The organism is Pontibacter flavimaris (genome assembly GCF_001907195.1).
Lineage (GTDB): Bacteria > Bacteroidota > Bacteroidia > Cytophagales > Hymenobacteraceae > Pontibacter > Pontibacter flavimaris.
Genome location: NZ_LVWA01000008.1, coordinates 114,657 through 170,397, shown reverse-complemented (window position 1 = coordinate 170,397; position 55,741 = coordinate 114,657). Strand labels below are relative to the sequence as shown.

46 protein-coding genes and 1 other RNA gene are annotated in these 55,741 nt (G+C 52.2%); 33 read left to right on the top strand and 14 right to left on the bottom strand.

Going from position 1 to position 55,741, the window contains the following annotated elements:
• Positions 1 to 247: 247 nt before the first annotated feature.
• From A3841_RS20640 to tsaD, 9 genes are all read right to left on the bottom strand, one after another.
• Positions 248 to 424 (bottom strand): tyrosine-type recombinase/integrase, encoded by a 177-nt coding sequence (locus A3841_RS20640; RefSeq protein WP_317042492.1) that lies wholly within the window; start codon positions 422 to 424, stop codon positions 248 to 250.
• A gap of 44 nt (positions 425 to 468) precedes the next feature.
• Positions 469 to 648: a hypothetical protein gene (locus A3841_RS20350; RefSeq protein WP_170866201.1), complete on the bottom strand. Its 180-nt coding sequence runs from the start codon at positions 646 to 648 to the stop codon at positions 469 to 471.
• Positions 649 to 807: 159 nt separating this feature from the next.
• Positions 808 to 1,389 carry a flavodoxin family protein gene (locus A3841_RS14110; RefSeq protein ID WP_073852984.1) on the bottom strand — a complete coding sequence of 194 codons (582 nt, stop codon included), beginning with the start codon at positions 1,387 to 1,389 and terminating at the stop codon, positions 808 to 810.
• 185 nt (positions 1,390 to 1,574) lie between these two features.
• A complete protein-coding gene (gene rpsA / locus A3841_RS14105) occupies positions 1,575 to 3,467 on the bottom strand; it encodes a 30S ribosomal protein S1 (protein ID WP_073852983.1) in 1,893 nt (630 codons plus the stop codon).
• A gap of 532 nt (positions 3,468 to 3,999) precedes the next feature.
• Positions 4,000 to 4,503, bottom strand: a complete 504-nt coding sequence (locus A3841_RS14100; protein WP_073852982.1) for an HNH endonuclease — start codon at positions 4,501 to 4,503, stop codon at positions 4,000 to 4,002.
• An 81-nt stretch (positions 4,504 to 4,584) separates the two neighbouring features.
• Positions 4,585 to 5,361 carry a C40 family peptidase gene (locus A3841_RS14095; RefSeq protein ID WP_235861420.1) on the bottom strand — a complete coding sequence of 259 codons (777 nt, stop codon included), beginning with the start codon at positions 5,359 to 5,361 and terminating at the stop codon, positions 4,585 to 4,587.
• Positions 5,362 to 5,537: 176 nt separating this feature from the next.
• On the bottom strand, positions 5,538 to 6,005 hold the full coding sequence (gene smpB / locus A3841_RS14090) for an SsrA-binding protein SmpB (protein WP_073852980.1): 468 nt from the start codon (positions 6,003 to 6,005) through the stop codon (positions 5,538 to 5,540).
• Entirely contained in the window at positions 6,006 to 6,392 is a 387-nt protein-coding gene (locus A3841_RS14085) for a thioesterase family protein (protein ID WP_073852979.1), read from the bottom strand.
• Positions 6,393 to 6,540: 148 nt separating this feature from the next.
• Complete coding sequence (gene tsaD / locus A3841_RS14080) at positions 6,541 to 7,548, bottom strand: tRNA (adenosine(37)-N6)-threonylcarbamoyltransferase complex transferase subunit TsaD (RefSeq protein ID WP_073852978.1); 1,008 nt, start codon at positions 7,546 to 7,548, stop codon at positions 6,541 to 6,543.
• Between the two features lie 2 nt (positions 7,549 to 7,550).
• Between tsaD and A3841_RS14075 the strand changes: the two genes are divergently transcribed.
• The 9 genes from A3841_RS14075 (at position 7,551) to A3841_RS14035 (ending at position 19,145) form a co-directional block, all read left to right on the top strand.
• Positions 7,551 to 12,092, top strand: coding sequence for a translocation/assembly module TamB domain-containing protein (locus A3841_RS14075; protein ID WP_073852977.1), 4,542 nt, complete (start codon positions 7,551 to 7,553; stop codon positions 12,090 to 12,092).
• Positions 12,093 to 12,180: 88 nt separating this feature from the next.
• Positions 12,181 to 13,077, top strand: a complete 897-nt coding sequence (locus tag A3841_RS14070) for a cell division protein FtsX (protein ID WP_073852997.1) — start codon at positions 12,181 to 12,183, stop codon at positions 13,075 to 13,077.
• 4 nt (positions 13,078 to 13,081) lie between these two features.
• Positions 13,082 to 13,300: a DUF3098 domain-containing protein gene (locus A3841_RS14065; RefSeq protein WP_073852976.1), complete on the top strand. Its 219-nt coding sequence runs from the start codon at positions 13,082 to 13,084 to the stop codon at positions 13,298 to 13,300.
• Positions 13,301 to 14,134 carry an undecaprenyl-diphosphate phosphatase gene (locus A3841_RS14060; protein ID WP_073852975.1) on the top strand — a complete coding sequence of 278 codons (834 nt, stop codon included), beginning with the start codon at positions 13,301 to 13,303 and terminating at the stop codon, positions 14,132 to 14,134.
• Between the two features lie 2 nt (positions 14,135 to 14,136).
• The gene (gene truB / locus A3841_RS14055) at positions 14,137 to 14,835 is read left to right on the top strand and encodes a tRNA pseudouridine(55) synthase TruB (RefSeq protein ID WP_073852974.1); all 699 of its coding nucleotides are present in this window, start codon (positions 14,137 to 14,139) and stop codon (positions 14,833 to 14,835) included.
• Positions 14,819 to 15,751 (top strand): bifunctional riboflavin kinase/FAD synthetase, encoded by a 933-nt coding sequence (locus A3841_RS14050; protein WP_073852973.1) that lies wholly within the window; start codon positions 14,819 to 14,821, stop codon positions 15,749 to 15,751. The genes truB and A3841_RS14050 overlap by 17 nt, the downstream gene beginning before the upstream one ends.
• 313 nt (positions 15,752 to 16,064) lie before the next feature.
• Positions 16,065 to 16,763: a CoA transferase subunit A gene (locus tag A3841_RS14045; RefSeq protein WP_073852972.1), complete on the top strand. Its 699-nt coding sequence runs from the start codon at positions 16,065 to 16,067 to the stop codon at positions 16,761 to 16,763.
• Between the two features lie 9 nt (positions 16,764 to 16,772).
• Entirely contained in the window at positions 16,773 to 17,429 is a 657-nt protein-coding gene (locus A3841_RS14040) for a 3-oxoacid CoA-transferase subunit B (RefSeq protein ID WP_073852971.1), read from the top strand.
• A 165-nt stretch (positions 17,430 to 17,594) separates the two neighbouring features.
• Complete coding sequence (locus A3841_RS14035) at positions 17,595 to 19,145, top strand: bifunctional GNAT family N-acetyltransferase/carbon-nitrogen hydrolase family protein (RefSeq protein WP_073852970.1); 1,551 nt, start codon at positions 17,595 to 17,597, stop codon at positions 19,143 to 19,145.
• A 69-nt stretch (positions 19,146 to 19,214) separates the two neighbouring features.
• Here A3841_RS14035 and A3841_RS14030 read toward each other — a convergent pair whose 3' ends face one another.
• Entirely contained in the window at positions 19,215 to 20,123 is a 909-nt protein-coding gene (locus A3841_RS14030) for a YveK family protein (RefSeq protein WP_073852969.1), read from the bottom strand.
• A 751-nt stretch (positions 20,124 to 20,874) separates the two neighbouring features.
• Here A3841_RS14030 and A3841_RS14020 point away from each other — a divergent pair.
• The 15 genes from A3841_RS14020 (at position 20,875) to A3841_RS13950 (ending at position 38,953) form a co-directional block, all read left to right on the top strand.
• Complete coding sequence (locus tag A3841_RS14020) at positions 20,875 to 21,426, top strand: lipopolysaccharide biosynthesis protein (protein ID WP_073852967.1); 552 nt, start codon at positions 20,875 to 20,877, stop codon at positions 21,424 to 21,426.
• 305 nt (positions 21,427 to 21,731) lie between these two features.
• On the top strand, positions 21,732 to 22,634 hold the full coding sequence (locus A3841_RS14015; RefSeq protein ID WP_083610371.1) for an FkbM family methyltransferase: 903 nt from the start codon (positions 21,732 to 21,734) through the stop codon (positions 22,632 to 22,634).
• Between the two features lie 81 nt (positions 22,635 to 22,715).
• Positions 22,716 to 24,032 (top strand): flippase, encoded by a 1,317-nt coding sequence (locus tag A3841_RS14010; RefSeq protein ID WP_170866206.1) that lies wholly within the window; start codon positions 22,716 to 22,718, stop codon positions 24,030 to 24,032.
• Positions 24,033 to 24,083: 51 nt separating this feature from the next.
• Positions 24,084 to 24,947 (top strand): glycosyltransferase family 2 protein, encoded by an 864-nt coding sequence (locus A3841_RS14005; RefSeq protein WP_073852965.1) that lies wholly within the window; start codon positions 24,084 to 24,086, stop codon positions 24,945 to 24,947.
• A 105-nt stretch (positions 24,948 to 25,052) separates the two neighbouring features.
• On the top strand, positions 25,053 to 26,099 hold the full coding sequence (locus A3841_RS14000; RefSeq protein ID WP_073852964.1) for a glycosyltransferase family 2 protein: 1,047 nt from the start codon (positions 25,053 to 25,055) through the stop codon (positions 26,097 to 26,099).
• Positions 26,096 to 27,382, top strand: coding sequence for an O-antigen ligase family protein (locus A3841_RS13995; RefSeq protein ID WP_073852963.1), 1,287 nt, complete (start codon positions 26,096 to 26,098; stop codon positions 27,380 to 27,382). Before A3841_RS14000 ends, A3841_RS13995 begins: the two co-directional genes overlap by 4 nt.
• Entirely contained in the window at positions 27,366 to 28,478 is a 1,113-nt protein-coding gene (locus tag A3841_RS13990) for a glycosyltransferase family 4 protein (protein WP_073852962.1), read from the top strand. The genes A3841_RS13995 and A3841_RS13990 overlap by 17 nt, the downstream gene beginning before the upstream one ends.
• 12 nt (positions 28,479 to 28,490) lie before the next feature.
• A complete protein-coding gene (locus A3841_RS13985) occupies positions 28,491 to 29,780 on the top strand; it encodes an O-antigen ligase family protein (protein ID WP_073852961.1) in 1,290 nt (429 codons plus the stop codon).
• 38 nt (positions 29,781 to 29,818) lie between these two features.
• Entirely contained in the window at positions 29,819 to 30,964 is a 1,146-nt protein-coding gene (locus tag A3841_RS13980; RefSeq protein ID WP_073852960.1) for a glycosyltransferase family 4 protein, read from the top strand.
• 110 nt (positions 30,965 to 31,074) lie between these two features.
• Positions 31,075 to 32,451, top strand: coding sequence for an undecaprenyl-phosphate glucose phosphotransferase (locus A3841_RS13975; protein ID WP_073852959.1), 1,377 nt, complete (start codon positions 31,075 to 31,077; stop codon positions 32,449 to 32,451).
• Positions 32,452 to 32,551: 100 nt separating this feature from the next.
• Positions 32,552 to 33,949, top strand: a complete 1,398-nt coding sequence (gene hisS, locus A3841_RS13970; RefSeq protein WP_073852958.1) for a histidine--tRNA ligase — start codon at positions 32,552 to 32,554, stop codon at positions 33,947 to 33,949.
• Between the two features lie 2 nt (positions 33,950 to 33,951).
• Positions 33,952 to 35,442 (top strand): histidine ammonia-lyase, encoded by a 1,491-nt coding sequence (hutH, locus tag A3841_RS13965; protein WP_073852957.1) that lies wholly within the window; start codon positions 33,952 to 33,954, stop codon positions 35,440 to 35,442.
• Between the two features lie 124 nt (positions 35,443 to 35,566).
• Complete coding sequence (locus A3841_RS13960; protein WP_073852956.1) at positions 35,567 to 37,498, top strand: T9SS type B sorting domain-containing protein; 1,932 nt, start codon at positions 35,567 to 35,569, stop codon at positions 37,496 to 37,498.
• A 107-nt stretch (positions 37,499 to 37,605) separates the two neighbouring features.
• Positions 37,606 to 37,941 (top strand): YbaB/EbfC family nucleoid-associated protein, encoded by a 336-nt coding sequence (locus A3841_RS13955; protein WP_073852955.1) that lies wholly within the window; start codon positions 37,606 to 37,608, stop codon positions 37,939 to 37,941.
• Positions 37,931 to 38,953: a glycosyltransferase family 2 protein gene (locus A3841_RS13950; RefSeq protein ID WP_073852954.1), complete on the top strand. Its 1,023-nt coding sequence runs from the start codon at positions 37,931 to 37,933 to the stop codon at positions 38,951 to 38,953. Before A3841_RS13955 ends, A3841_RS13950 begins: the two co-directional genes overlap by 11 nt.
• On the opposite strand, the gene A3841_RS13945 is transcribed toward A3841_RS13950, so the two are convergent.
• The gene (locus A3841_RS13945) at positions 38,948 to 39,166 is read right to left on the bottom strand and encodes a PspC domain-containing protein (protein WP_073852995.1); all 219 of its coding nucleotides are present in this window, start codon (positions 39,164 to 39,166) and stop codon (positions 38,948 to 38,950) included. The genes A3841_RS13950 and A3841_RS13945 overlap by 6 nt on opposite strands.
• 136 nt (positions 39,167 to 39,302) lie before the next feature.
• Here A3841_RS13945 and A3841_RS13940 point away from each other — a divergent pair, with 136 nt between their 5' ends.
• From A3841_RS13940 to ligA, 6 genes are all read left to right on the top strand, one after another.
• Positions 39,303 to 41,084, top strand: coding sequence for a tetratricopeptide repeat protein (locus tag A3841_RS13940; RefSeq protein WP_073852953.1), 1,782 nt, complete (start codon positions 39,303 to 39,305; stop codon positions 41,082 to 41,084).
• An 86-nt stretch (positions 41,085 to 41,170) separates the two neighbouring features.
• Positions 41,171 to 42,154 carry a pyruvate dehydrogenase complex E1 component subunit beta gene (locus tag A3841_RS13935; RefSeq protein ID WP_073852952.1) on the top strand — a complete coding sequence of 328 codons (984 nt, stop codon included), beginning with the start codon at positions 41,171 to 41,173 and terminating at the stop codon, positions 42,152 to 42,154.
• 584 nt (positions 42,155 to 42,738) lie between these two features.
• Positions 42,739 to 43,638 carry a DUF2279 domain-containing protein gene (locus A3841_RS13930; RefSeq protein WP_073852951.1) on the top strand — a complete coding sequence of 300 codons (900 nt, stop codon included), beginning with the start codon at positions 42,739 to 42,741 and terminating at the stop codon, positions 43,636 to 43,638.
• Between the two features lie 103 nt (positions 43,639 to 43,741).
• The gene (locus tag A3841_RS13925; protein ID WP_073852994.1) at positions 43,742 to 44,695 is read left to right on the top strand and encodes a Smr/MutS family protein; all 954 of its coding nucleotides are present in this window, start codon (positions 43,742 to 43,744) and stop codon (positions 44,693 to 44,695) included.
• Positions 44,696 to 44,842: 147 nt separating this feature from the next.
• Positions 44,843 to 45,283, top strand: an RNA gene (gene rnpB, locus A3841_RS13920) — RNase P RNA component class A.
• Between the two features lie 1,046 nt (positions 45,284 to 46,329).
• On the top strand, positions 46,330 to 48,339 hold the full coding sequence (gene ligA, locus A3841_RS13915) for an NAD-dependent DNA ligase LigA (RefSeq protein ID WP_073852950.1): 2,010 nt from the start codon (positions 46,330 to 46,332) through the stop codon (positions 48,337 to 48,339).
• 534 nt (positions 48,340 to 48,873) lie between these two features.
• On the opposite strand, the gene A3841_RS13910 is transcribed toward ligA, so the two are convergent.
• Complete coding sequence (locus A3841_RS13910; protein WP_073852949.1) at positions 48,874 to 49,653, bottom strand: ABC transporter permease; 780 nt, start codon at positions 49,651 to 49,653, stop codon at positions 48,874 to 48,876.
• Positions 49,650 to 50,609, bottom strand: coding sequence for an ABC transporter ATP-binding protein (locus A3841_RS13905; protein WP_073852993.1), 960 nt, complete (start codon positions 50,607 to 50,609; stop codon positions 49,650 to 49,652). Before A3841_RS13905 ends, A3841_RS13910 begins: the two co-directional genes overlap by 4 nt.
• A gap of 279 nt (positions 50,610 to 50,888) precedes the next feature.
• Here A3841_RS13905 and A3841_RS13900 point away from each other — a divergent pair, with 279 nt between their 5' ends.
• The 3 genes from A3841_RS13900 to dapA all read left to right on the top strand — a co-directional run bounded on the left by A3841_RS13900 (position 50,889) and on the right by dapA (position 53,904).
• A complete protein-coding gene (locus A3841_RS13900) occupies positions 50,889 to 51,959 on the top strand; it encodes a sensor histidine kinase (RefSeq protein ID WP_235861419.1) in 1,071 nt (356 codons plus the stop codon).
• A 4-nt stretch (positions 51,960 to 51,963) separates the two neighbouring features.
• Positions 51,964 to 52,695, top strand: coding sequence for a LytR/AlgR family response regulator transcription factor (locus tag A3841_RS13895; RefSeq protein ID WP_073852948.1), 732 nt, complete (start codon positions 51,964 to 51,966; stop codon positions 52,693 to 52,695).
• Between the two features lie 339 nt (positions 52,696 to 53,034).
• Positions 53,035 to 53,904 (top strand): 4-hydroxy-tetrahydrodipicolinate synthase, encoded by an 870-nt coding sequence (gene dapA / locus A3841_RS13890; RefSeq protein ID WP_073852947.1) that lies wholly within the window; start codon positions 53,035 to 53,037, stop codon positions 53,902 to 53,904.
• Between the two features lie 821 nt (positions 53,905 to 54,725).
• On the opposite strand, the gene A3841_RS13885 is transcribed toward dapA, so the two are convergent.
• Positions 54,726 to 55,568, bottom strand: a complete 843-nt coding sequence (locus A3841_RS13885) for a hypothetical protein (RefSeq protein ID WP_073852946.1) — start codon at positions 55,566 to 55,568, stop codon at positions 54,726 to 54,728.
• Positions 55,569 to 55,741 lie beyond the last annotated feature (173 nt).

Sequence of the window (55,741 nt, the reverse complement as noted above, 5' to 3'; positions counted from 1 at the left end):
CTTTCCCCAACTTTTAGGCTTAAACAGGCGGCTCAAGTTATGATGAGCGAAACATTGACCAAGTCAATACAGGCACTACCGGATAAACGAAAACATACGCTTATCTGCACTATGTGCGGAGTTGCCAAGTCCTGTTTTTGTACCTGTTTGCCGCCCGGATCTACTTTTGGTGATTGAGTGATGCATGCGTTCATATAGTTAAGCTAATATAACAGACTATGCTAGATTATCTAACGGGCTGACGATTTTATCCAGGGCATGGGTAGTTGTGTGTATAGATTTCGGTGGTCTTGCTATTTCGGTGGCCCAGCAGCACCTGGATGTAGCGCAGGTCTGTTCCCTGTTCGAGCAGGTGCGTGGCAAAGGAGTGGCGCAGCGTATGGGGCGTGGCAGGCGCTTTCACCCCGGCTTTTACCTTGTGCACATTCAAAAAGCGCAGGAGCAGGCTGTGGTAGGTGCGGATGGTACTCAGATGTAATTCAGCAGGAACAGCTTCTCTACGAAGTGAAGCGGACAGAGAATATATCCATCGCTTTTCAGATAGCATTGTTCCCAGAGCCTGGCTTGGAGCGCCATGTCCTTGACCTGCATGGTTTGTGCCAGCCACACCTTGGCTACTGCCTCTATTTCAATTAGTAGCGTGTGCAAATGCTGCTTTCAGTAGGAATGACAAAGCACTGTATGTAAGGTAACCAACTGGCTACTTTGCTTTGCTTCAGGCAGGGAAGCGGCACCTTCCTTACTATACTATGAGCCTCAGTTTGTTGGGGCAATGATTTTCTCCGGAAGCCTGGCATGTAGTATGCATTATGCCTGGCTGTACTTCACTAACTGCCGCGCCATTTTCTCGGCTGTCTCCTGATAGTCTTTCCTATACTTCTCCATCAGTTCGTCACGTGTTGTTTCGGCGCCTTTCTTTTGCTTCTCCCATAGCACCGAGAGCGTGGAGAACGGTGGCATTAGCACCCCAACCGCATTAAAGAAGTTGCTGATGTTTGCAATAACATGTTGTGCTCCGTCTGAGTCGCCGGTAATCACCACACCACCTACCTTGCCGCTCAATTTCGATTTCTTACCTTCCAGAATCTCATCGTGTAGTTCATCCAGCCTTTCAATCACCCGCTGTGTTTCCGATGATTGGTTGTTCCACCAGATCGGGGTCGCTAAAAGTATGATATCAGCCTCCAGCACTTGCTCAAGTATACCTGGCCACGCATCTCCTTCTCCCATCTTGCTATAGGTGCCGGCAAGTATGTTATGCTCTACAAGCTTTATAATATCGCAGCTTATGCCATGCCCTTTGAGCACCCCCGCAAGGAACTCTGAAAGGACTTCTGTATTGGACAAGCCTTCTTTCTTTAAGGTGCCGAGTAGTAAGATTGCCTTCATCTTCTAATTTCTTTGGTTTTTAAGTATAAACTGGGTTAACAGCATTAGGTTCTGCGATGACGCCCCGCACCGGTGCTTTTATACTTAGCCGTACCCATAACTGAGAAGCTATACTTTAAAGTGGGAAACAAAAAAGCCCCGGATTGCTCCGGGGCTTTCTGTTGTATAACAAGCTTAAGGTTTGATTAAGCGTTGTTCTCTTCCTCAGAAGCTTCGTCTTCGTTAGAGTCTTTTGCTTTTTTAGCAGCAGCCGCCTCTAATTTCTTCACGCCAGCCTCTTTCTCGTTCTCCAGCATCTGCTCTTTCAGGGCAGAAAGGGCATCCAGGTCACCAAGGGTAGACTTGTTCTCTACTTCTTTCTGAACCTTCGGAGCTTTCTCCTTCTTCTCACCACCGCCAGCAGCAGGGGTAGCCTTCTTCGTAGCTCTTGCAGCTCTGGAAGACTCTACCTCAGAGTGAGTAGCCGTGTGCGACAGGATGATCTTGCGATCGTCTTTTGAGAACTCGGTTACTCTGAAGTCAAGCGTTTCGCCTGCCTCTACCTGAGAGCCGTCTTCTTTTGTCAGACCCTTAGGGAAAGAGAAACCTTCGATGCCGTAAGGCAGCTCCAGTGTAGCGCCTCTGTCTGACTTCTCAAGTACGGTAGCCTTGTGTACTGAACCGATGTTGAACACAGATTCAAACGTATCCCAAGGGTTCTCCTCCAGTTGCTTGTGGCCCAGGGCAAGTCTTCTGTTCGGAACGTCCAGCTCCAGAACAACTACGTCCAGGTTCTCACCAACTTTCACGAACTCAGATGGGTGCTTGATCTTCTTCGTCCAGCTCAGGTCCGATACGTGTACCAGGCCGTCAACACCTTCTTCCAGCTCCAGGAACAGACCGAAGTTTGTCAGGTTGCGAACGATACCAGTGTGTTTTGTACCGATAGCGTATTTCGTCAACACATCCTCTTTCGTCCAAGGATCCTCGGTCAGCTGCTTAATGCCCAACGACATCTTGCGCTCTTCGCGGTCCAGTGTCAGCACTACTGCCTCTACCTCGTCGTTTTGCTTGATGAAGTCCTGTGGGTTACGCAGGTGCTGAGACCAGCTCATTTCTGAAACGTGGATCAGACCCTCTACGCCTGGCATCAGTTCCAGGAACGCGCCGTAGTCAGCCACGTTAACGATTCTGCCTTTAACTTTTGAGCCAACCTCAATCTCAGCAGGAAGAGCGTCCCATGGGTGCGGCGTAAGCTGCTTCATGCCCAGAGAGATACGCTTCTTGTCGTCGTCGAAGTCGAGTACTACCACGTTCACCTTCTGGTCCAGGTTCAGAACTTCCTCTGGGTGGTTGATACGGCCCCATGAAATATCTGTAATGTGAAGCAGACCGTCTACGCCACCAAGGTCGATGAACACACCGAAGTTTGTCATGTTCTTGATAACGCCTTCCAGTACCTGACCACGCTCCAGGTTGTTCAGGATAGCGGCACGCTGCTGCTCCAGGTCTTTCTCGATAAGTACTTTGTGAGAAACCACCACGTTGTCGAAAGCGGCGTTGATTTTCACAACTTTCACTTCCATTTTCTTGCCCACGAACACGTCGAAGTCGCGGATCGGCTTCACGTCGATCTGAGATCCTGGCAAGAAGGCCTCCACACCATGGATATCCATGATAAGACCACCTTTGGTTCTTCTCTTCACCACACCCTCCAGAACGTTGTCGTTCTCAAGCGCGTCGTAGATCTTAGCCCAGGCAGAAACGATTTTGGCTTTCTTGCGGGACAAGATAAGCTGACCGTTCGGGTCTTCCTGGTCTTCGATAAACACTTCTACCTGATCGCCTGGCTTTAGGTCCGGCATATCCCTGAACTCAGAGATAGACACAAGGCCATCAGATTTAAAACCGATGTTCAGGATCACGTCACGATCTGTAACGCCAACCACGGTTCCTGTAACAACCTCCTGCTCCTGTACGGTAGTCAGGGTGTCGTCATACATTTTTTCCATTTCGGCTTTCTCAGCTTTGCTGTAACCGCCACCGAAACCCTGGGTCTCAAACTTGTCCCAGTCGAAATTTTCTGGAGAATTACTCATATTGTTTTACTGCTCTTGGGTAGCCACCAGCTTAGAGCAATGTAGCCGGTTTGGTTTAGTTATACATACCCGGACACCTGCCCGGGCTCATCCAGTCGAATGAACCGCAAAAGTAAATAAAAAATTCATCAGATACCAGTTCCGGCAGATATTATAAAGCGCTTTTGGTGAGGGTATTAAAGAAATGAGTTGAGCCCCGAAAGAAGTTAGCAAGGCGTTCGAAGCGTTTGTTTTATACTTGTTGAGCCGGGTTTATACTTTGGAAAGCCAGATTCATACTTGCGGACACCCGCTGGCAGCGCTGTTCCTTTGGCGAAGAAACAGGCAGAAAGTATGAGTATAAATATGGAGCCAGAACCCCCGCCTGCTTTGCAAAGTATGGCTGGTTTATACTTGTAAAGGCAGAGGGCAAAGCAAGTATACGTTGCAATTCTACACTTTAAACCTAAAGTATACTTCAGAGGCTTATACTTGCTGGTTATCAGCGGAATACACCAACACAACTAAATATATTAGCAACGCTATAATGCAGTTAATGCGCTACCCCCAGGTATACTTTCCAGTCGGTATTGCGGTGGTTGAGGTGCAACTGCAGGAAGGTTTGTAGGGTTGGGCGCGTGGGCTTGCTGAGCAGTTTGAGGCCGGCCTCCTCGGGCGTGCGGTCGCCTTTGCGGGCATTGCAGCGGGAGCAGGCTGTCACCAGGTTCTGCCACTTGGTCTCCCCTCCCCGGCAGCGCGGCAGGAGGTGGTCCAGGGTCAGCTGCTTTACCGATCCGCAGTACTGGCAACTGTAGTTGTCGCGGCGCATCACGTTATGGCGGCTCAGGGCAATGCCGTAGTAGGGCACACGCACATAGCGCTGCAACCGGATGATGGAGGGCACAGGATAGGCGGTGCTGACGGTGCGCAGCACTTCGCCATCAGACTTGGAGACCATCTCCGCCTTATCGAGGCAAACCAATCGAAAAGCTCTTTGAACAGAGCAGACGGCGATGGCGCTGAAGTCTTGGTTCAGGATGAGTACTTTGTCTTTCATGGCTGATTTCAGGTCTTTCGCCTACTCTTTTACGGAATTCACCGAAAAGCTGTAGCGCCGGACAACAGAAATCAGCAGCCTTTAGAAGTGGATGCGCTTGATGATGCGCAGGTTATGCGAATAGCGCTTGCGGGCGGCGTTGTAGATGCCGTTATGGTCCAGGGTGTCGATGCGCACCTCGCCGTGGGCGTGCATAATCTGCTGCCCCTCCAGCACCAGCCCCACATGCGTGATGCGCCCCTCGGGGTTAGAAAAGTAGGCCAGGTCGCCGGGTTGGGCCTGCGCCACAAAATGCACTTCCTCGCCGTGGTTCACCTGCTGGTTGGCGTCGCGGGGCAGCTGGTAGCCGCATATCCCGAAGACAAGCTGGGTGAAGCCCGAACAGTCTATGCCAAAGATGGATTTGCCTCCCCACAGGTACGGCGCCTTTAGAAAGCTGTTTGCCACCTGTAGCAGCTGCGCTGGCGTGGCTATCTCTGCAGGATCAGAGGCACGGCCATCGTACTGGTAGCGCTCCTCATTCACACGTATACTTGCCCCGTCAAAAAAAGGCAGGTAGCAGCCCAACCCTACCGGAATACGAACATCAGCATTGCGCACCACCTGCACCAAATCCAGAGCGCGCGGGTGCTTTGCCTGGCTCCACTCCCAGTAATATTCCGCCGAAACGGGCGTATGTTGCTTCATGTCGATCCAGCCCCGGTAGCCGTCGGCGGCCAGCTGCAGCTGCAGCCAGTTTCCGTCGCGCGCCACCACCTCGTAGCACTCGCCGAAGGTCAGCTGCGTTACGATCTCAGCCTTGTCAGATGTCTCGGCGCGCATCGGCACCACGCTCAGCATCCCTATTCCGTAGTCCACTTTTTTAATTTTGATTGAGTGAATGAGTGATTGAATGAATTTTTAAGGAGCAATTAAGTAAATGGGCAATCAAAGAAGGAGTGTGCAAAGTATAACTGGAGTTTAAAATTATTCCTTGTTACTCTTACAAGAAATTAATCTACACTTCTATTCACTCAATCACTCATTCAAAATCCTTAAAGCCCGCTGCGCTGCATTTCGCGCTTCATGTCTTTCTCTTTTATGTCTTGTCGCTTGTCGTACAGCTTCTTACCACGCGCCAGTGCAATCTCTACTTTAGCAAACCCACGGTCGTTCACGAAGATGCGGGTAGGGATGATGGTTACCCCCTGCTCCTCGGCGCCCCGCTCCAGTTTGCGCAATTCACTCTTGTTGAGCAGCAGCTTGCGGGCGCGCATCGGCTCGTGATTGTAGTGGGTGCCTTCGGTATAGGTGGAGATGTGCACGTTGTGCAGCCACAGCTCACTGCGGGTAAACACGCAATAACCGTCCTGCATGTTCACCTTTCCCTCCCGTATCGACTTGATCTCCGTTCCCATCAGCATCACGCCGGCGGTATACTTATCCAGAAACTGGAACTCGAAAGAGGCCTTGCGGTTAACGATGTTAACGTGTTTCTTTATTCTGTCTTTGTCTTTCGCCATTTATACTTTCTTCGGCGCCAATATTTTCGCCAGTTTTTCTTTTTTCAAAATTTTCTGTCCGGTTTCTCCTTCGGCCACCAGGCGCTCCCCTACTTTTGCCGTGAAGCTGCAGATCACTTTGTTGCCCTCCTGCTTTTTCAGTGTGGCCACAAGCTCCACATCTTCCCCCTCAAATGCAGGCGATTTATGATTGATAGTTAAGCTGATACCTATTCCCTCTTCATCTTCTGCTTTCATCTCCAGCACAAACAAACGCCCCGCCCACTCCGCCGCCTGGGCCAACGAGAATGTGGAGCAAACGGCATGCACCAGCCCATCCTCAAAACGCGCAAAGTCTGCTGCCGTTACGTGCTTTACATACGTTCGGGTGTCGCCGAGTTTGATCATCGTTATTCGTTGTTCGTTAACCGTTGTCAGAATTCAGGATTTACAGGATAAAGGGATTAGCAGAATGTTTAGTTTGAATACTACTTCTTCTCATCACTATACTTTTATTTTGCCAATAATCGAATAACGAATAACCAGCTACGAATAACTAGAAACGGAGTCTCGGCTCCGGGCTCACATACTGCGTGGCAAAGTCGCCTTTCAGGTACTGGAAATGAGCGGCCATGGCAATCATGCCTGCATTGTCGGTGCAGTACTGGAAAGCAGGGATATACACATTCCAGTTATACCTGGCGGCGTACTCCTGCAGCGTTTTCCGAAGGCCTGAGTTGGCCGACACCCCTCCTGCTATGGCAATCTCACGGATGCCCAGATCTCTTGAAGCCTGCTTCAGCTTTTTCAGCAAGGTCTTGATCAACGTTTGCTGCACGCTGGCGCAGATATCGGCCAGGTTGTTCTGCACGAAGTCCGGGTTCTCCTTCGTTTTATCCCTGAGGAAGTATAAAACCGAGGTTTTGATGCCGCTGAACGAGAAGTCATACGCCGGCATGTTGCCCACCGGAAACGCGAAGGCGTCCGGATTGCCCTGAGTAGCCATCTTGTCGAGCATCGGTCCGCCCGGGTACGGCAGGCCCAGCATTTTGGCCGTCTTATCGAAGGCCTCGCCCACGGCATCATCGGTGGTTTGGCCGATGATCTCCATGTCCAGGTGATCTTTTACGAGCACGATCTGGGTATGGCCGCCGCTCACGGTTAAACAAAGGAACGGGAACTGCGGTTTGGGATCATCGATAAAATGGGCCAGGATGTGCGCCTGCATGTGGTTTACCTCTATTATTGGAATGCCCAGGCCCAGCGCAAACGACTTGGCAAAGGAGCAGCCCACGAGCAACGCACCTAAAAGGCCCGGCCCGCGTGTGAAGGCAACAGCATTTAGCTCACTTTTTGCTACATTTGCCGTAAGCAGGGCCTGCGTTACCACCGGTATGATATTCTGCTGGTGGGCTCTGGAAGCCAGCTCAGGAACTACGCCGCCATATTGCTCGTGCACGGCCTGGGTGTTTACGATGTTAGACAAAACCTTGCCCCCACGGATTACCGCGGCGGAGGTCTCGTCGCAAGAAGATTCTATCGCTAAGATTGTAGGTTCGGTCATCTTTGGAAAAAGAACAGTCAACAAATTACTTCAAAGTTATAGGAAAAGCTATTCTAAAAATAGTTTTAGGGCTGTTCCTGTTCCTTTTCCTGCTGTTTGCGGCTGTTTTTGTCGCCATCCGCTTCCCGGGCGTGCAGACGGAGGTGGCGCAGCGCGTGGCTGCCTACCTGTCGGAAGCGACCAGGCATGAGGTGAGCGTGGGCCGCGTGGACATTGCGTTCTTCAGCAAGGTGGTGCTGGAGCGGCTGCAGGTAAGGGACAACCGCCAGCAGGAGCTCTTCTACGTTGGTCGGGCCACAGCCGATATTGACGCCTTCTCCATCTTCAACCCGAACAGCCTAAGTATAAGTACCCTGGAGCTGCAGGAGCCGCGGGCTAACCTGGTAAAGTATGAGGGAGCCGACTCGCTCAACCTCAGCTCCTTCATCAGTGCCATGCAGGAGCTGTTTGTAAAAGACACGACCAAGGCCTCCAAACCCTTTACCTTCGAGCTGGGCGAGCTGATCATTGAGAACGGCAGCTTCACCTACGACGACTTTAACTTTCCCCGCACGAAGTATGGCATGGACTACCGCCACCTGGCCCTCACCAACCTGAGCGGCCGGTTCGATGAGGTACAGCTGGCGGACACCTTGAAAGTGCGGGTCACGGACCTGAAGGCACTGGAAACGAACTCCGACACGCGCCTGCACAACCTGGACACCCGCATGACCTACGCCTCCACCTTCTGGGACTGGGAGGAACTGGACCTGCAGCTCAACAACAGCAACCTGCAAGACCACGTCCGCTTCGACTACAGCACCTTCGGCAATTTTTCCCAGTTCATGGACAGCGTGACGATGACGGCCAACTTGGAGAACAGCAAAGTATACTCGCAGGATATTGCCGTGTTTGCACCCCAGCTACAGGAGTATGACGAGAACCTGCAGGTGAACTCGCTTAAGCTGAAAGGGCTGGTCAAGAACTTCTCTGCTACAGATGTTGATCTGAAGTATGGCCGCAACACGCATATCGTGGGCAACATCAATGCGGATGGTCTGCCCAATTTTAAAGAGACTTTCGCCAACCTAAGACTTCAGCCCTCCACCATCAGCGCCGAGGACCTCCGGAAATTTCTGCCCCAGGAGACGTACCGGATGGCGGCCAGGCTGGGCACGGTGCGCCTGGAGGGGCGATTTTTGGGCTTTTATAACGACTTTGTGGCCAACGGCGAGTTCGGCACGGCCCTGGGTAACCTGCGCTCTGACATCAACCTAAAGATAGACGACGACACCCGCACCTCGTCCTACAGCGGCTTTGTGACCACCAACGGCTTTAACCTGGGCCGCCTGCTCGATGCGGAGGAGCAGATCCGCACCATCTCCATGAGCGGGCGCCTGCAAGGCTCCGGCTTCACGCTGAACACCGCCGACGTAAAGGCGAACGTGGATATCCGGCAGGTGCAGTTACTGGGCTATAATTACCAGAACCTGAAGGCCGACGGCATCCTGCGCAATCAGGTGTTTACAGGCGATGTCTCCATCAACGACCCGAACCTGATCTTTACCGCCAGCGGCGAGGTAAACCTGGCAGAACAGAAAAAGGCCTTTAACATGGTAGCCGACCTGGAGCGCATCGACTTTCAGGCCCTACAGCTAACAAAGGAGCCGTTTATACTTAGCGCCGAGGCCAACCTTAACTTTCAGGGCCTAAGGCTCGATGAGTTTGAGGGGACCGCCCGCTTCGACAGCGCCTTTGTAAGCTACCAGGGCAACAGTCTCTCGCTAGACTCGGTCATGGTTGCCTCCGAGATAGCTGCCGGGCAGCGTTCGCTCGACCTTACTTCGAACCTGCTGGACCTGCACGTGGACGGCAACTTCAACTATACCACCCTGATTGCCGACCTGAAGGCGCTGGTTCAGGAGTACAAGCTCAACTTTGAGAGCGATCCGGTTGCAACGGCGGCCTACTACAACCGCAAGCCTCGGGAAAGGACCAGCGAGTATGCCGTGAACTATACCATGAACCTGAAGCAGGCCAACCCTATCCTGGAGCTGCTTGTGCCGGAGCTCACTATATCCGACAGCTCAAAGGTGGAAGGCTCTTTCCGCCACGATGCCACCGCCATACTGGAGCTTTATGCCGCCATCGACACGATTGTGTATGACGGCTATACTTTGTATGGCAACAACATCGAACTGAATACCTCCAAAATGCTGGACAACCCGGACGTGCTGGCGGCCGCCCTCTTCACCTCGCGCCAGCAGGAACTGCCGGGGGCCGGGCCTACGCAGGATTTTTTCCTGGAGGGGATTTGGAGCGAGCGGACCATACAGTTCGCTACCAGCCTGCGGCAGCCGCTGCAGAAAAACCGCGCCCTCATCACCGGCGACCTGAACTTTCTGCAGAACCAGATTCAGATCATCTTCGACGAGTCGGACATTACGCTGCAGCAAAACGTATGGGCCTTTATTCCCGGCAACACCATTTATATAAGCGAGGCAGGTAAACGGCTGGTATTTGAAAACTTCGCCCTGACGAACCAGAACCAGGTGATTCGCGCCGAGGGTGAAGTGTCCGGGGACCCTGATAGCCGCCTGCTGCTGAACGTGGAGAACTTTAAGCTGAGCAACCTGAACCCGATCCTGCCCATGAAGATAGCCGGAGAGGTAACGGCAAAGCTGACGGCGCAGGACCTTTACAACGAAGCCATGCTGAACGCCGCCATGCAAGTGGATTCCTTTTACCTGGATGATGTTTTTATTGGTGATGTGGTGGGCAGCACTGACTGGTCCAAGGCGAACCAGCGCGCGACGGTGGATGTGGGCATCCAGCGAAACGACAAAAAAGTGCTCTCGCTCACGGGTTTCTACAACCCGCGGGTGGAGGAAGACCAACTCGACCTGCTCGCCGTGCTGGACCAGGCCAACCTCAAGCTGGTGGAGCCGGTATTGCGCGGCCTGTTCTCTGACCTGGGCGGCAACATGGAAGGGCGCATCCGGGTGCTGGGCAACCTGAACGCCCCGGTGCTGAAAGGCTCTGTGCTGGTATCGGGTGGCCAGTTCACATTCGATTACCTCAACACTACTTATCGCTTCTCCGACCGTATTTACTTTGGTCCGAACAGCATCAGTTTCCGCAATGCGCAGCTGCAGGACCTGTTCGGCAACAAGGCCACGGTAACGGGGGGTATCGCCCACGACGGTTTCCAAGACATGGTGATCGACATGGAGGCGCGCTTCCGCAACTTTATGGTGCTCAACACCACCGAGGCGCAGAACGAGCTCTTCTACGGGACGGCCTTTGCCACGGGCTCTGCCAGCGTGCTGGGGCCAACCGAGAACCTGCAGGTAAAGGTGGATGCCCGCAGCGACGCCAACACCCGCATCGTGCTGCCGCTCGACTACCAGACCGACGTCTCCAGGAAAGACTTTATCCGCTTTGTGAACAACAACCCGGAGGCAGCCACAGGGGTGGCAGTGGAGGCTGAGAGTCGTACGGTTGACCTTTCAGGCATCAACCTGGACTTTAACCTGGACGTGACCGACGACGCCTATTTCGAGATCATCATCGACCGCACCACCGGCGACGTGATCCGGGGCTCCGGCAACGGCGACATCCAGATGACCATTGACACGCGGGGCGAATTCAATATGTATGGCACCTTCGAGATTTTGCAGGGAGCCTACAACCTGAACCTGCTGGAGGGGCTGGTTACACGCGAGTTTAAAGTAGTGCCCGGCGGTACCATCACCTGGAACGGCGACCCTACCGCCGGTGTGATGGACATTCGCGCCAACTACACCCAGATGGCTTCCTTTAGCGGAATAGCGGATGTCTCTGAGATATCCGGCCGCTATCCTGTCACGTCCATCATAGACTTGCGCGGCCCGCTGCTCACGCCACAGATACAGCTCGGCCTGAGCTTCGATCAACTGCCCCAGGAAATACAGACACACCTCTACTCGGTGATCAACTCCATTAAAAATGACGAGAGTGAGCTGAACCGTCAGGTATTCAGTTTGCTGGTGCTGCAGCGCCTCTCCCCGCAGGGCACCCTGCAGTTCGACAGCAGCGTTGGCGCAGGGGCCGTGGGCGGCAGTTTGGGAAGCCTGCTCTCCAGCCAGCTCAACAACTTCTTCAACAGCATCGACAGCAACCTGGAGGTGGATATCGGGTTGGGCAGCATTGGCCAGGACGCGCTGTCAGCGCTGCAGGTGCGTCTGAGCTACACGTTCTTCCAGGGCCGCCTGCGCGTAACCAGCGAGACCGGTTTTGGCGGCAGCCGCGAGGATGCGGGCGGAGACGGCTATGTGGGCAACTGGATCCTGGACTACTATATCTCACAATCCGGAGAGCTCCGCGCACGGCTGGAGTATAACTCGATTCCCAACATTTACACACGCCGCATTACCCAGAGCCAAAGTATAAGCCTGCTGCACACCAAGCGCTTCGATAACCTGCACGAGCTTTTCGGCAGCGAGAAGCGCGCCCGCCGGCAGCAGCGTCTGGAGCAGGAGCGCGACCGCATTATACTTGATTCTGATCCACGGCTGGAACTATAAAGTATGGAATGGCTTTTTTAGCGGCTTTGGGCCCTGCGCCTGCGCTTTTGTGAAATATATTTCTAATTTTGTGAGGAAGGCTACAGCTATGGCGACGAAAGTAAAACACATTAAGAAGAAAAAACTAGGCAATTACCCGCACCTGATGGTGGTGTTCAGCATTACGCTGGCGCTGTTCGTGATCGGGGTGTTCGGGCTATTGCTGATCCATGCCGAGAAACTGTCTGAGAAGGTGAAGGAAAGTATAGAAATGCAGGTATACCTGGACCGCAACCTGACCGAGGTGCAGCTGGTAAGACTGCAGAAAACCTTCGCCGCCAAAGAATACATCGCCTTCCAGAACGACTCGGCCCAGGTACGCTATGTTTCCAAGGAAGAGGGCGCCAAGGCGTTTTTAGACGAGACCGGCGAGGACTTCATGACCTTTCTGGGCGACAACCCGCTGCGCGACGCCTACGTGCTCCGCATCGATGCCGACCACTCCAGTTCGGCCATGCTCAAAAGTATAAAACTGGACCTGGAGGAGGTCGACGGCGTGTACGAGGTGCAGTACGTGGAGAGCCTCATTGAGTCTATTAACCAGAACATCCAGAAGCTCAGCATCATACTTATTGGCTTTGCCGCCATCCTGGTGCTCGTGGTCATCATCCTGATAAACAACACGATCAAGCTGGCCCTGTACTCGCAGCGATTTCTAATACGCAGCATGCAATTAGTGGGCGCTACTTCGTTCTTTATCCAGCGCCCATTCCTGAACCGTGCCGCCTGGCAGGGCGTGGTGAGCGGCGTACTGGCCTCTGCCCTGCTGTTTGGCCTGATGCAGTATACCTACAACCAGATTTCGGAGCTGCAGCTGCTGCGCAACGACGAGCAGACCTACATCCTGATGGGTGCTTTGGTGGTGCTGGGCCTGATCATCGGGTTTATGAGCTCTTACCGCGCCGTGCGCAAATACCTGGGCATGTCTTTAGACGAACTATACTAACACCATGGAGGAAAACAAAAACAACCTTGCCTTCGGCAGGAAGAACTACGTACTGATGCTGGCTGGCATTGCCGTGCTGGCCCTTGGCTTCTTTATCATGACGCTGGACACCGAGCCGTACGGCCTCGGGTTCCTGGGCATCACACTGGGGCCGCTGATCGTACTGGCGGGCTTCGCCATTGAATTTTTCGCCATCATGGCAAAGGACAAAACAAAAAAATAAATGAGTATTTGGCAGGCTATCATTTTAGCCATTGTTGAAGGGCTTACCGAGTTCTTACCAATTTCCTCTACGGGGCACATGATCATCGCCTCTAGCCTGATGGGCATTAACGAGTTACCGATCACCAAGATCTTTACAGTGAACATACAGTTCGGGGCCATACTGTCGGTGGTGGTACTGTACTGGCGGCGCTTTGTGCAGGGGCTTGATTTTTACTTTAAGCTGCTCATTGCCTTCATTCCTGCTGCCTTGCTGGGCTTCGCGTTTAACGACCTGATCGACAGCATGCTGGAAAGCGTGCTGATAACGGCCCTCATGCTGGTGCTGGGCGGTGTGGTGCTCCTCTTCGTTGATAAGTGGTTCCGCCACTCCACTAGTACCGAGATCAGCTACAAGAACGCCTTCCTCATCGGGCTGGCGCAATGCCTGGCCATGATACCGGGTGTTTCCAGGTCTGCCGCCTCCATCATCGGGGGCCTGGCCCAGGGCATCGACCGGAAAACGGCCGCCGAGTTCTCCTTCTTTCTGGCCGTTCCCACCATGCTGGCCGCTGGCACCTATAAGCTCCTGACGGACTTGCTGGGGCTGGAGATTTCGGACCTTTTAAGGTTTGACCTCGTAAAAATTCAGAACAGTTTTGATGTGATTCACCCCGAGGACCTGCAGCTGCTGCTGATCGGGAACGTGGTGGCCTTTTTCGTGGCGATGGCGGCGATTAAGTTCTTCATCAGCTTCCTGACCAAGTATGGCTTCAAGATGTTTGGTTACTACAGAATTGCCGTGGGCGTGGTATTGTTGGCACTGCTGGCCATGGGCGTAGACTTAAAAGTATAACGATGCAATACGATTTTGCCGCCGGCGAAATACTCCTCCTGAACAAGCCGCTCGACTGGACCTCCTTCGACGTGGTGAAGAAAGTACGCAACACCATCCGCGTGAAGAAAGTGGGCCATGCCGGCACGCTGGACCCATTGGCTACCGGCTTGCTCATACTTTGCACGGGCAAGTATACCAAACGCATCGACGAGATACAGGGGCAGGAGAAAGAGTACACCGGCATCATCCGCCTGGGCGAAACCACCCCCTCCTACGATCGCGAAACCGAGGTGACCGAAACCTGCGACATCAGTCACCTGACTGAGGAAAGTATAAAAGAGGCTGCGCAGAGCTTTGTTGGTGCCATTGAGCAGGTGCCGCCCATTTACTCTGCCGTGCAGGTAGATGGCAAGCGTGCCTATGACCTGGCCCGCAAGGGCAAGGAGGTAGAGTTGAAGCCGCGCTCCGTCACCATCGACGCTTTCGACATAACAAGTATAAACGGTCCTGAATTAGCGTTCAGGGTAGTGTGCAGCAAAGGTACCTACATCCGAAGCCTGGCCCACGACCTGGGGCAGAAACTGGGTGTGGGGGCGCACCTCTCCAAGCTGGAGCGCACGCGCATCGGCGAATATAAACTGGAGGATGCCCTTACTATAGACGATATCATCGCGATCAGAAAAAAACAGCTGGAGGAAGCGGATGAAGGTAATTCGTGACATAGCTGATTTTCCGGAGCTGAGCCACGCCGTGGTGACAAGCGGCACCTTTGATGGGGTGCATGTGGGCCACCAGAAGATCCTGCGCCGCGTGATGGAGCGCGCGCGCCAGAGCAACGGCCAAAGCGTGGTGATCACCTACTGGCCGCATCCGCGCCTGGTGCTGTTCCCGGACGACAACGACCTCAAGCTGCTCTCCACAATTGAAGAACGCACCGAGCAACTTCGTAGCTTCGGCATCGACTACCTGCTCATCATCCCGTTTACTAAGGAGTTCTCCCGTACCTCCTCCCGCAGCTTTATCGCTGATATACTGGTTCGGGCTATCAACACCAAGGTATTAATCATCGGCTACGACCACCGGTTTGGCAAGAACCGCGAGGGCAGCTTTGAGCATCTGAAGGCCCGCTCGGCACAGTATGGTTTTGAGGTGGAAGAAATTCCTCGTCAGGATGTGGACGATGTGGGCGTGAGCTCTACCAAGATCCGGAAGGCGCTGGAAAGCGGCGACATCGACACGGCCAACAGTTACCTCGGGCGCCCCTACAGCTTAACTTCCGTGGTAGAGGAGGGTGACAAAATCGGCCGCACGATCGGCTTCCCGACGGCTAACCTAGCGCTTCCGCCTGCCCATAAGCTCATACCCGGTAATGGCGTGTACGCCGTGTGGGCAAGTATAGGGAATGAGCGCCACCCGGCCATGATGAACATCGGCTTCCGGCCAACGGTGGAAGGCAAAAAACTGACACTGGAGGTGCACCTGCTCGATTTCAGCGGCGACCTCTACGGCAAAACCATCACGGTGCAGTTTATGGAGCAGCTCCGCAAGGAGCGCAAGTTCGAGAGCCTGGATGCCCTGAAAGCACAGCTGGAGAAAGACAAGCAGGCTACCAGAGAGCTTCTGGCCCTGCACTAACGCGCTTCCATACTTTGCCAATCCCATGCTTTAAAGTATAAGCCGAACGCCAGCCTGTAGATGCAGACTGGCGTTCGGCTTTAGAGCCAACTGCATCGGGAGAGTATGGCAAACTATAGATCCCCGAGGTATGCGCGAAAATTGAGATCAGAAACTTTTCACCTAACCTTTCCCCCATTTCACCCGAAAAAGGGATAGCCATACTTTTATATGCCTATTTTTATATCTAAATTACCTACAGTAAGAAAGAGCCGGTAAGGCAAACACAGAAAACTTGCGCACCGGCAGCTAAACATTCCCAATTCCACCCACTATGATCAATAAAACTGTTAAAAATGCACAGGAGGCGCTACAGGGCATTCAGGACGGCATGACGCTGATGCTGGGGGGCTTTGGCCTGTGCGGCATCCCGGAAAACTCAATTCAGGAGCTGCTGCGCCTGGGCGTAAAAGACCTGACCTGCATCTCCAACAACGCTGGCGTGGACGACTTCGGCATCGGGCTGCTGCTGCAAAAGCGGCAGGTAAGGAAGATGATCGCCAGTTACGTGGGCGAGAACGCGGAGTTTGAGCGCCAACTGCTGAGCGGCGAGCTGGAAGTGGAACTGATTCCACAGGGCACGCTGGCAGAGCGTATCCGGGCCGGTGGCGCGGGCATTCCGGCCTTCTTCACCCCTGCCGGCTACGGCACCGAGGTGGGTGAGGGCAAGGAGAGCCGCGAGTTCAACGGCAAAATGTACCTGATGGAAGCGTGGCTGAAGGCAGATTTCTCTTTCGTAAAGGCCTGGAAGGGTGATACCGCTGGTAACTTGGTCTACAAAGGCACCGCTCGCAACTTTAACCCCATGATGGCGGCCGCCGGAAAAATCACTGTGGCCGAGGTGGAGGAACTGGTGCCCGCCGGCGAGCTCGACCCGAACATGATCCACACCCCCGGCATCTATGTGCAGCGCATTTTCCAGGGCGACAAGTATGAGAAGCGCATCGAACAGCGTACGGTAAGAACTGCTTAATTGAGAGACATGGCTTTAGATAAACACAGTATAGCAAAACGAATTGCCAAGGAAGTAAAGATTGGCATGTACGTGAACCTGGGCATCGGCATACCCACGCTGGTAGCCAACTACATCCCAAAGGGCGTAGAGGTGGTGCTGCAGTCGGAGAACGGCTTGCTGGGCATGGGCCCCTTCCCTACCGAGGATGCGGTGGACGCCGACCTGATCAACGCAGGCAAGCAAACCATCACCACGCTTCCAGGGTCCTCCATCTTCAGTTCCGCTGAGAGCTTCGGCATGATTCGCGGCGAGCACGTGGACCTGACCATACTTGGCGCCATGGAAGTATCCGAAAACGGCGACATTGCCAACTGGAAGATTCCCGGTAAGATGGTAAAAGGCATGGGGGGCGCCATGGACCTGGTGGCCGCCGCCAAGAACATCATCGTGGCCATGCAGCATACCGCCCGCGATGGCTCGTCCAAGCTGCTAAAAGAGTGTTCCCTCCCCCTCACGGGCCTAAACTGCGTGAAAAAGATCGTTACCGACCTGGCCGTGCTGGAGGTAGTGGAGGGCGGCTTTAAATTACTGGAGCGCGCGCCGGGTGTAACGGTAGAAGACATCAGGGCCGCCACGGCGGGCAACTTGATTGTGGAGGGCGAGGTGCCCGAGATCCAAGTATAAAGTACACTTTACGAGAAACTATACTTAGAAGCGCAGCCGCAAACTGCGCTTCTTTCGTTATTTTTGCATGGTATCGCTTGCATTATCCGGTGCTGGAGGTATACTATATCAAAAGTATGGCAAGCCTACGTATATAGCTACAAGTATAAAAATTCCCAACACATAATGAGTGAACGAGAAGAAACCAGTTTTGAACATAGATTGCTCCTGCGCCAGCTCGAGCTGAAAGATTACAAAGAGGTGAAGGAGATCATGGAAACCGTGTACTCCAGCATCGACGGCGCCTGGACCCGGAAGGAGTTCTCTAACCTGCTGAAGAAGTTTTCGGAGGGCCAGATTTGTATTGAGGACAATGGCAAGGTAGTGGCTGCCGCCCTGAGCCTGATCATTGACTACGACGAGTATGGCGACAAGCACACCTACGACCAGATCATTGACAAAGGCTCCTTTAAAACGCACGACCCGGAAGGCGACACGCTGTATGGCATCGATGTATTCGTGCACCCGGAGTACCGCAACCTGCGCCTGGGCCGCCGCCTTTACGATGCCCGCAAGGAGATCTGCGAGAAGCTGAACCTGCGTGGCATTATTGCCGGCGGCCGCATACCCGGCTATAAGGACTACGCCAACAAGCTTACGCCTGCCAAGTATATCGAGATGGTGCGCAACAAGGAGCTCTCCGACCCGGTGCTTTCTTTTCAACTGAGCAACGGCTTCCACGTCCGTCGCATCCTGAAAGGCTACCTCCCCGACGACACCGACTCCAAGGCCTATGCGACGCTGCTGGAATGGATAAACGTGTACTACGAGGACAAGGAAAAGCTGATCGGGGGCAAGAAAACCGTGGTGCGTATCGGCATTGTACAGTGGCAAATGCGCGCCATCAAGGACATCGACGACTTTATGCAGCAGGTTGAGTTCTTTGTGGACACCGTAAGCTCGTACAAGTCCGATATCGTGATGTTCCCGGAGTTCTTCAACGCGCCGCTCATGGCCTTATCAAACGAGGATACGCCATCTGAGGCGATTAGAAGTATGGCCGAGTATACTGAAGAGATCCGCGAGCGGATGATCCACCTGGCCCTGTCGTACAACATCAACATCATTGCCGGAAGTATGCCGGAGTACTACGACAACAAGCTCTACAACGTGAGCTACCTCTGCCGCCGCGACGGCACTTACGACTCGCAGTACAAGCTCCACGTTACCCCGGACGAGTCGCACTACTGGGGAATGCGCGGGGGCCATAAACTCAAGATATTCGACACCGACATAGGTAAAGTCGGCATCCTGATCTGCTACGACGTGGAGTTCCCGGAACTGGCCCGCATGCTCTCCGACATGGACATGAAGATTCTCTTCGTGCCTTTCTGGACCGACACCAAGAACGCCTACCTGCGCGTGCGCCTCTGCTCCCAGGCTAGGGCCATAGAGAACGAGTGCTACGTCGCCATCACCGGAAGCGTGGGTAACCTGCCGAAGGTCGAGAACATGGACATCCAGTATTCCCAGTCCGCCGTCTTCTCCCCTTCCGATTTTGCCTTCCCACACGACGCCGTGATAGCCGAGGCCACTCCGAACACCGAGATGACGCTAATTGCCGACCTGGACCTGGATTTGCTCAAGGACCTGAACACCGCGGGAAGCGTCCGCAACCTGAAAGACCGCCGCAGAGATCTGTATAACCTGAGTTGGGTGATGCGGAAGGATGAGTAACTTATTAAAACAAAAAAGCCGCTGCTATGAAAGTATAGCAGCGGCTTTTCGTTTATTGCATAATATTACTTAGGCCAGCTTTCTTTTTTTCCTGCTATCCAATCCTAAGGCAACAGGTATGCTAATGAAAAAAGCTATCGCACCACCTATAACCAGGTATTTTAGCAGATTAGGACCTGTAGGTCTCAGGCGGGGAGCAAAGCCATTCACAATCTGAATGTTGTCCAACTGATCCAGGTCTCCCTCTAGCTCCACCTGCTGCTGATACATGTTTATACTTTCACGGAAAAGGTCGGCCGGATCCAGTGGCTGCCCGTAAACGAATCCATTTACCGGTCCGCGGGGAGATACAACGGCTTTTTTTACACTATCCATGGCGGTTATATCTTCCTTGAGCTTGCTGATCATGCTCTCCATTTCTCGCTGCCTGATAAGTTTCTGCTTAGAGAAATACCTGTTACTCTCCAGGTAATTGGCAAGAGCTGGCTCCAAAGAATTAAAGTATTCACTGTTGTATACAGAAAGCTCTATCTCAAAAGGGGATCCGGTCAGCACACTGTCCTCTGCAATCAGTTCCTGATCCAGGTTTGAGAAGTTCATTTCCTTTATCTGCTTTGCGGCCTCCACACTCATATCCAGGTCCTGTGCCACGGCTTCATAATTATCCTCCTGAATCATAATAGAAAGTCTTTGCAGCTGATTCTCAACAAACTGGTTCCGGATTTCAGCCAGCACCAGCGTCATGGAGGAAGTATAGTAGGGCTTCGTGGATTTGTAAGTCAAGTATCCTATTCCTGAGCCCATCAAGGTAAAAATCAACAGGACCCATTTATAGCGTAAGAGCACCCTGAAAAAACCTGATATGCTCCTGCCCATACCGCTGAGCAAATCCCCAACCTTGGTATATATAAAATAGATATCTACCTCGTCTTGAGAGCTTGCACCTTTATTTCTGCCTTTCACTTCGTGTTCGTACATAAACCCATGCTTTCGAAGGCCAAATATACAATTATCTACGCGTTCCTATAATTAGTTTTTATGGTACTCCCGTACCCCATTCCTAAAGAAGCCTGGTGGAAAGGATCTCGTGTTTGCCTGGCAAGGCTACCACGAGCTGAAGCAGTGAGAAAGAGATGGCAAGCCAGCCCCTCCTCCTCATTTGGTAAAGCAACTCAAAATAAGGGAGTATCAGGAAAAATCCGGAGTAAACACATGAGTGGGGACCGGTACTTACCTTGGCAAGATGAATGAAGCACAGCGTACCCGATTCCAAGACATAAATTCTGTTCAACTAAGCGAACCGCTTTATAAAGGCCGCGAAGTCAAAATTCAAGCCTTACCCACACATAACAATTCTAAAGGGCGTTAGTGGTAAGGTGCTTCATTCTCTCGTTCCTCAGCTGCAAGACCGCGCTATTTTCTGGCTCAACGGCCACTACTCTGCCGGCGAAAAGGGATGCCCCTCTCTTTTGAGGACAAACACCAGTGCGGCCCCTCGAAATATCTAAAAAGTAGATGCGTGATACCAATCATACTTCTAAAACCAGCTGCAGCCTACTTTGACCTGGGTAGCGTCTGGCAGGTTAATGATGGATGCCTCGTACCGAACCATGTTAAACTTGTAGTAGCCTACTTCCTGTTCGTAGGCGCTAAATAAACTTATATAACTTACCTATCTTTGTCGTTTTACAGCCTTCTAAGGGCCTGAGGAAATATTTAAATTAGTGTAGTGCAGATAGCAGCCCCCCTGTTTAACAGGTTAACAGACAAAATATTTAAGTCGAATTCCGTAAAGAACCTGTTCATCTACTCTTCAGGCGCTTTGTTCCTGAAAGGTATAGGCTTTTTCCTGATTCCCCTCTATACCTCGTTACTTGCCCCAAGCGATTATGGTAAACTTGAGTTACTCACAACTATTGCCACGGTACTTGGCATTCTGTTTTCCTTTGGCCTGTCCCAGGTGGTATTCATTGAGTACTTCCACCTCGACGCCAAGGGTAAAAGAGAAATAATTCAACAGATTACCTGCGCCTATACTTACCTGGCCCTACCTCTATTCGCTTTGGCAGGTGTGTTGCTTGTCTTTTTCGGAAATGCCGCTTTCGAGCAAAATGTGGGGCCGTTTATAGTTGCATTGGTGTTGCTGCAAAGCTTTTGTAGCTTTTATCAAAACACTTTTTTTGCTCTGTTGCAGATAGTGAAGAAAGCACTCACCCTCAAATCAATCACATCATCTAGATGGCCTTTTCCATCTTCAGGTCTGTATATAGCTTCTGATTAATTTATACAGTGCAAATCTATATAATTCAATTTAACCCTGAATGCTCCGTTACTGTTGAATAACCATAGTTGCTTATATTTGCGTTCTTTTTCTTTTATGATGTAGCATGGCGTTCGGTAATGCAGCAACTAGAATGATTGCGACGGCAGGTTAAAAGAATTGTCTTGCATTCGCCTCTCTTGGGCGGTAAGAATAATTTACGCTACATTTGAAAGACCATAAATCTTTCATGAGGTTGAGTGAGGTATATGATTACAGTCGCTATCCCTTTATCATTAAAGATCTAAAGCAAACATAATCAGCAGATGCAAATAGTAAGAAGCCTATACAGAAAAATGGTATCTGAGGACCTTAGGTGGAAGATCTGGACCTACAGAATCAGAAACACGGAGTTAGGCCGTTTGCGAAGCGAGTTTTTGAATTATTACGGGGAGCTCTCTCCTGAAAAGCTAAACAGTGAACTACAGGACGTTGTGGGCTTTGTAAAAAAACACGGCGTCGTTACGTTTCCGTATCCTTATATATATAACTACAGCCCCGAACAGGTAAAACTGTACCGAGACGAGAAACTGGACTTGCCCTACGTGCAACACCAAGGTAAACGGTTGTATTACAAACGGACCTGGGATGAAATCGCAATAAAGGAAAACTATAATTTCCTGTCTATTGAGCAGGACCCCGCATCACCGCACCTGTACCTTACCGCTGCTTTTAATGTAGAAGAAGGAGATATAGTCGTAGACGTGGGCGCAGCGGAAGGAAACTTCTCGTTAGGGATAGTGGAAAAGGTTAGTAAGCTATACATCTTTGAAACCGACTCGGAATGGATAGAGGCGCTGCAAGCAACATTTGCCCCTTGGAAGGAAAAAGTGCATATCTTAAACAAATATGTATCTGACGTAGTGGGTGAAAACAACATTACCCTCGACGAGTTTCTGAAAGATTACCCTCAGGTTGATTTTGTAAAAATTGACGCAGAAGGCGCCGAAGCCAAGATATTGGAAGGTGCTGAGATGACTTTGCAAAAACATAAGGCGCTAAAGGTGGCTATATGCACCTACCACAAACAGCAGGATGCAGTAGAGTTAGCTCATATGCTCAGAAAGCATGGCTTCAATATCGAGTACTCTGATGGCTATATGTTCTTTCTGGAAGACAAGCAAACCCCTCCTTACGTAAGAAAAGGGCTGATAAGAGCTCGTAAGTAACTCTATACTATCGGAGCCTACTAAATCAGACAAATGATAACTTAAAATATACACGGTTAACAGGAATACTAATTGAGCTTTTTGAGAAACACATTATCCAAGTTTAGCATCTTTGCTAAAAGCGATTATAAGCCCCTGGTGTCAAACTTTCTTTCACTCGGTTTAATACAAGTAGCTAATTTCCTATTATCCATCGCAACGTTCCCTTACATAGTAAGAGTTATAGGAGTAGAGCGGTTTGGTGTGATTACCCTTTTGCAGACCATCATGCTCTACTTTGTAGTGCTAACTGATTACGGGTTTAATTTATCCGCCACCAAAGATATTTCCACCAATAGAAACGACAAAACCAGGATCTCCGGAATCTTCTCTGAAGTAATGACTACGAAGTTAGTCCTGCTGCTCCTGTCGTTTATAATCCTCTCCTGCTCTTTTATACTAGTTCCGGACTTCAGGGAGCACTGGACGCTAACTATTTTCAGTTTCACGATTGTACTGGGCCAAGCCTTACAACCTACTTGGTTTTACCAGGGAATAGAGAAGATGAAGTACATTACCTACATCAATATTCTGAACAGGATATTATATGCTGTCGGGATATTTATTCTCATCAGTCAGCCTCAGGATTACCTCTTCATAAACCTGATAAATGGAATAAGTCTGATAATTGGGGGAGTGATTAGCCTGTTTATTGTTTTCAGCAAGTTCGGGCTGCAATACTCTTTCCCGAGCCTTTCTCAGATCAGGAAGCAGCTCGTAGATTCCTGGAATATATTCTTTGCAACATTAACCGTTTCAATATCTAACAATACTAATATTCTTATTCTTGGTATTTTTGCTAATCCGCTTGTTATAGGCTACTATAGCATAGCAGAAAAGGTCTTCCAGATCATGCGCACCCTTGCAACTATCCTGTATCAGGTGGTTTATCCAAGAGTATGTATTCTTGCTCAGGAGTCCTTTGAGGTCCTGGCAAAGTTCCTGCGCAAATTTTTCAGAGTCATATTAGTGGCATTCCTGCCACTTTCTTTCTTAGTCTTTGCTTTTGCAGACTACATCGTATATCTTATAACTGGTGAGTTCATAAGTGAGGCGGCTTTGATCTTAAGAATTATATGCTTTGGACCATTTATGGCTGCTCTAAATATTCCTGCGAGCCAGACCATGCTGGCCTACAAACTGGATAAGCTATATACTGTTGTCTTAACGATTGGGGCCGTCATTAATGTGACCTTAAATTTTATTTTAACCTTTCATTTTCAGGCAGTAGGCACTGCCCTGAGCATCATGCTAACGGAAATTTTTATAACAGGCCTCCTGTATTATGCCCTATATAGGAAGTATCCTCATTACACTTTCTTTATAAACAGTCCGCTTATGAAGAGCACTAAGGTGTAAGTCCAGAAACAAGTACATAAAGAGTAGAAATATAAAAACACTATTTATACCATGATATCAAATATCGCTGGTGTCGTTGTTCTTTATAATCCGGAGGAAGATATAATTGACAACGTTTCAACCTACTATAACAGTTTACAAAAACTTTATGTGGTCGACAACTCTGAAGTTCCCTCGGAGAAAGTATTGCAAGAACTAAGTAAGAACTTCCCCCATACAGAATATCACCACCTGGCAAATAACCAGGGCATTGCCAAAGCATTAAATATTGCCGCTTCAAGAGCAATAGAAGAAGGATTCGATTGGCTGCTCACCATGGATCAGGACAGCCAGGCCAGTGAGGACATGATACCAAAGCTGCTGGAAGTCAGCGCTAATATTCCAAAGGAGCAGGTAGGTATAATTGCACCCAGGTATATTCTAGAAACTGATTCCTTGGATGCAGAACAGAGCAATTTACAGGAAGTCGATGTGGCTATTACCTCAGGTAATCTGTTGAACCTCTGTGCTTTTAAAGAAGTAGGCCCTTTCCGTGAGGATTTCTTTATAGACTATGTGGATCATGAGTATTGTTTACGCCTTAAGCTAAGCAATTATAAAATTGTCATAAATAACAAAGTCCTGCTTTATCATAAGCTAGGAGACTCCAAGAGCCATTCTTTTTTGGGCTATCAGGTAAATGCTTCGCACCATAACTTTTTAAGAAGATATTATATTACACGAAACCGACTGGCTGTTTTAAAAGAGTTTAAAATCCAATTTCCACAGTACTACAGAAATGAGAGTACCAATAATTTAAGAGAGTTCATCAAGATAATTCTTTTTGAAAAAAATAAGGTAAAGAAGATAAAGAGTGTCTACAAAGGCTACTTGGATTTCCGAAGAAATAAATTCGGCAAGTATAGGCACAACTAAGACAGAGAGTTACTGACCAGCAATTAACATATTACCCCTATACCTATACTATTTAATAAAGCTGTAAGCGTGTTTATCTAACTCACTTACAAGGCTACCAAAACCATGTTGACTTGCCCTAAAGTTTATATCATACTTGTCAATTATAAGAACTGGCAGGACACGGCAGAGTGCCTGGAAAGCCTCTTTAAACTCGACTACCAGAACTTTAAGGTTATAGTGGTAGACAACGACTCTCAGAACGGCTCCTTCGCGCAACTAAGAAGTTGGGCAGCGGGGGACTCGCCTGTTTTGTTTAACGAGCAGTTTTACGCGGCAACGCCTGTGGCTTCCTACCCTATTAGCAAGCCTGTCCCTTACCTACACTTTGATTCAGAAAGTATAAATGGCGCTGCCCTAGCCGATGAGAAACTGTTGCTGGTAGAGTCCAGGAAAAACCTGGGCTTTGCCGGCGGCAACAACGTGGGCTGCAGGCTTGCCCTTGCTCATCAGGCGGATTACGTCTGGCTCCTGAACAATGATACGGTTGTGGAGAAAGAATCCCTCACCCACCTGGTGGCACACTTTGAGAAGTCGAAGTATAACAGGCAGCGGCTCGGCATACTGGGTGCAAAACTTTTGTATTACCACAACCCCAACTTTGTTCAGGCTATTTTGGGGAAGTATAAACCGCTCACGGCCAGCACCACGCACATCGGGCTGAACAGGCCTGCTTCTACCCCTTTCCACGATCTGCGCATAGAAGCTGATGATTATGTTGTGGGGGCCTCCATGTTTGTCTCCGCCGACTTCGTGAAGGAAGTCGGCTTCATGTGTGAGGAATACTTTTTATACTTTGAAGAAATAGACTGGGTAAAAAGAGGGGCGGCCAAAAACTACACGATCGGTGTTTGCTTAGAAGCGAACATTTACCACAAAGAGGGCGCCTCCATTGGCGGAAGTATAAAAGACAACAACAACAAAAGTGAGCTGTCGGACTTTTACAGTATCCGCAACAGGTTGATCATCACCAAGAAGTTTTACCCCAGATTCCTATATCCTGTATATTTAAGCTTGGTGGCCGTAGCGGCCAACAGGGTACGAAGAAAGCAGTTCGATAGAATTCCGCTAATTTTGAAAGCCCTTAAATCCTCCAAAAAGAGTACGCTTTGAGAAGCTCGGAAAAACTGATTGTGCCGCATGTTGGCCTCTGGCTATTTATAGCTTACTGTATCCTGTGCTTTCATTTCACGGAAACCAAGATAGCAAGCATTAAACTGAATGAGTTGGTGTCTCTGCTCACCATTCCGTTTCTGCTCTACAGCATCAGGAGTGTGAACAAGTATTTGCTCTACTTCATCGGCCTGTTTGTCGCTTTACTCCTGCTGACTTTTATCACGAACCTAAACCGGGACTTCTTTTTAGAAATAAACGGGATTACGCTGCTGAAGAGTCCATATCTCATCAGCATCGCCAGGTTTATAGAACTGATCGCTTGCATCGCCTTCGCCCTGGTCGTATATAAAACTGTTCAGTTCTACAGAGAGAAGGGGCTTACCACCAGTTCCATACTTCGGAGGGTTCTAATGGCCAACATGTTGGTGTCGTTGTTCTTCCTGCTGGTGTTTATACTTACCTACCTGAAAATACTGCCGCTGGCAGGCTCCCAGATCATCTACGACACTACGCCATACGCTGTAAGCGACCCAACCCCGAGGCTCAGGGGCTACTACGTAGAAGGCGGTCCGCTGGGACTGTTTTACAGCGCCCTCTATATCCTTACTTTCTTCATGCAAGGACGGAAATGGGTGCTTCGGCTGGTTTTCCTATTGGTTATACTTTGCGCCCAGTCCAAAGCGGGAATAGTCGCGGTGGTGGCCTGGCACTTTTACCTTTTTTACCAGCGATTCAGGTATACCAGTTGGTTCCGTTACATTATTCTGGCAGCGCTTATTCCGCTCTTTTACCTTGTCTTCACGATGGTTATCTCGGATTATATCTACTCGATGAACAACTTCAGCGCCATCGTGGAGGAAAGGAAAAACGACTACAACTTTGTGATGGGCCGTATTGCCGCTATTTTCATTACGCCGAACATGGTGTCGGAAAGTCCGCTGCTAGGGGTAGGACTCGGTAATTATGCCCTTGTCAGGAACAACCCGGAATATTTGGGGATGCTGCCGCCCGTCAGCGAGTGGGATGCCCCTGGGCTGGGGGTGTTCGCGACCTTGCTGGTGGAAAACGGCTTGCTGGGCTTACTCCTGTTTCTACTGCTCCTTTACTCCATCTACAGAAGGTACGCTCCCTTTTCCCGCATATCAGACAGGGCAATAAAAGCCTTTGTGTTGATCTGCCTGTTAGGTGTGCAACTGCATTTTTTATACATTTGGTTTTTTATAGGTATAGCATTAGCTGCCCCAAACGATGATGAACAGGTAGATGAGCCCAACGTATAAAATCCTTGTTGTTGACGCCAGGATGGTTAATGCTTCCGGTATCGGTACAGATATACAGAACCTGCTCCCGTACCTGAAAAATAACTTTGCGATTACGTTGCTGGGAGATCCGGAGGAGCTAATGCAATTCCCCTGGGTGGTTGGCCTGAAGATCATAAAGTTTGATAAACCTATTTACTCTATAGCAGAGCAGGTGCTGCTGCCGCTAGTAGTACCCACATGCGACTTTTTCTTTTCGCCGCACTTCAACGTTCCGATGCTGCCCGTGAGGGCGGCCAAACGGGTGGTTTTGATTCATGATCTCTATCATTTAGCTGCCACTGCCATCAACCCGATACACAGGCTCTATGCCCGGGTGCTGCTTCAGTCTTCCATCCGTTTATCAGACACCATTATCACCATCTCTGAGTTTTCTCGCTCCGAGATGAAAAAGTACCTGAAGATAAGAAACAAGCAGGTGCATAAAATAAGTCTGGGGGTGGACCACAACAGGTACCACAGGAAGCAGGATGCTGCTGTGGTGAAAGAAGTGCAGGAAAAATATACTTTACCGGCAGAATTCGTCCTGTTTGTAGGCAACGTAAAACCCCACAAGAACCTGAAAAACCTGGTGCTGGCCTTCAGCAAGCTGAACAAAGCGCAGTTTCCGGACCTCAAACTGGTGATTGTCGGAAAGAAGGAAGGATTTATTACAGGAGACAAGGGCCTGCCGGATTTGATCGAAAAACTGGGCCTAGGCCCGCGTGTGCTGTTCACTGGCTTTGTGGACAATGCGCATCTACCCGTTATCTATACTTTAGCCACGGTGTTTGTCTTCCCCTCCCTCTACGAGGGCTTTGGCCTGCCCCCGCTGGAGGCCATGGCGTCGGGTTGTCCGACAGTAGTCTCGAAAGCTGCAAGTATGCCCGAAGTTTGCCAGGATGCCTGTTTATACTTTGATGGAGAAAACCCGGATGACATGGCGGAAACGCTGGACCGCGTGCTACAGGATGCAGGCTTAAGAGAAACGCTGGCAAAGAAGGGGCTGGAGCTGGCAAAACAGTATACCTGGGAGAAATCAGCCGCTGAGTTGCGCGACTTTATACTTCATCATTAGAAAAGGAGAGCAATGTTAGGTAGAAAAGTAAGTGCAGTAAACGAAAAAGTATACTTCTTCCTGCTGCTTTTTGTAGCGTTTCTGATTCCTACAGCCGAGGGGCTCCCCGTAAAGCTTGCCAGCCTCAGCGTCATACTTTTGTCTGCACACTGGCTCGTGTCCGGCAACTACAGGCAGAAGTTTGACAGGCTAAGAACAAACAGACTGTTGTGGCTTTTTACAGGCCTGTTCCTGATTAACCTGGTTGGGCTTTTGCGCTTTGGCAACGTGGATGAGGCAGGCGACCTGCTGGTCAGAAAGCTTCCTTTGCTGCTGTTTCCGTTAGTTATCGGCACCTCCGCCAAGCTCTCCCGGAAGCAGGTTGATCACCTCATCGTAGCGTTTACACTGGGCTTGTTCCTTATTTCCCTTTTCACCTTCAGGGAGGGAATCGCCGTGCTGCTGGACCGCAATGACCTGACCACTATGGTGAGGTTAACTTTACTGCACAGGCCTTATGCCGGTATGTTCAGCGTTTTTGCCATTATTGGGCTTTCCCGGATGTTCAGAACGCATTCCTCGTTTGCTATAAGGGTTTTCCTGCTTCTGGCCATACTCTATTTCCTTTTCTTCATCTACATCCTGTATGTCAAGATGTCGGTGATTGCCCTTATAGCCTTAGTTGTCATGTTTGCTCTTTTGGGCGCAGTTAAAAAGCTGGGGAAGCTTCCGGTGCTGGCAGCGGGGGTGCTGCTGTTGCTCTCAGCCTCCTGGTACATCAGCAGGGATGAGCAGGCAAGAGTAATCCTAAAAAAGATAACCAGCTTCGAGGATTTCTCTTACCAGGAGTACAACATACACCTCGTGTCAAGTATCAATATTCGATTCATTAACTGGGGCTGTAGCGTACAGGTACTGCAAAAGAACAACAACTGGATAACAGGCCTCGGGATCGGAAACACACAGGAGAAGCTCAACCAGTGCTACATGGACTTGAACCCGTGGATCTATGAAAACCAGATGAATGCACACAATGAGTATCTGGAGGAAACGCTGCGAAACGGAGTGCCCGGCCTTCTTATACTCCTGCTTTGTATAGCTGTGCCCCTGGTGCCGAGTCTTCGCTACGAAAATTATACTTACCTTGGCTTTTTGGCACTTTTCGCCATTTGTTGCATCACGGAGAATGTGTTGTCCAGGCAGGCAGGTATAATGTTCTACGCTTTTTTCAATTCTGTCTTTGCATTCAACAGCCTCCGCCTGGAAGGCAAAAGGGGTGAAGAAACCATGCATAGCACGCGGCAATGCTACCACTCCGGCTAATACTATTTTTCCTCCCTTAATCTTAATCAAATACCCCATTGAAAATCGCTATAGTACACGAATGGTTTGTAGAGTATGCAGGCTCAGAGCGAGTGGTGGAGCAGCTGCTGCAGCTATACCCGGACGCGGACCTTTTCTCGGTGATTGACTTTATGCCAGAGCACCTCAGAGCGCATATGCTCCACAAGTCGCCAACCACTACGTTTATTCAGAAACTGCCCTTTGCCCGCAAGCACTATAGAAACTACCTGGCGCTGATGCCCCTGGCCATTGAACAGCTGGATGTCTCCGCCTACGACCTTGTTATTTCGAGCAGCCATGCCGTGGCGAAGGGCGTGATCACGCATGCCGGACAGGTGCATATCTGCTATTGCCACTCCCCTATCCGCTATGCTTGGGACCTGTATCACCAGTACCTGCGGGAGTCGGGGCTGGCCAAGGGGCTCAAAGGCTTCATCGCCAAGTCCATATTGCACTACATACGAATGTGGGACTACACGACTGCTAACAGGCCTGATGCTTTTGTGGCCAATTCCGCTTACATCGCCCGCCGGATAAAAAAAGTGTATAACCGGGAGGCCGCCGTTATTTATCCCCCGGTAGACGTAGAAAGCTTCAGCTTGGTAGCGGCGAAGGAGGACTTTTACCTGACTGCTTCCAGGCTAGTGCCCTATAAAAAAGTTGACCTTATCGTGGAGACTTTCGCCAAGCAACCGGATAAGAAATTGATCGTGATCGGTGATGGCCCTGATTTCAACAAGATTAAGGCAAAGGCTACCAACAATATTGTACTCATGGGTTATCAGCCTTTCGATGTTTTGAAAGACCATATGCAACGCGCCAAAGCCTTTGTATTTGCTGCCGAGGAGGATTTCGGAATCATACCTGTAGAGGCACAGGCCTGCGGCACCCCCGTTATAGCGTTCGGTAAAGGGGGCGCCTGCGAGACAGTAGCACATGGCAGCACAGGCGTTTTGTACCAGGAACAAAGTATAGCCTCTCTCTCAGAAGCGATCAGCCTGTTCGAGCGTAACGCAGCGGATTTTGACCCGCTGCTTATCAGGAAAAACGCGGAGAGGTTCAGCGCTGGGGTGTTCAAGGAAAAGGTGAAGGATTTTGTGGAAGAGAGCATGCCAGATAAGGCGCCATACCTGGGACCTCGGAAAGCAGGGCTCCATAGGTAAAAGCCCTGAAAGTCTGGCTCTTTAATAGATTTTAAAAGTATACTTCTACTGTGGGTATAGAGACCTCCACGGTAACTTCTTATATTCGCACCATTCTATAGCGAAAGTCAATGGCTAGTTTCTATTCCAAATACATAAAACTTGTACATACAGTAGGCGATGTAGCCGCAACAGCCATATCCATTTTTGCCGCTTTTCAGTTGAGTGATGCAGCCTACGACCAGTCCCTATACCTGTACGCTCTCCTCTTTTCCCTTACCGGCTGGTTTATCTGCACCAGCCTGCTTGGCACTTATAGAATTTTCCGCGTCGCCAGACGACTCCGTGTGGTACTCACAGCAGTCAAGGCCATACTTCTCTACGTCATCCTGATTGAGGCGGGGCTCAACATCCTGGGCCTGGAGCTAGTCTCGCGCGAGGCACTCCTGTACCACTATGGCATTTTTGCCGGACTGGTAGTGTGCTGGCGGGTTGCCGTCACCACCTGGCTCAGGGTTCATAGAAGGCAAGGCTATAACCTCCGGAAAGTAGTGATAGCCGGCCACAACGAAATGGCCAACGAGCTCCGCAATTTCTTCATCAGCCACCCCGAGTTCGGCTATAAGTTTATGGGTTTCTTTAGCAACAACGGAAAGTCCAAGAACGAAGGGGTGATCGGCTCCATTGCTGATATTGAGGGGTTTGTGCTGGAGCATGAAGTGGATGAAGTATACTGCTGTCCGGACGAGTTGAAGAAGAACGAGGTAAAGCAACTGCTGAACTTTGCCGATGACCACCTGATACGCCTGAAATTTCTGCCGGAGCCAAACAGTTACATCTACCAGCGCTTTAAGGTCGATTTTTACGACGTGCTGCCTGTCATGATGGTACGCAACATCCCCCTGGATGATGTCGTCAACAAGTTTATAAAGAGATCTTTTGATTTATTTTTCTCGCTCTTCGTTATTATTTTCGTCTTATCCTGGCTTCTGCCAATCATTGCCATAGCCATCAAAATAGACTCAAGGGGGCCAGTCTTCTTCAAGCAGATCCGATCTGGCATCGACAACAAGAACTTCGAGTGCTATAAGCTCCGCAGCATGTACATCAACAAAGATGCAAATAAGCTGCTGGCAAAAAGAGGGGATTCCAGGATAACCCGGGTGGGCGCCTTCATCAGAAAAACAAGTATAGACGAACTGCCCCAGTTCTTTAACGTGCTGCTTGGGCAGATGTCCATCGTCGGGCCGCGCCCGCATATGCTGAAGCTGGGGGAGGAATATGCACAGGTAGCGGATAAGTACATGGTGCGCCACTTCATCAAGCCCGGCATTACCGGACTTTCCCAGGTGCGCGGGTACCGTGGGGACACGACCTACTCTTACCAGATCAGGGGCCGCGTGAAGCTCGACATCTTTTACCTGGAGAACTGGTCGTTCTGGCTGGACATGAAAATTATATTCTATACTGTCTACAACGTCGTCAGAGGCGATAAGGCGGCTTTTTAGAAGCATGCCGTAGCTGTCTCCATACTTCTGTAACCTTAGTTGGGGCTTCCCTCCCACATTTGCCCTACTTTTAGTAACTTCGCCGGCAACCCCCAAGAGCATGAGCAAAGAGAAACCATCCATACCGAAAGGAACACGAGATTTTGGCCCGGCCGTGGTGGCCCGGCGTAACTATATTTTCGGCGTCATCAGGCGCACTTTTGAGAAGTATGGCTACCTGCCACTCGAAACCCCTGCCATGGAGCAACTGTCGGTGCTGACGGGCAAGTATGGTGACGAGGGAGATCAGCTGATCTTCAAGATTCTGAACTCCGGCGACTTCCTGGCCAAAACCAAATCCGAGGACATCGAGCAAGGACATAAGCACCTGACGCGCAAAATCTCTGAGAAAGCACTGCGCTACGACCTCACCGTGCCCTTCGCCCGCTTTGTGGTGATGAACCGCAACGAGATCACCTTCCCGTTCAAGCGCTACCAGATACAGCCCGTGTGGCGTGCCGACCGTCCGCAGAAGGGCCGCTACCGTGAGTTTTACCAGTGCGATGCCGACGTGGTGGGCACCAACTCGCTGCTGTGCGAGGCCGAAATCGTGCAGATGATCGACGGCGCGCTGACGGACCTGGGGTTGACGGACTTCACCATCAAAATAAACCACCGCGGTGTGCTGGCCGGTATAGCGGAGGCCATCGGTGAGAAAGGCCGCGAGGGAGATATCTGCGTAGCCATCGACAAGCTGGACAAAATAGGCCGGGATGGTGTGCGCAAAGAGCTGCTGGAGCGTGGCATTACCGAGGCAGCCGTTGGCAAACTGGAGCCGCTCTACGACCTGAACGGCACAAACGAGGAAAAGCTGGCGCAACTGCAAACCATACTTGGCGCCACGGCCGAGGGCGAACGCGGCCTGAATGATCTCCACCAAGTATGGCAATACCTACAGGGGCTGCAGAGCAGAGCACTCATGGCTGAGAACCCATCCGGAGAGCCGCGCCTGATGCTGGACGTAACACTTGCCCGTGGCCTCTCTTACTACACCGGCTGCATTTTCGAGGTGAAGGTAAACAACGTCAGTATGGGCAGCATCAGCGGCGGTGGCCGTTATGATAACCTGACGGGCATGTTCGGCTTGCCGGGCGTGTCGGGCGTAGGCTTCTCCTTCGGGGTAGACCGTATATACGATGTATTGGAGGAGTTGCAACTGTTCCCCGAGAGCAGCCAGCAAAGCACCACAGCCCTGATAGTGCAGTTCGATAAGGCATCCGAAATGTATGCGCTGCCGGTGCTGCAGCAACTGCGCGACGCCGGCATCAGTGCTGAACTGTACCCGGAGCCAGCCAAGTTGAAAAAGCAGATGGGGTATGCTGATCAAAAAAATATCCCCTACGTGATCCTGATTGGCTCCGAGGAAATGGCCTCCGGTAAGCTGAAGCTCCGTGACATGAAGCAGGGCGAGCAGCAGGACCTCACAGTAGCGGACATCATCTCAAAACTTATGCAATAGCCATGGCCCAGGTACACCACATCTCCAGCCAGCACCTGACGCTGGAGCACATTGGCACCATCCTAAAGGAGAACCATACTTTGGCGCTGTCGGAGGAAGCGGAGGAGCGCATTGTACGGTGCCACGCGTATCTGCAGCAGAAAATCACAGGATCGGACCGCAGCATCTACGGCATTAACACGGGCTTCGGCTCGCTCTACGATAAAAAAATATCCCCTGCCGACCTGGAGCAGCTGCAGCGAAACCTGATGATGTCGCATGCCTGCGGCACGGGCGAGGAAGTGCCGCAGGAAATAGTAAAACTGATGCTGCTGCTCAAAGTGCAGTCGCTGGCCTATGGGCACAGCGGCGTGCAGCTGAAAACAGTAAAGCGCCTGATCGACTTCTACAACCGCGAAATATACCCGGTGGTGTACCAGCAAGGTTCTTTAGGAGCCAGCGGCGACCTGGCTCCGCTAGCGCACCTGTGCCTGCCCCTGCTAGGCCTTGGCGAGGTATACTTCCAGGGGATGAAGCTGGAGAGCCGCCATGTACTGGAGATGTTCAGTTGGGATCCCATCGCCCTGAAAGCCAAAGAAGGCCTCGCCCTGCTGAACGGCACGCAGTTCATGAGCGCCTACGGGGTGTATAACCTACTGATGGCCAAGCGCCTTGTGCGACAGGCGGATCTTGTGAGTGCCTTATCATTGGATGCCTATGACGGACGCATAGAACCATTCAACCAACTCATACACCAGGTACGGCCGCACCGAGGGCAGCTGCAGACGGCGGAGGTGATGCGGGGGTTGTTAACGGGCAGCCAATTGATAGAACAGGAGAAGCAGCACGTGCAGGACCCCTACTCTTTCCGCTGCATTCCGCAGGTACACGGAGCCAGTAAAGATGCCTTGAATTACGTGGAGCAGGTGTTTCTGACCGAGATCAACTCCGTAACCGATAACCCCAACATCTTCCCGGAGGAGGATGAAATCATTTCGGGCGGCAACTTTCATGGGCAGCCGCTGGCATTGGCGCTCGACTTTATGGCCATTGCCGTGGCCGAGCTGGGCAGCATCTCCGAGCGCAGAACCTACCAGCTCATCTCCGGGCAGCGGGGCCTGCCAGCGTTTTTAGTAGCGGAGCCGGGCCTTAATTCCGGGTTCATGATCAGCCAGTACACGGCCGCCTCCATCGTGAGCCAGAGCAAGCAACTTTGCACACCGGCTTCGGTAGATACCATCCCCTCCTCGCATAACCAGGAGGACCATGTCAGTATGGGCGCCAACGCGGCCACCAAGGCATACCAGGTGGTGCACAACACGGAGCGCGTGCTGGCCATTGAGCTGATGAATGCCGTCCAGGCGCTGGACTTCCGCAGGCCGCTCCAATCCTCGGAGCCGCTGGAGCAACTGGTGAAGGCCTACCGCGAGCAGGTACCCTTCGTTTCCACGGACCGCGTACTGCACCACGACATCAAGCAGAGCATCCACTTCCTGAGGGATTATTCGTTGTAAATCATACTTTTAAAGTATAAAAAGGCTTTGCCATAGTTCTGGCAAAGCCTTTTGTTTTAGGGGTTGCTAAACTTTTATGCTGTACTTTTATTAGCTTGATCGTAAAGGCAATAAAAAGATCCGCTTGAGATACCTGCTTTCCATATGGTTTATACTTTTAGCCAATGCTGCCTGGGCGCAGGACGATAGGTGCATAGCTGCACTTAATGCCGCGGGGGAGGAAATAGACGTGCTTTGCGTGGGGCAAGAAGTAACCTTCAAGGACTGCCACGACAAGGCTGATGACGACAAGGAGTACTATATCTTTGACTACAAAGGCGAGTCGCCCATCCCCACGCCTGCCACAACCAATAAAAAGCACACCTACACGGCACCAGGCAGGTACAAAGTTCTGCAGATAGCAAACTACGGCAGCAACATCTCCACCGATACTATATCAAAAGTATTTGAGGTGAAGGCCGCACCCGAGCCAGTCTTTACCTCCCGGAGCTGCGCCAGCGGCGCCGTTTCCTTTACCATCACGGACCCCGTTTACGATAGTTATACTTTTGATTTCGGGGATGGCACAACCGAGGAGGCAGACGGCAGCAGCACCATCACCCATACGTATACTTCCCAGGGAGACTTCACTGTGAAGCTAACCGGCAGCTACGCGGGCGTTTCCTGCAGCAACACCAGCACCCAAACCGCCTCCACCCTCCCCCTGCTCGACGAAGACAACCCCACCCAGATAGACAAGGTGACGGTGCTGGAGCAGGGAGAAAACGGAAGTGTACAGCTGGAACTGTCCAAACTGGTGCCAGGGTACTCCTACGTAGTGGAGCAGTTCACCGGCGATTTCAGAGAGCTTTACCGGGAGATCTACCTCATACAGAACGTTACCGGCGGCACCCTCACGCAAACCATCAGCGGGGTTAACACCTCCGAAGGCACCTGGTACCTGGTGCGCCCTGTGGATGCCTGCGGCACGGTATTCCGGAATACCAACGTGGTCAGCGGCATCTCGCTTAATGTACAGCCAGACGAGCAGCAGGTTGATCTGAACTGGGAGTACTCCCCCGATTTCACGGCCTTTGAAGTATACCGTAACGGTACTTTATTGCAAACCCTACCCGGCTCCGCCACTTCCTACACCGATACCGAAGTTACCTGCGCCCAGACCTACAGCTATTATGTGGTAGGAACGGGCACAGACCCGCAGGGCGACCGCTATACTTCCGTGTCCGCCACCCTGGCTGCGGAGGTTACTTCCACCCTTATACCGGATGCGCCCTACCTGCTCTCCAGTTTTAACCTGAACAATCAGGTAGAACTCACGTTGCAATTGCCGGAGGGCGAACAGCTGCGCATGGCAAGCATCGAGAAAAGTATAAACGGAGCCACCTTCAGGCAACAGACCCAAACGCAACAGACAAGTGTACTGGATGAAAGTATGAACGGCCAGCCTGTCTGTTACCGCAGCACCTTCACCAACCTCTGCGGCAACACCTCCCCCACAAGCAATGTCACCTGCCCGGTTATACTTGCAGCCGAGCAGCGAACGGACGGAAGCATAGACCTTACCTGGTCTGCCTTCAGCGGCTTTCCGGATGGCATGGGACAGTATACGGTGGAGTTGCTGGACGAGAGCGGCAGCGTGGTGACAAGCTACCCTGCCACCGGCCGCAGCTACACCGACGTGACCCTGAGCAAGGAGCTGCCCGTGCTCCGCTACCGCATCAGGGCCACTTCTCAAAACGGCACAGGCATGTCGTACTCTAATTTAGTGGAAGTGGAGCAACAGGCACTCGTCTACATCCCGAGTGCTTTCACGCCCAACGGGGATGGCCTGAACGATGTGTTCGAGATCAAAGGGAAGTTCTACAGCGGCTATACCTTGCGGGTCTATAACCGCTCCGGCAACGTGGTATATGAGGGCTCCGAGGCAGACGCCGCCTGGGACGGCACCCAAAACGGGCGTGAGATTCCGGCAGGCGCCTACGCCTACGAGATCTCCTTCCAAACCAGTTTCGGCACGACCAAAAAAAGAACGGGCACCATTACCCTGTTGCGGTAACAACCCCTCGTGACGCAAGTATAAAAGGCATTTAAAAAGAGTGCGTATATTTGTAAGTATAAAGGCTAACGCAACGTTATCTAACACTACCTTATAAAGAAGAAACTATGTTTGATATGATGGGCATGATGGGCAAAATCAAAGAAGCCCAGGCCAAAATGAAGGAGGCGCAGGAGAAACTCAAGGACATCAGCGTAACCGCAGAGTCGGGTGCGGGCCTGGTGAAGGCCACGGTGAACGGCCAGCGCCAGCTCCTGAAAATAGAGATCGATGAGTCGATCCTGAATGCGGATGACCGCGAGATGGTGAACGATCTAGTCGTAGCCGCAGTGAACAACGCCATGCTGACCGCCGGTGAGCGCGCCCAGGAGGAGTTGCGTAAATCTACCGAAGGCCTTATCCCGAACATTCCCGGACTAGACCTCGGCAGCTTTGGACTATAAACACCCGCACACGGCCGTTGTCATACTTAACTGGAACGGCCTGAAGCATTTACAACAGTTCCTGCCATCGGTGGTGGCCAACAGCGGCCATGCTGAGATCATTGTGGCTGACAACGCCTCCACCGATGGCTCCATTCCTTTTCTGCAGGAGCACTTCCCGCAGGTGCGCCTCATCCTGCTGTCTGAAAACTTTGGCTTTTGCGAAGGCTATAACAAGGCGCTGGCGCAGGTAGACGCCACGTACTGCGTGCTGCTGAACTCCGATGTGGAGGTGCCTCCGGGCTGGACCGAGCCGATCATCCAGTTGATGGAGCAGGACGCAAGTATAGCCGTGTGCCAGCCCAAGATACTGGCGCAGCAGCACCCGGGCTACTTTGAGTATGCCGGCGCGGGTGGCGGCATGCTGGATGTGCTGGCCTACCCCTACTGCCGTGGCCGCCTGTTCGAGACGCTGGAGGAGGACAAGGGGCAGTACGACGATGTGCAGGAGGTGTTCTGGGCAACCGGGGCCTGTATGTTTGTCCGTGCCGATGTCTTTAAGCAGCTGGGGGGACTGGAGCCGGCCTTTTTTGCCCATATGGAGGAAATAGACTTCTGCTGGCGGGCTAAAAATGCGGGATATAAGGTGATGTATAATGGCCACAGCCGCGTGTACCACGTAGGAGGCGGCACGCTGCACAAGTCTAACCCACGCAAAACGTATTTAAATTTCCGGAACGGGCTGGCGCTGCTCTTCAAAAACATCCCCTCCAGGGAACTTGGAATGGCCCTGCTGCTGCGGGTGCTCCTGGACTGGGTGGCCGCGCTGCGGATGTTCGTGGCTGGTCAGCATAAAGATGCCAGGGCGGTGCTGGATGCCCATGCCGACCTGTTGCGCCACAATGCCTACTGGCGGCGGCGGCGGAAGGAGCAGCAGCCCAAGGGCAATTTCCCGTACATCAGCGGCGTTTACAAAGGCAGTATCGTGTGGCAGTATTTTATCCGGCAGAAGCGGACGGTGCAGGAGCTATAGGTCCCAGACGGTGCTGCGCTCGCGGCGGAGGTGCTTGCGCACATTCATCCAGAAGGCCAGCATCAGGTAAAGGATAACCGGCGAGCCCATGGTAAGGAAAGACACGTAGATGAACGTGAGGCGGATGCTACTGGAGGCAAAGCCCAGCTTCTCTCCAAGCATCGCGCATACGCCAAAAGCCTGTGATTCGATAAAGTACTGAAGCCGTTTCATGATCATCTGATTAAAGTTCTAAATTATACTTTGTTCCCCAAAAATCAAAATAAGCGAAGCCCGGGAAGTATAACCATAACGTGAAAACATACTTGGTGGTGTACCCTACCTTTACGGCAAGCGAAAAAAACAGGACATGCAACAGTACAAAAAAAGTAGTAACCTCTTCCTTCTCCTCACCCTCGGCATAGGCGTGGGCACCTCCGGCTGCACCCTGCAGCGCATGGTAAAAACCGCCGAAAAACACCAGCAGGTAACGGTGGAGCCCTCCCCGCTGGCAACCAACGGCGAGAGTGTAAACTTTGAACTGAGGGCACAAGTTCCCGAAAAACTTATCCGGGAGAAAGAAGTGTACAAACTGGACGTGTTCTACGAGTACGGAGACCAGAAGCGCGAGAACATCGGCACTTACAATTTCGAGTTTGGCGAGTTCGTGTATGAGGACAGGAAGCCGACCATCACCAGGCAACTCTCCTTTCCCTACGCCCCCGAGAAAGCAACCGGTCGCCTGATGGTACAGGGCCGCGCCATCGACAAGAAGGACAACGACATCGCTTACACCGACCCAAAACAGGTGGCCACAGGCCTGAACACCACGCCGCTGCTGCTGGTGCGCAACAACGACTTCACGTTTACGCCCGATAAGTATGCCGAAGAAGCCGACAGCACCGGAAAGCTGGTCTTCTACTTTGAGCAGAACCAGCACAAGCTCGATGACCTGTCGGACGAGAAGCTGAAGGTGCTGAACCAGTATGCGCTGGATAACGTGCCATCCCAAACCATAAAAATTACGGGCATGCGTGCCCCCGGCGAGAAAAACAGTAACCTGGCACAAAAGCGCGCCCAAACGCTGGAGCAGCATTACCGCCAGAAAGCAAAGGCCCTGGACTACAGCAACAAGAAGGTAGCGATAACCACCGAGGTGCAGGAGAACATTGTGCCGGTGCTGGTGCAGAAGTTGGAGACAACCGCCCTACCAAAGGCGCAGAAGCAGGAGGTGCTGGCCATACTTCAGGGGGAGCAGAGCGAGCAGGAGAAACTACAGGCACTGGAGCAGACGGAGGCTTATGCATACTTGCAAAAGTATGTGTACCCAAGTCTGCAGACAGCACAGGTGGAGTTTGACTACAACCGCAGTCGCCGCCCCGACTACGAGATTTATGTATTGGCAAAGCGCATCGCCAACGGGGAGGCAGACGCCGACGTGCTGACCGAGGAGGAACTGCAGCATGCCGCCACCCTCACCCCTATCCTGGCCGAGAAGCGCAAATTGTACGAGGCCGCCGTTAAAACCACGGATAAGTGGCCGGCTTATTACAACCTGGGCGTGGTGTACACCAACATGGCACAGAAAGATTACCGCCCGGAAGCCAGGAAGGCCTTGCTCGAGAAAGCCATCCACAACCTGACCTTCGCCGGCTACCGCAACCCCACCGCCAAAGTATACTACAGCCTGGCCAGCGCCTATCACCAGTTGGGCAAGTATGAGCAGGCCCTGGAGAACTATAACTATGCCGTTACCTTAGGGGGCGAGGAAGCGATGCTGCAGTCCATTTTTGCAGATAAGGCAGCGCTGGAGATCGAGACGGGCAGGTATGATGACGCCATTGCGAGCCTGCGCTACGCCGGCGACAGCTACCAGACCAACATGAACCTGGGCCTGAGCTACCTGCTGAAGGAGAACTATGAAGGGGCTGAGGAGTTTTACCTGAAGGCGCTGGAGCGAAAGCCGGACGATGCGCTGGCCTACTACAGCCTTGCCATCATTGGCGCACGCACCCAGGACGAGGAGATGCTGGAGCAGGGACTGCGCCGCGCCGTGAACGCCGATAGCGATTATACGCAAAAAGCCATCAGCGACATGGAGTTTGAGGCTTACCGCGACAAGCCGGCGTACAAAGAGGCACTGATTCGGTAGCACGAGCGGCAAAAAGGCCGGTATGCCTTGTAAATTGATAGAGTTATCTTAATTTTACCGACTGAACCGAGAATATAACATCTGAAATGCGAAGTATACAGTTTAGAGAAGCCCTCCGCGAAGCAATGTCGGAGGAAATGCGCCGCGACGAGCGCGTGTTTCTGATGGGCGAAGAAGTAGCCGAGTACAACGGAGCCTATAAAGTGAGCCAGGGCATGCTGGACGAGTTCGGACCGGAGCGTGTGATCGATACCCCGATCGCCGAGCTTGGCTTTGCCGGTATCGGCGTGGGTGCTGCCATGAACGGCCTGCGCCCTATCATTGAGTTCATGACCTTCAACTTCTCGTTGGTGGCCATCGACCAGGTGATCAACTCTGCTGCCAAGGTGATGTCCATGTCTGGCGGCCAGTACGGTGCCCCCATGGTATTCCGTGGCCCTACAGGTAGCGCCGGCATGCTGTCATCCCAGCACTCGCAGAACTTCGAGAACTGGTATGCCAACACGCCAGGTCTGAAAGTGATCGTGCCCTCTAACCCCTACGATGCCAAAGGCCTGCTAAAGTCCGCCATCCGCGATAACGACCCGGTGATCTTCATGGAGTCGGAGCAAATGTACGGCGACAAAGGCGAGGTACCAGAGGAGGAATACCTGATCCCGATCGGCGTAGCAGATATAAAGCGCGAAGGCTCTGACGTGACCATCGTTTCTTTCGGTAAGATGATGAAGGTGGCCCTGGCTGCTGCCGAGGAACTGGCCAAAGACGGCATTAACGCCGAGGTGATCGACCTGCGCACCGTGCGCCCGATCGACTACAAAACACTGGTGGAGTCTGTGAAGAAGACAAACCGCATGGTGGTGGTAGAAGAGGCCTGGCCATTGGCTTCCATCTCTGCAGAACTGGCGTACCACATCCAGAGCAACGCGTTTGACTACATGGATGCGCCGGTAAAACGCGTAACGTGCCGCGACGTGCCGCTTCCTTACGCCCCAACCCTGATCGAGGCGTCGCTGCCAAACGTAGCACGTACCATCGAGGCTGTTAAATCAGTAATGTACAAGAAAGCATAAGTATAAATTGCTTTAGAACATACCCGCAGCGGCGGAGCAGAGATGCTTCGCCGCTGTTGTTTTTGGACCTGCCGGGAAGAGGGTGTGCAGTTGGGATATTCCCTGCTCGTTCTCAGCTTCACCCCTCCCCAACCCTCCCCTAAAAACAGGGGAGGGAGCTATACTTGCTTCTACCAAAGTATAAATTCTATAGTTGCTGTTACCGTGCGGACAGGTCGCGACCTGTCCCTACAAAGTATAAACCCACCCCAACCCCTCCCGAGAGGGGAATTCGGGAACGATTATCATCCCCCTGCCCCCTTCGAAGGGGGACTTTGGTTCTTCGAGCTCCGTCAGCCGCTGCTATCGAATCAGATCCCAGCCTTTGGGTTGAGCGCCTATGCGAGTTTTTCCGGTGACTTAGGGAGGCACAAGCCAGAGAAGTATAAAGTATAGCCAAAGTATAAGTATGGCTTTTCAAGCCAATCGGGTTGCAAACCCGACGCCATCATAGGATACAAGTCTGAAGACTTGCACCATGGAGGAAGCCAAGTATAAAAGTATAGCAACTAATTAAAACCTGAAATCCCCTATCTTTGCCCCTGATGCGCCAGCGATACATCCTATACTTGCTACTCCTGCTGCTTTGCCTGCCACGCCTAAGTATGGCGCAGGCCGAGATTGATACAACAGCTGTGAACAACAAGCGTTTGCTGGTGCTGGGCTCCACGTTTGCCGTTGGCTATACCTCGCTGCTGCTCTCCCTCAACAAGGCCTGGTACTCCCAAGAAGACAAAACGGATTTCCATTGGTTTACCGACAACAGGCAGTGGAAGCAGATGGACAAGGTGGGGCACTTCTGGGGCGCGTTCCACCAGAGCCGCGCCGGGATCGACATGCTGCGTTGGGCGGGAGTGCCGGAGAAGAAAGCCGTACTTTACGGCGGATTATTAGGCGTGGCGCTGCAAACACCCATTGAAGTTTTTGATGGATACCAGGCGGATTACGGGGCCTCTGTGGGCGATATGGTTGCGAACACCGTAGGTTCAGCGGCCGTGGTGGCACAGGAGTTGGCCTGGCAGGAGGTGCGTGTCATGCCGAAGTACTCTTTCCACACCACGCGCTATGCCGATATGCGCCCCAACGTGCTGGGCAGCAGCCTCGGCGAGCAGGCCCTGAAAGACTACAACGGGCAAACGTACTGGCTGTCGGTGGACGTGGGCGCTTTTCTGAAAGAGGAAAGCAGGTACCCCAGGTGGCTTAACATCGCTGTGGGCTACGGCGCACAGGAGATGGTCTTTAACGACCCGGAGTCCAACGCCGTCGCCGGGCTGGATGCGTACCGGCAATATTACCTCAGTCCCGACCTCAACCTGATGCACTTCAAAGGCCGCAGCAAAGTATGGAACACCGCCCTCTATGTGCTCAGCATCATCAAAATACCGGCGCCAACCTTAGAGTATAACCGCAAACATGGCCTGAAGCTGCACCCGCTGTACTTCTAAGGCCCATCATCCCAGTCCAAAAACCCGTATCTTTGTTACAGGGTGATTGCCCCGCTATACTTTGGAGGCGATCAACGAAAAACTAATAACTAACAACGAAACTATGAACGTAGGAGACCGTGTGCGCCTGATGTCCGGACGCGAGGAGGGCATCATCACGCGCCTTTTAGATAATAACCTGGTAGAGGTAGCCATCGACAACGATTTCACCATACCTGTGGCCAGGCGTGAAGTGGTTGTAATAGCTGCCGAGGAGCAAAAGTACATGCACCAAGACGAGACTGCCATTCAGCCATCCAAGCGCAAAGAGCCTGTTGCCCCGGTACTGGCCGCGCAGGGGGTTTACCTGGCGCTGGTGCATCAGTCGGATGAGCTGCTGGCGGTAACGGTGGTGAACAACTCGGATTACGACGTGCTGTTTACCAGCGGTGAGGAGCGCGAGAAAAACTACCGTGGCCTGCAAAACGACAAGCTGGCCCCGAAGGCCACCCGCGTAATCACGCACTACCACCTGAAGGAGTTCGAGAAGTGGCCAAACCTGCTGATTCAGTTCATCCAGCACCGCAACGGCAGCCCTACCCTCTTCGAGCCGGTGGTAAAGCGCGTGCAATTTAAGGCCAGCAGCTTCTACAAGAGCAAGCGCACCGCGCCCGTGCTCAACAAGGAAGCCTACCTGTTCCAACTCGACCAGAAGCCTGTTTCCGTGAACCCGGACAAGATAAAGGAGCAACTGGCGGAGGGCGTAGAAAAAAGCGAGAATTTTAAGCTCACGGCACCGGAGCATGAGGTAGACCTGCACATCGAAAAGCTGGTAGACGACCACAGTGGCATGAGCAACAGTGCTATCCTAAAGATTCAGCTGGAGCGTTTCCAGGATGCGCTGGACCGGGCCATGGCTACCAACATGCACGAGATCGTGTTCATCCACGGCTCCGGAAACGGCGTGCTGCGCAAGGAGCTGCAGAAAATCCTGAGCCGCGTACCCGGCATCAAGTACTTCGAAGACGCCCGCAAAGAGAAGTTCGGCTACGGCGCTACATTGGTGAGACTGAAGTGAGTTAGAAAGTTAGAAGGTTAAAAAGTTAGAAATTGGAGCGTGCTTATCTGAATCTATAACTTTCCAACCTTCTAACTTTTTAACCTTCTAACTAATGCGAACCTCCGGTTCGCTAATTGTGTTATCTTTGCATTGAACAAAGTATCAACGGTGAGCCGTCTTATCGCTGCCCCTTTGGGGGAGAGGAAAGTCCGGGCAACACAGAGCATCCTACTTCCTAACGGGAAGGGTCCTGCGCAAGTGGGATACAGCCAGTGCCACAGAAAATAACCGCCGGGCTAATTATAATGTCGAATGATGAATGACTAATTATTCATTATTAATTAATCATTATTGATTCGTCCGGTAAGGGTGAAAAGGTGCGGTAAGAGCGCACCAGCGGCTGGGTGACCAGTCCGGCTGGGTAAACCTTAGGAGTTGAAAGACCAAATAGGCCGGCAGCGTCTCGCTTCGGCGGGGCTAAGGGCTGCTCGTCCGATGTCGGTGGGTAGGTCGATGGAGCCTGTGCGCGAGTGCAGGCCTAGATAAATGATAAGACGTTGGGTGCAAGCCCAGCGACAGAACCCGGCTTACAGGCTCATCGTTGATGTTTTGTTTTACTTTCTCTGGTAAGCATTTATACTTTCCAGCTGCTCTCATGGCGCAAATATGCTCGCCGAATTTTCCTCCACTACTTTTCCCAACTTAGTTGAATTGTTCACTCAAGGAAAGTGTCGTTTCAATCTCTTTTTTTGTCATCCTGCTTCTTGTGGGACGGGAGGTGAAGCCGAGGCTTTGAAAAGTATAGTTTTCATAGTTACCGTTGTCCAACCACCCCTGCCCCTCCTTATCCAAGGAGGGGAGCCTGCTGTTACTCATGCCAAAGTATAAGTTGCATAGGTGCTGTTCTTGCGTGGACAGGTCGCGACCTGTCCCTACAAAGTATGAACCCACCCCCTTTCCCCTCTAAGGAGGGGAATTCTGTACTTGCTATAATTTACTTTATTGTCATCTCGAGCAGCTCGAGAAATCTATCTGGAATTCTATAGAGATCTCTCATTTCATTCGAGATGACAAAAGCTGTGGCTATCGAACTGAACCCAGTTTTTCTGTGAGGCGCCTATGCGAGTTTTTCCGGTGCCGAACGATAGTGAGGCATTGCGACGTCAGGAGCAAAGGAAAAGCTCCCAGCGCGATGCCCAAAGGCGAGCCCTCTCGGGCTTGAGAGCACCAAAGTCAGAAATGCAACAGTAGGCTTGTGGGGCTGGAGGATCAGCGGAAGCAAGAAAGTATAGCTTGTGTCCGATTGAAGGAAGCCGAGGCTATGGAAGTATAAGTATGGCCAGAGTATAAGGTAGCCTCACGCGGATTGCAAATCCAAAAGGGCGGTGGGCTAGGAAAGTAAAAACTATGGCCAAAGTATAAATATGGCTCTGTAAGTCAGCTGGGTTGCAAACCCAACATTATAGTAAGCACGAGCTGCAAACTTACGCCAGCAGAGAAAGGCTTGTGTCATAGATATGGCAAAGGCATCAGCGTACGCTTACGCCATAACACAGAAGTTCCTTATACGATAAATCCTCCTCATCCCCTCATCAAGCCAATCCGCTTTCAGACAAATTCCCTATTTTTACAGGAAGTATAAAGCACAAGGAATGGCAACGACACAAGACCCGGCCCTGGAGATACAGGAGCTGACGCAGAAAATAAATCACCTGAATTACCAGTATTACCAGAACAGCGTTTCGGAAGTATCCGACTTTGAGTTCGATCAGCTGCTGAAGCGGCTGGAGGCGTTGGAGGCCCAATATCCGGAGCTGCGCCAGCCGCACTCCCCTACTCTGCGGGTGGGCGGCACGATCACCAAAAACTTCGGGACCGTTTACCACCGCTGGCCCATGCTCTCGCTCAGCAATACCTATTCCGAGGAGGAGCTGCGTGAGTTTGATAAGCGTGTGCGCAAAGCCGTGGGCGATGAGGTAGAGTATGTCTGCGAGCAAAAATTCGACGGCGTGGCCATCAGCCTGACCTACGAGAACGGAAAGTTTGTGCAGGGCGCTACCCGTGGCGACGGCACCAGGGGCGACAACATCACGGCCAACGTACGCACTATCCGCGATGTGCCCCTGCAGGCGCACGGCAAAAATTATCCGGACCTGTTTGAGGTGCGCGGCGAAGTGTTCATGCCGCTGCAGGTGTTCGAGCAGCTCAACGCCGAGCGCGAGGAAGCAGGCGAGCAGCTGCTGGCAAACCCGCGCAACGCCACCTCCGGCACCCTCAAGCAACAGGACTCCGCTATTGTAGCCAGCCGCAAACTGGGCTGCTTCTCTTACAGCTTCCACACCGACAAAAGTGCTTTTGACACCCATTCGGAGAGCCTTCAGGCCATCCAGAAGTGGGGCTTCAAAGTGTCGGACACCTGGCGCAAGTGCGGTAGCATGGAGGAGGTGCTGGCCTACATCAACGAGTGGGAGAAACGCCGTCACGAGCTGCCCATTGCTACCGATGGCGTGGTGGTGAAGGTGAACAGCTACGCCCTGCAGGAGGAGCTGGGTTTTACGGCCAAGAGCCCGCGCTGGGCCATTGCCTACAAGTATGCCGCCGAGAATGTCGCTACCCAGCTGCACGGCATACAATACCAGGTGGGCCGCACGGGAGCTGTTACGCCGGTAGCCTTACTGGAACCCGTCCAGCTGGCAGGAACCGTGGTAAAACGCGCTTCGGTGCACAATGCCAACGAGATGCAGCGGCTGGACCTGCGCTTAGGTGACACCGTGTTTGTGGAAAAAGGCGGCGAGATCATTCCTAAAATAACTGGTGTGGACTTTGAAAAACGTCCTGCCGATAGCCAGCCTATTCTCTACCCGACCAACTGCCCGGCCTGCGGCACGGAGCTGGTCCGTTCTGAAGGCGAGGCCCAGTTTTATTGCCCGAACGAGAAAAGCTGCGAGCCCCAGATACTGGCGAAGCTGGAGCACTTTATCGCCCGCAAGGCCATGAACGTGGATGAGCTGGGTCCCAAAACCTTAGAGCAGCTCTACAAGGCTGGCTACGTGCGCAATGCCGCGGACCTTTACGACCTCACCTTTGAGCAGCTGGTGCCGCTGGAGCGTATGGGAGAGAAATCGGCCAACAACATTCTCCAGAGCCTGGAGAAATCAAAAGGGACGGCCTATGACCGCGTTTTATTTGCGCTGGGCATTCGTTTTGTGGGCAGCACGGTGGCTAAAAAGCTGGCCGAGGAACTGCCCGACCTGGAGGCCCTGCGCGGTGCCACCTACGAAGAGCTTATCGCCATCAACGAGATCGGCGACCGCATCGCCCAATCCATCCTGGCATACTTCCAGGACCCGGACCATGTGCAGTTGGTGGAGCGCCTGAAGGCAGCCGGCCTCAAGTTTAAATCCGAGAGAACCACTCCTGACGTGCAGAGTGACCGCTTGGAGGGTATGACGTTTGTGATTTCGGGCGTGTTCCAGAGCATAAGCCGCGAGGAGCTGCAGCAGCTGATCATCAGCCACGGCGGCAAAGTGGTGAGCTCCATATCCAAGAAGCTCTCCTACCTGGTGGCCGGCGACAAAATGGGTCCATCCAAGCTGGAGAAGGCGGAGAAGCTGGGCGTGAACATGCTCTCAGAAGGGGAGTTTCTGGCGATGATCGGGTAAAAGAGCCTGAAGGCAGCCAAGTGCTTCTACTAAGTATAAACCCCACCCCAACCCTCCCCTAAAAACAGGGGAGGGAGCCTGGTTGTAGCGGGTCCAACCACCCCTACCCCTCCTTGGCTAAGGAGGGGAGCCTGCTGTTGCTTCAGCTGAAGTATATGTTTTATAGCCGCTGGTATAGTGCGGACAGGTCGCGGCCTGTCCCTACAAGTATAAACTACGCCTCCGAGGAGGAGAATTTGCAGCAGCCGATTACTCCCCATGCCGCAAGTTTAGCGACAGCGCAACTTGTGGCTTTCCTTGGTGCCAGTTTGTAACCGGCATGTAATCCCAACTCTATGCTTCCGCCTTTACAAACAGGCTACAATACCCAGCCACCTGTTCCCGCTGCGCCCAAACCAGGGAAGGCAAAGAAGAAATGGAGCAAGACTACATTTGATAGCTTCCTCCAGGCGTTATACCCGTGGCAGCCACAAAAAAAGGCGGCACTGGAACCCAGGTGCCCCCTTTTAAACAAACAAACAACAAACACTATTCTCAGGAAATCCGCCTGCGGGAAATATCGAGGTAGCCAAGTATAAACACGAGCGCGCCGCCGCCAAGGCTCAGCAGCACCTCCTGGCTAAACAGGTTGTACACCTCCGCCTCATTAGGAAAGCCTTTAATGGCCATGAAGGGATAAGCGAATGGGTAGTAATGGATATACTCCCAGCGCATGGCCACCATTACGGTGATGATGGCCACAATGCCCACGCCCATACTTAGCGCAAAGCTGCTCCACCTGATGCTCAGCCAAAACTGCAGAGCAATGATCACGAAAGTAGCCAGAAACAGCTTGAGCACGGCAACAAACACCACCGCCAGGCCCTCCATACTTTCAAAGCCCAGGTCAGGGCGCACCAGCAGCAGAAACAAGCCACCGGCCAGGTATGCCACCACAAACACCACGTTGCTCAGCAGCACCAGCCCCAGCACCGTGGTTGCCTTGGCCGTGTAAATAGTGGCCTTGGGCAGCGGCAGGCTGTAGAGGTGCTTCCAGCCATTGGACTTATGCTCGATGCCGTTGGTCAGGCTGGTGAGCAGCGCAATGAAAAGGGGTAGCAGCAGGATGGTGTAAATACTGAAGTTCTGCATGGCAAATTTGTGCCAGGGGTTCACCCCCTCCGTCACAAAATGCTGCCCTTTCGACCAGAACACAAGCACATTCATACTTAGGAGCGCGCACGGCGCCAGTATGGAGAGCCAGAGGGCAAAGGTGTTCTTCAGCTTCAGCGTCTCGGCGCTCAGGCTGCTGCGGTAGTAGGTCAGGGCGCTCATACTTTACCGGCAAGTATAGTTTCTTGAAGGGCGGCGGGCTCGGCCTCTCCTTTGGTGATGTTCAGGAACAGCTCCTCCAGGTTATGGGTATGGGTACTGAGACGGTACACCTCCAGGCCGTTCACGATCAGGAAGCGGTTGAGCCGGGCCACCTGCTGCCTGTCCTGCACCTGTACCGCCAGCACGTCGCCTTGCTGCGGCAGCAACTCGTATTGATGGTCGGTCAGGAGCTTACGCGCAATAGCATCGTTGCTCGTCTCCAGTTGCAGCACGCTGCTTTGGAAAGCACCCTGGTAGAGTTGCGGCAAGCTGCCCTGGTAGAGGGTGGCGCCCTTGTCGATAATGGCCAGTTCGGTGGCGCATTTCTCTATCTCGGAGAGCAGGTGGCTGGAGAGGAAGATGGTTTTACCGAACTCCCGGTTCAGCCGGATGATCAGCTCCCGCACCTCCCGTATCCCGCTGGGATCTAAGCCATTGGTAGGCTCATCCAGAATCAATAGTTCAGGGTCCGCGAGCAGGGCGAGCGCGATGCCGAGCCGCTGGCTCATGCCCAACGAGTACTCCTTTGTTTTGCGGTACGCGTCCTGCGTGAGCCCCACGATCTGCAGCACCTCATTGATGCGGCTTTTAGGCGCCTGCACCATACGGCGGTGCATTTCCAGGTTGTCGTGGCCCGAGAGGTGACGGTACAGCGTGGGCATTTCGATGAGCGAACCGGTGCGGCGCAGAATCTCGATGCGGTTATTGTGGAGGTCATGCCCATGCACCCGCACCTGTCCCTTGGGCACCGGCAGCAGGCCCAGCAGAATCCGGATGGTGGTGGACTTGCCGGCGCCGTTTGGCCCCAGGAATCCGAAGATGGCTCCCTGCGGCACGCGCAGTTCCAGGTTTTGCAGCACCTGCCGCTTCCCGAAGCTGTAGCTCAGGCCGTGGGTTTCGATGATAAATGGTTTCATAGTTTTGTGGTAAGCAGCGTATGTGGCTACAAAAAAGAGCATAAATCCAACAGCATAAAAATAGATTATACCAACACCGCAAAACCCTAGACAAAGTATAAACAGGTGCTCCTGAGCGGGTTAATCCCTTAAATTGCTGTTTTGGTAGCCATGATGTGCAGCTTGGTATATAGAAGGGAGGCAGCAGCGCTAAAATGCCATACTTTGCTTATCTTTATACTATAAAAAGCCTGCTGCAGGTATAAACCTATACTTTGCGGCAGGCCGCTAAGCTGTTACATGAGCCTGAAATCCTTGCCAAAGCCAATGATCGTGCTGCCAGAGATGGCGGTGAAGAAAAGGTACACCGTCGCCCTGCACGTGGCGGCGTGGGTGCTGTTCGGCACCTGGGTGTTTTACTTCCTCTACGGCAACAGCGCGCTCTCTTTCGGGAAGGTGATGGATGTGCTGGTGGGCCTGCTCATCAACATCTTCATCTTTTACTTTAACTGGTATGTGCTCATCTCCAGGTACCTGGCGCGCAACCGCATCTTCCTCTACATCGCCGCCGTACTGACCACCCTGATTGCCATTGCCGTGCTGCGGGCCCCGCTGGACTTTTACTTCTTCCGGGAGTATAACCGCGAGATGACGCAGCTTTACAGCAGCGAGCGCATTCTGCAGTACATCATGGGCGGGCTGGTGCTCATCTTCATCTCCTCGGCCCTGAAGGTAACAGGCAACTACATCCGCAACGAGCGCCGCAACAAGGAGCTGGAGACGCAGAAGCTTACCGCAGAGTTGGCTTTCCTGAAGTCGCAGGTGAACCCGCATTTCCTGTTCAACACCCTGAACAACATTTACTCGCTGGCCTACAAGCAGCATCCCGAAACGCCCGACGCCATCATGAAGCTCTCGCTGCTGATGCGCTACATGCTTTACGAGAGCAACGACGCCCTGGTGAGCCTGGAGAAAGAGGTGGACCATATCCGGAATTTCATAGCTTTGCAGAAGCTGCGCCTGCGCGAGCAGACAAGTATAAAATTTAACATAGATGGCAACCTGGAGGGCAAGCAGATAGCGCCGATGCTGCTGATGACGCTGGTGGAGAACGCCTTTAAGCACGGCCTGGTGAGCAAGAACGAGATCGGCATCATCCTGAACCTGGTAGTGCACGACGACGCGCTGCTCTTCAGCACCATCAACAACACCAGCCAGCACAAGAAGCGCGACTTCGGGGGCATTGGGCTGGAGAACCTGAAACGCCGCCTGAACCTGCTCTACGACAAGCGCCACGAACTAACCTTCGCTGAAAAAGAAGGCACTTTTTACGCCACCCTGAAACTATACTTTAAGCCTACAAACAGATAAAACTATGACCATCCGCTGCCTCGCCGTTGACGACGAACCCCTGGCCCTCGACATCATCGAGAGCTACGTAAGCAAACTGCCCTTCCTGAAACTGGTGAAAACCTGCTCCAGCGCCACTGAGGCCATGCAGGTGCTGCAGGAGGAGCAGATCGACCTGATGTTCCTTGACATTGAGATGCCCGAGCTAACCGGCATACAGTTCCTCAACATCCTCAAGCACCAGCCGCTCATCATTTTCACCACCGCCTACCCCGACTACGCATTGGAGGGCTTTAACCAGGATGCCGTGGACTACCTGCTCAAACCCATCCCCTTCGACCGCTTCTTGAAGGCCGTGACCAAGGCGCAGGAGAGGCTGCAGCGCAAAGTCGGAAAAGCGGCCGAGGCCCCTGCCGCACCACCTACCGCAGCGGAGCAGGACTTCATGTTCGTGAAAGCCGACTACAAAACCATCCGGGTGGATTTCAGGGACATTCTCTGGATCGAGGGACTGAAGGACTACATCATCATCCAGACAAAGGACCAGAAGATCATCACGCTGCTCTCAATGAACAAGATGATGGAGAAGCTGCCGGACTCCAAGTTCCTGCGCGTGCACCGCTCCTTCATCGTGTCGCTGCAAAAGATCGACAGCATCGAGAAAAGCCGTATCCGCATCGGCAACAAAGAAATCCCGATCGGCGAAGTATACAAGGATGCTTTCCTGAAATGGGTGGAGGAGAATAATATACAGTAGAGTTTGGGAGTTGAGGAGTTAGAAAGTTAAAAAGTTAGAAGGTTAGAAAGTTGGAGTTAGAGAGTTAGAGGGCTTGTAAGGCTCCTTTGAGTGGGTATCTATACTTTGATTCCCTTCCTTGGAGGGGTTAGGGGTGGGTTTTACACCTGCACTGGATTAGTGAACCGTATCTTGAGTTTTATACTTTCCCACATCGAACGCTAACTTTTGCCAGGCAGCTTAAGGTGCTTTGTGCGCATTTAGCTTTCATACTTACCCTCCCCGTAAAACAGATAGCTGACGCGAAGATTTGCAGAATCGGTATCATTATCAGAACTTCGTATTTTATTAGGCAATAAGATGATTCAGGATAAATTAAGAGGAACGGGTGTGGCGTTGGTGACGCCTTTTACGAAGGAGTATGCGGTTGATTACGATGCGCTGCGCAAGCTGCTGGACTTTGTGTTGGATGGCGGCGTGGATTACCTCGTGATCAACGGCACGACGGCCGAATCTGCCACCACCACGGCGGCGGAAAGGGCCAAGGTGCTGCAGCAGGTGAAGGAGCACGTGAGCGGGCGCGTGCCGCTGGTTTACGGCCTGGGGGGCAACAACACGCAGGAGCTGCTTATAAGCATCGCGGAAACCAACCTGGAGGGCATCACGGCCATACTTTCGGTAAGTCCCTACTATAACAAGCCGTCGCAGCAGGGCATTTACCAGCACTTTGTGCAGGTGGCCAACGCCTCGCCGGTGCCGGTTATACTTTACAACGTGCCGGGCCGCACGGGCAGCAACATGTCCGGCGAGACTACCGTGAAACTTGCCTCGCACGACAACATCATCGCCATAAAAGAAGCCTCTGGCAACCTGGAGCAGTGCATGTACATTGCCAAGCACAAGCCCGAGGATTTCATGCTCATCAGCGGCGACGACCTGCTGGCCGTGCCGATGACCACCTTTGGGGCACAGGGCGTTATCTCGGTGCTGGCCAATGCCTTCCCGGGCAAATTCAGCAACATGGTGCGCCACGCGTTGGGCGGCAATTACCAGGAAGCCTCTGCCCTGCTGCTGAGCTTCGCGGATGTAAACCCGCTGATGTATGAGGAAAGCAACCCGGTGGGCGTGAAGGCGGTGCTGGAGCGCTTTGGCGTATGCACGGCGCAGGTAAGGCTGCCGCTGGTAGAGGCCTCTCCAGGGCTTAAAGACAGGTTGTATAAGTTGCTGTAGGTCAGTAGTGGATAAGGTAAGTGCGATGTCTGTGGAGTATAAATTTAAGCCAGGCTCCTCCCATTCCATTAAGCTGGCGCAAGTCTTCAGACTTGTATCCTACCATGGCTTCGGGTCTGTGACTTGACTGGCTTGAAAAGCTATACTTTGTACTGCCGATATACTTTATACTTTGGCTATTCCGCTGTTCCGGACATCCGTGTCCGGAAATTCTCTGCTGCGGATCTCCAGATCCGCGTAAGCCATACTTTATACTTTCAAGTTTATACTTCTACTAGCGCGAGCTTGCAGCCAGTGTCCTACAATTCGTTGGGTTTCCAACCCAACTAGTTCACAGAACCATAACTTTATACTTACTGATTTATACTTTCCTAGCCGCTCCTTCCTGCTATTTGAACCAAGCTATACTTAGTAGCTACCGCTGATCCTGTAGTTCCCATAAATCTACCTTTGCACCTCATACTCTGGTGCTCTCCAGCCCGAGAGGGCTTGTCTTCCCGCATCGCGCTGTGTTCCCTCCTGCCTCCGCTGCGCTACGGCTGCCGCCTTCGCGGCACCGGATCTCACAAGGCGCTCAACGGAAAGACTGGAATCAGATTCGATAGCTACGGCTCTTGCTGTCATCTCGAATGAAATGAGAGATCTCTTCAGAATTCCCGATAGATCTCTCCCTAACGGTCGAGATGACAGGAGAAGTAGTAAGTATAAATTCCCCACCTCTGAGGGATTGGCGTGGGTTAATCGCAACTTAATAGATACAAAAAAGGCAGCTCCTGTTACCTTAGGGGCTGCCTTTTCATTTGCCGAAGTATGGTATATGCCTAATCCTGGCAGTTGTAGGTATAGGTAATTTCTTCTGTACGGCCGGCCTCACCGGCATAGGTAATCTTGGCCGTTAACGGGTACCCCTGGTCGTTGTAAGTATAGGCAGCCGTATAAGCCACGTCTTTCACTTCCGCTAAGGTTTCCCCGGAGCCGGTAGTAGCCCTGAAGGCTATGATGTTCTGCGTATTAGGGTACCCCACGCCCGGCTTGCGGTACATAAACACCGGCACCGCCGAGAGCGGCGTGCGGCGGGCGGAGTCCAGCACGAAGGAGGCCGCATAAAGCGTCTCCCCTCCCAGCCCCTTCACGGTAGCCACCACAGGCTTGTCGCGCGGGTAGGTCTGTGTCACCGAGCCGACAGCCACCTCCCTGTTGTCCAGGTACCGGTAATCGGTGGCAGTGGTAAGCCGGTTCAGCTGGTCGTAGGCTGTCTTAAAGGAAGCAATGCGGTGTATTGCCTCCAGTTCCGGCACGCGCTGCTTCACTTCATACTTAGACAAGCGGCCCTGCGGGTTGTAACTGTACACCGTAAACGAAATCTCCTCCTGCTCATCGGGCGTCAGCAGGCGCTCCTCAGCCAGTTTTCCCTCCGCAGTATAAGTATAGGTGCGCACCTCCGTCAGTTCCTGCTGCTCATAGCGCTCTGTCCGGATTACCTGGTTCAGGTCGTTGTAGGCATAGCGGATAGTAGAATTGGATGTACCGGAAACGATCGTCTGCTCCTGCAGGTAGCACAGGTTCTGTGGTTCCGGGGCTGGTTTAACCTCCGGTTCCTCGTCTGCGCTGCAGGCGCTGAGCAACAGCAGGCCCAGCAAGGGAGCAAGTAATTTTATCTTCATACACATCAGCAATAAGTATACGAAGATACGGGTTAGCACCCTTCGATGCTACCAAAACTTCCGGTGCCAGCAGTTTGCTACGCATGGCGCCGGAAGTTTTTGGCTGTAAAAGCAATGTTTTTACCTATAAAAAGGGCCTTTTAGACAGTTTTGAAGTAAATATTGAAAATTAA

What these genes read in the sequence shown, in the direction of transcription:
- A3841_RS14070 (WP_073852997.1), top strand. Translation starts at nt 12,181, where the DNA reads ATGGCGACGAAAGTAAAACACATTAAGAAGAAAAAACTAGGCAATTAC.
- A3841_RS13900 (WP_235861419.1), top strand. Translation starts at nt 50,889, where the DNA reads ATGAGCCTGAAATCCTTGCCAAAGCCAATGATCGTGCTGCCAGAGATG.
- truB (WP_073852974.1), top strand. Translation starts at nt 14,137, where the DNA reads ATGCAATACGATTTTGCCGCCGGCGAAATACTCCTCCTGAACAAGCCG.
- A3841_RS13935 (WP_073852952.1), top strand. Translation starts at nt 41,171, where the DNA reads ATGCGAAGTATACAGTTTAGAGAAGCCCTCCGCGAAGCAATGTCGGAG.
- A3841_RS13955 (WP_073852955.1), top strand. Translation starts at nt 37,606, where the DNA reads ATGTTTGATATGATGGGCATGATGGGCAAAATCAAAGAAGCCCAGGCC.
- A3841_RS14085 (WP_073852979.1), bottom strand. Translation starts at nt 6,392, where the DNA reads ATGATCAAACTCGGCGACACCCGAACGTATGTAAAGCACGTAACGGCA.
- A3841_RS13910 (WP_073852949.1), bottom strand. Translation starts at nt 49,653, where the DNA reads ATGAGCGCCCTGACCTACTACCGCAGCAGCCTGAGCGCCGAGACGCTG.
- A3841_RS14045 (WP_073852972.1), top strand. Translation starts at nt 16,065, where the DNA reads ATGATCAATAAAACTGTTAAAAATGCACAGGAGGCGCTACAGGGCATT.
- A3841_RS13930 (WP_073852951.1), top strand. Translation starts at nt 42,739, where the DNA reads ATGCGCCAGCGATACATCCTATACTTGCTACTCCTGCTGCTTTGCCTG.
- A3841_RS13940 (WP_073852953.1), top strand. Translation starts at nt 39,303, where the DNA reads ATGCAACAGTACAAAAAAAGTAGTAACCTCTTCCTTCTCCTCACCCTC.
- dapA (WP_073852947.1), top strand. Translation starts at nt 53,035, where the DNA reads ATGATTCAGGATAAATTAAGAGGAACGGGTGTGGCGTTGGTGACGCCT.
- A3841_RS13990 (WP_073852962.1), top strand. Translation starts at nt 27,366, where the DNA reads ATGAGCCCAACGTATAAAATCCTTGTTGTTGACGCCAGGATGGTTAAT.
- A3841_RS14040 (WP_073852971.1), top strand. Translation starts at nt 16,773, where the DNA reads ATGGCTTTAGATAAACACAGTATAGCAAAACGAATTGCCAAGGAAGTA.
- hutH (WP_073852957.1), top strand. Translation starts at nt 33,952, where the DNA reads ATGGCCCAGGTACACCACATCTCCAGCCAGCACCTGACGCTGGAGCAC.
- A3841_RS14015 (WP_083610371.1), top strand. Translation starts at nt 21,732, where the DNA reads ATGCAAATAGTAAGAAGCCTATACAGAAAAATGGTATCTGAGGACCTT.
- A3841_RS13905 (WP_073852993.1), bottom strand. Translation starts at nt 50,609, where the DNA reads ATGAAACCATTTATCATCGAAACCCACGGCCTGAGCTACAGCTTCGGG.
- A3841_RS14000 (WP_073852964.1), top strand. Translation starts at nt 25,053, where the DNA reads ATGTTGACTTGCCCTAAAGTTTATATCATACTTGTCAATTATAAGAAC.
- A3841_RS14110 (WP_073852984.1), bottom strand. Translation starts at nt 1,389, where the DNA reads ATGAAGGCAATCTTACTACTCGGCACCTTAAAGAAAGAAGGCTTGTCC.
- A3841_RS13985 (WP_073852961.1), top strand. Translation starts at nt 28,491, where the DNA reads ATGTTAGGTAGAAAAGTAAGTGCAGTAAACGAAAAAGTATACTTCTTC.
- ligA (WP_073852950.1), top strand. Translation starts at nt 46,330, where the DNA reads ATGGCAACGACACAAGACCCGGCCCTGGAGATACAGGAGCTGACGCAG.
- A3841_RS14005 (WP_073852965.1), top strand. Translation starts at nt 24,084, where the DNA reads ATGATATCAAATATCGCTGGTGTCGTTGTTCTTTATAATCCGGAGGAA.
- A3841_RS13885 (WP_073852946.1), bottom strand. Translation starts at nt 55,568, where the DNA reads ATGAAGATAAAATTACTTGCTCCCTTGCTGGGCCTGCTGTTGCTCAGC.
- A3841_RS14050 (WP_073852973.1), top strand. Translation starts at nt 14,819, where the DNA reads ATGAAGGTAATTCGTGACATAGCTGATTTTCCGGAGCTGAGCCACGCC.
- A3841_RS13975 (WP_073852959.1), top strand. Translation starts at nt 31,075, where the DNA reads ATGGCTAGTTTCTATTCCAAATACATAAAACTTGTACATACAGTAGGC.
- A3841_RS14065 (WP_073852976.1), top strand. Translation starts at nt 13,082, where the DNA reads ATGGAGGAAAACAAAAACAACCTTGCCTTCGGCAGGAAGAACTACGTA.
- A3841_RS14030 (WP_073852969.1), bottom strand. Translation starts at nt 20,123, where the DNA reads ATGTACGAACACGAAGTGAAAGGCAGAAATAAAGGTGCAAGCTCTCAA.
- rpsA (WP_073852983.1), bottom strand. Translation starts at nt 3,467, where the DNA reads ATGAGTAATTCTCCAGAAAATTTCGACTGGGACAAGTTTGAGACCCAG.
- A3841_RS13945 (WP_073852995.1), bottom strand. Translation starts at nt 39,166, where the DNA reads ATGAAACGGCTTCAGTACTTTATCGAATCACAGGCTTTTGGCGTATGC.
- A3841_RS14035 (WP_073852970.1), top strand. Translation starts at nt 17,595, where the DNA reads ATGAGTGAACGAGAAGAAACCAGTTTTGAACATAGATTGCTCCTGCGC.
- A3841_RS13925 (WP_073852994.1), top strand. Translation starts at nt 43,742, where the DNA reads ATGAACGTAGGAGACCGTGTGCGCCTGATGTCCGGACGCGAGGAGGGC.
- smpB (WP_073852980.1), bottom strand. Translation starts at nt 6,005, where the DNA reads ATGGCGAAAGACAAAGACAGAATAAAGAAACACGTTAACATCGTTAAC.
- A3841_RS14100 (WP_073852982.1), bottom strand. Translation starts at nt 4,503, where the DNA reads ATGAAAGACAAAGTACTCATCCTGAACCAAGACTTCAGCGCCATCGCC.
- hisS (WP_073852958.1), top strand. Translation starts at nt 32,552, where the DNA reads ATGAGCAAAGAGAAACCATCCATACCGAAAGGAACACGAGATTTTGGC.
- A3841_RS13895 (WP_073852948.1), top strand. Translation starts at nt 51,964, where the DNA reads ATGACCATCCGCTGCCTCGCCGTTGACGACGAACCCCTGGCCCTCGAC.
- A3841_RS14060 (WP_073852975.1), top strand. Translation starts at nt 13,301, where the DNA reads ATGAGTATTTGGCAGGCTATCATTTTAGCCATTGTTGAAGGGCTTACC.
- tsaD (WP_073852978.1), bottom strand. Translation starts at nt 7,548, where the DNA reads ATGACCGAACCTACAATCTTAGCGATAGAATCTTCTTGCGACGAGACC.